The following is a 48,579-nucleotide window of genomic DNA, read 5'->3' on the forward strand; positions in this document are numbered from 1 at the left end:
ACGCCGACAGGTACGGGCGCGTGTAGCGCCTGATTTGCCGGATGCGCGTTGCTTATCTGGCCTACAGACCGTAGGCCCGGTAAACGGAGTGCCACCGGGCAATAAATTCCACATCAATCAATAAGGCTCATGAAGAGTCAGGGCTGACTGCTGCCTGAAAAAGGGTAAAACGATGAATAAATTAACCTGTTTTAAAGCCTACGACATTCGCGGCAAGCTCGGTGAAGAGCTCAACGAAGAGATCGCCTGGCGCATTGGCCGTGCTTACGGCGAATACCTGAAGCCAAAAACCATCGTACTTGGTGGCGACGTTCGCCTGACCAGCGAATCCTTAAAAATGGCGCTGGCGAAAGGCCTGCGCGACGCGGGCGTTGACGTGCTCGATATTGGCCTGTCCGGCACCGAAGAGATCTATTTCGCCACCTTCCACCTGGGCGTAGACGGTGGGATTGAAGTGACCGCCAGCCACAACCCGATGGACTATAACGGCATGAAGCTGGTGCGCGAAGGCGCGCGCCCAATCAGCGGCGATACCGGTCTGCGCGACGTACAGCGCCTTGCGGAAGCTAACGACTTCCCGAAGGTTTCTGAATCACAGCGCGGCAGCTACCAACAAATCGATCTGCGTAAAGCCTATATCGATCATCTGCTCGGCTATATCGACGTCGCCAACCTGAAGCCGCTGAAGCTGGTGATTAACTCCGGCAATGGCGCAGCGGGGCCGGTTATCGATGCGCTTGAAGCCCGCTTTAAGGCGCTGAATGTGCCCGTAACGTTTGTCAAAGTGCACAACACCCCGGACGGCAATTTCCCGAACGGTATTCCGAACCCGCTGCTGCCGGAGTGTCGCGACGATACCCGCAATGCGGTGATCGAGCACAAAGCAGACATGGGCATCGCTTTTGACGGTGACTTTGACCGCTGCTTCCTGTTCGACGAAAAAGGCCAGTTTATTGAGGGTTATTACATCGTCGGCCTGCTGGCGGCAGCCTTCCTCGAAAAACAGCCGGGCGAGCGCATCATCCACGATCCGCGTCTTTCGTGGAACACCGTGGACGTGGTTGAAGCGGCGGGCGGCACGCCGGTGATGTCGAAAACCGGGCACGCCTTTATCAAAGAACGCATGCGTCAGGAAGATGCCATCTACGGCGGCGAAATGAGCGCTCATCACTACTTCCGTGATTTTGCCTACTGCGACAGCGGGATGATCCCGTGGCTGCTGGTAACGGAGCTGCTGTGCCTGAAGGGCAAAACGCTCGGCGAACTGGTGCGTGACCGCATGGCGGCCTTCCCGGCGAGCGGGGAAATCAACAGCAAGCTGGCGGACCCGGGCACCTCTATTGCCCGCGTGGAGCAGCATTTCGCCGAACATGCGCTGGAGATTGACCGCACCGACGGCATCAGCCTGGCGTTTGCTGACTGGCGCTTCAATCTGCGTTCGTCGAATACCGAGCCGGTTGTGCGTCTGAACGTCGAGTCGCGCGGCGATGCTTCGCTGATGGAAGCCCGAACGAAGGACATTCTGGCGCTGCTGAATCAGTAACGTGTGGCCCCTCACCCCGGCCCTCTCCCCGGAGGGGCGAGGGGGAAGGTCAAGACCGGGATATGCTCCGGCTCGCTTTTTCAACTGTCATGACGAGTGAAAAAGCCTGATGCCTGTCCCGGTCCGTCCCCTCACCCTCAGGGGAGAGGGGGAGGGGAATGCTATCAACAACAGGAACAACGATGACAACTCTAAGAAAGCGCGAGAGAGCCAAAACGAATGCATCGTTAATCTCAATGGTGCAGCGGTTCTCCGACATAACCATTATGTTCGGCGGGCTGTGGGTGGTCTGCAAAGGGGCTGCACTGCCGTTTTCCTATCTGCATCTGCTGATGGCGCTGATTGCGCTGGTCGTTTTTCAGATGATTGGCGGAATGACGGACTTTTATCGCTCATGGCGCGGCGTGCGCATGACAACAGAACTGCTCTTACTCCTGCAAAACTGGACGTTAGCGCTGGTGCTTTGCGCCGGGGTGCTGGCGTTCAACACTGATTTTAATGACAGCTTCGCCCTGTGGCTTGCCTGGTACCTGCTGAGCACCTGTGGAATGGTGGCCTGTCGCGGCTTTATCCGCTTCGGCGTTGGCTGGCTGCGCAACCGTGGCTACAACATTCGCCAGGTGGCCGTTGCGGGCGATATGCCTGCCGGGCAGCTGTTGCTCGACAGCTTCCGCAACCAGCCCTGGCTGGGGTTTGAAGTGGTCGGCAGCTATCACGATCCGAAACCTGGCGGCGTGCACGCGGACTGGGCCGGGAACTATGAGCAACTGCTGGAAGACGCCCGCGCAGGCAAAATTCACAACGTTTATATCGCCCTGGCGATGCAGGAAGAAGCCTGCATCAAAGAGCTGGTACGCGAGCTGGCGGATACCACCTGCTCGGTGATCCTCATTCCGGACGTGTTTACCTTCAACATTCTCCATTCCCGCATCGATGAAGTGAACGGCGTGCCGGTGGTGCCGCTGTACGACACGCCGCTCTCCGGCCTGAACCGCGTGCTCAAGCGGGTGGAGGATATCGTGCTGTCGTCGCTGATTTTGCTGCTGATCTCCCCGGTGCTGGCCTGCATCGCGCTGGCCGTGAAGCTTACCTCCCCGGGTCCGGTTATCTTCCGTCAGACCCGCTACGGCATGGACGGCAAGCCGATCAAGGTATGGAAGTTCCGATCAATGCGCGTAATGGAAAATGATGCGGTGGTGACTCAGGCCACGCAAAACGATCCGCGCGTGACCCGTGTAGGGAACTTCCTGCGTCGTACCTCGCTTGATGAGCTGCCGCAGTTTATCAACGTGCTGACTGGCGGGATGTCCATCGTGGGCCCACGTCCGCATGCTGTGGCGCACAACGAAGAGTATCGCCAGCTGATTGAGGGCTACATGCTGCGCCATAAGGTGAAGCCAGGCATTACCGGCTGGGCGCAAATCAACGGCTGGCGCGGGGAAACTGACACCCTCGAGAAAATGGAAAAGCGTATCGAATTCGACCTCGAATACATTCGCGAATGGAGCCTGTGGTTCGATATTCGTATTGTTTTCCTGACTATTTTCAAAGGCTTTGTTAACAAAGCAGCGTATTGAGGTAGCGGCATGAGCCTGAGAGAGAAAACCATCAGCGGGGCGAAGTGGTCCGCCATGGCGACCGTCATCATCATCGGCCTCGGGCTGGTGCAGATGACGGTGCTGGCGCGCATCATCGACAATCACCAGTTCGGGCTGCTGACCGTGTCGCTGGTGATCATCGCCCTGGCCGATACGCTGTCGGATTTTGGTATCGCCAATTCGATTATCCAGCGCAAAGAAATCAGCCATCTCGAGCTGACCACGCTCTACTGGCTTAACGTTGGGCTCGGCATTGTGGTGTTTGTGCTGGTGTTTAGCCTGAGCGGTGCGATCGCAGACGTATTGCACAACCCGGATCTGGCGCCGTTGATGCGCACGCTGTCGTTTGCCTTTGTGGTGATCCCGCACGGGCAGCAGTTCCGCGCGCTGATGCAAAAAGAGCTGGAATTCAACAAGATTGGCATGATTGAAACCTCCGCCGTGCTGGCGGGGTTCACCTTTACCGTGGTGAGCGCCCATTTCTGGCCGCTGGCGATGACGGCCATTCTGGGGTATCTGGTGAACAGCGCCGTGCGCACGCTGTTGTTCGGCTGGTTCGGGCGTCGGATTTACCGTCCGGGGCTGCATTTTTCGCTGGCCTCCGTGTCGTCTAACCTGCGCTTTGGCGCATGGCTTACGGCGGACAGCATCATTAATTACGTGAACACCAACCTTTCGACGCTGGTGCTGGCGCGCATTCTTGGCGCGAGCGTGGCGGGTGGGTACAACCTCGCCTACAACGTCGCCGTTGTGCCGCCGATGAAGCTCAACCCGATCATCACCCGCGTGCTTTTCCCGGCGTTCGCCAAGATTCAGGACGACACCGCGAAGCTGCGCGTGAACTTTTACAAGCTGCTGTCGGTGGTGGGAATTATCAACTTCCCGGTGCTGCTGGGCCTGATGGTGGTCAGTAATAACGTGGTACCGCTGGTGTTCGGTGAGAAGTGGGTCAGCATCATTCCGATTCTTCAGCTGCTGTGCGTGGTGGGCCTGCTGCGCTCGGTCGGCAATCCGATTGGCTCGCTGCTGATGGCGAAAGCCCGCGTGGATATCAGCTTCAAGTTCAACGTCTTTAAAACCTTCCTGTTTATTCCGGCGATTATCGTCGGCGGCCACCTGGCGGGGGCGCTGGGCGTGACGCTCGGCTTTCTGCTGGTGCAGATCATCAATACCGTTCTCAGCTACTTCGTGATGATCAAGCCGGTGCTGGGATCGAGCTACCGGGAGTACATCCTGAGCCTGTGGCTGCCGTTTTACCTGTCGCTGCCAACCCTGGCGGTGAGCTATGGGCTTGGCGTGGTGCTCAACGGCGAACTGCCGCTGCCGTTGCTGCTGGGAGTACAGATTGCCGCAGGTGTGCTGGCGTTTGCGCTGATGATTGTCTTCTCGCGGCATCCTCTGGTGGTGGAGATGAAACGCCAGCTGTGCCGCAGTGAAAAAATGAAAGTGTTATTGCGGGCGAGCTAGCATTCGCCCCTCTCCCTGACCCTCTCCCAATGGGAGAGGGAATAGATCGCATTTGCGACTGGCTGGGAGGCTAAAAATCAACGCCGTATTTCTCCCTCTCCCTGTGGGAGAGGGCCGGGGAGAGGGCATCACGCCGCTCCCGGTGAATTAAGAACCCCTTTAGAGGTCACATATGAAATTACTGATTCTTGGCAACCATACCTGCGGTAACCGCGGCGACAGCGCTATTTTAAGGGGTCTGCTGGATGCCATTCACACCCTCAATCCGGACGCTGAAGTGGACGTGATGAGCCGCTACCCGGTCAGCTCTTCGTGGCTGCTGAACCGCCCGGTAATGGGCGATCCGCTCTATACCCAGATGAAACAGCACAACAGCGCCGCGGGTGTGATGGGCCGCGTGAAAAAAGTGCTCCGTCGCCGTTATCAGCATCAGGTGCTGCTTTCCCGGGTGACCGACAGCGGCAAGCTGCGCAATATTGCAATTGCCCAGGGCTTTACCGATTTTGTTCGTCTGCTGGGTAACTATGACGCGATCGTTCAGGTTGGCGGCTCATTCTTTGTCGATCTCTACGGCGCACCGCAGTTTGAGCATGCGCTCTGCACGTTTATGGCGAAAAAACCGCTCTACATGATTGGGCACAGCGTCGGGCCGTTCCAGGATCCGCAGTTTAACCAGCTGGCCAGCTACGTATTCGGCCAGTGCGATGCGCTGATCCTGCGCGAGTCCGTCAGCCTGAATATGATGGAGCGCAGCGAGATCACCACGGCCAAAGTTGAGCAGGGCGTGGATACGGCCTGGCTGGTCGATCACCACGATGATGATTTCACCGCCAGCTATGCCGTTGAGCACTGGCTGAACAAAATTGGTCAGCAGAAAGCGGTTGCGGTCACGCTGCGTGAGCTTGCCCCGTTTGATAAACGTCTGGGCACGACGCAGCAGGCTTATGAAGAGGCGTTTGCCGGCGTGGTTAATCGTATTATCGATGCGGGCAATCAGGTGATTGCGCTCTCCACCTGCACCGGGATTGACAGCTACAACAAAGATGACCGCATGGTGGCGCTGAACCTGCAAAAGCACATCAGTAACCCGGCGAAATATCATGTGGTGATGGATGAACTCAACGATCTGGAGATGGGCAAAATCCTGGGGGCCTGTGAGCTTACCGTTGGTACGCGCCTGCATTCGGCCATTATCTCGATGAACTTCAATACCCCGGCGATTGCCATCAACTATGAGCACAAATCCGCCGGGATTATGCAGCAGCTGGGCATGCCTGAAATGGCGATAGACATTCGTCATCTGCTTGACGGCAGCCTGGAGGCGATGGTGGCGGATACGCTGGGTCAGCTGCCAGCGATCAACGAACGCCTGCGCATTGCGGTGAAGGCTGAACGTGCGAACGGGATGCAGATGGTGAAATCCGTGCTTGACCGAATCGGGGAGGAGAAATGAAGGTTGGTTTCTTCCTGCTAAAATTCCCGCTGTCGTCAGAAACTTTCGTTTTAAACCAGATCGTGGCGTTCATTGAGATGGGATATGAAGTGGAGATTGTCGCGCTGCTGAAGGGCGATATGACGAATACCCATGAAGCATTTACGCGCTACGGCCTGGCGCAGAAAACCCGCTGGCTGCAGGATGAGCCAGCGGGGAAGCTGGCAAAATTACGCTACCGGGCGCTTAACACCCTGAAGGGGCTGTATCGTACAGCCACCTGGCAGGCGCTGAACGCCAGCCGCTACGGGCATGAAGCCCGCCATCTGATCCTTTCGTCGATTACGGCACAAAATCCCCGACCTTTTCAGGCTGACGTGTTTATCGCCCACTTTGGCCCGGCGGGCGTGACCGCCGCCAAGCTAAGGGAACTGGGCGTGCTGCGGGGAAAAATCGCCACCGTCTTTCACGGAATTGATATCTCCAGCCGTGATGTGCTCAGCCATTACACCTCTGAGTATCAACAGCTGTTTCATCGCGGTGACGTGATGCTGCCAATCAGCGATTTGTGGGCCAGACGCCTGCGCACGATGGGCTGTCCGGATGAGAAAATTGTCGTGTCGCGCATGGGCGTCAATATGGAACGTTTTGCGCTGCGGCCGGTGAAAACGCCGGACGACACTTTACAGATCATTTCCGTCGCACGACTGACGGAGAAGAAAGGACTGCATGTGGCAATCGAGGCCTGTCGTCAGCTGAAATCACGCGGCGTACGCTTTAAGTACAGGATCCTCGGTATTGGGCCCTGGGAGCGCCGTCTGCGCACGCTCATTGAGCAGTATCAGCTGGAAGATGTGATTGAAATGCCGGGCTTCAAGCCAAGCCATGAGGTGAAGGCCATGCTCGACGACGCTGATGTATTCCTGCTGCCGTCGGTGACCGGTGCGGACGGGGATATGGAAGGGATCCCGGTGGCGCTGATGGAAGCGATGGCGGTCGGCATTCCGGTTGTCTCAACGCTACACAGCGGCATTCCTGAGCTGATAGACGCAGGGGAGTCCGGCTGGCTGGTGCCAGAGAATGACGCCGCTGCGCTGGCCGACAGGCTTCAGGTGCTGGGTAAGGTTGAACATCATACGTTGCAGCCCGTCGTCGCCAAAGCGCGCGCCAAAGTCGAAGCTGATTTTAACCAGCAGGCGATTAACTCTCAGTTAGCCAGCCTGCTGCAAACGCTGTAAGCGAGGTCGCATGACGGATAAAAAGTACTCCCTTTCACGACGCGCCTTCCTTGGTTCCAGCTCCGCGCTGGCCGTATTGCCACTCCTCAATAGTCGTGCAGTTCGGGCGGTAGAGAAAACGTCTGCCGCGGATATTCGTCGTTTCAATTCCGCTAACGACTGGGTTCGTGCCTTCAACGATGCGTTCACAGCGAGCGATGTGGTGCAGGTCCCGCAAGGCGTGGTCTGCGACAACATCAATACCGGTATCATCATTCCACCAGGCAAAACCCTGCAAATTGACGGCGTGCTGAAAGGCAACGGGCGCGGGCGATTCGCGCTCCAGGACGGCTGTAAAATCATCGGTAACGGTGGACGCCTGAACAACCTTTGCCTGGACGTTCGCGGGTCCGACTGCGTGATTCAGGGGGTGACCCTGAGCGGATACGGCCCGCTGGCGCAGATTTTTATCGGCGGCAAAGATAAACGCACCATGCGCAATTTGCTGATTGATAACATCACGGTGACCGAGGCTAATTACGGCATCCTGCGCCAGGGATTCCACAATCAATTCGACGGCGTAAGAATCACCAACGGACGCTTCACGAAGTTGCAGGGTGACGCCATCGAATGGAACGTGGCGATCAACGACAAGAACATCCTTATTTCCGACCACGTCATCGATGACATCAACTGTACTAACGGTAAAATCAACTGGGGCATCGGCATAGGACTTGCGGGCAGCACGTATGACAACGGCTATCCCGAAGGACAGACGGTGAAGAACTTTGTGGTTGCCAACATCACCGGCAGCAACTGCCGTCAGCTGGTGCATGTGGAAAACGGCAAACACTTTATTATCCGGAATGTCAAAGCCCGTAATATCACTCCTGAGTTCAGTAAAAAGGCGGGGATTGATAATGCGACGGTAGCCATTTATGGCTGTGATAATTTCATTATTGATAATGTCAATATGGTGAATAGCGCCGGGATGCTGATTGGCTACGGAGTGATCAAGGGTAACTACCTCTCAATCCCACAAAATTTCCGCCTCAATGATGTTCAGATGGATAACACGACGCTGCCGTACAAGCTGCGGGGGATCCAGATTTCTTCCGGCAACGCGCAATCGTTCGTCTCCATTACCAATCTTAACCTGAAGCGAGCCTCGCTGGAGCTGCACAATAAACCGCAGCATCTCTTTATACGCAATATCAATGTGATGCAGGATGCTGAACGGGGACCTGCGCTGTCGATGAACTTCGATTTACGCAAGGATGTGCGAGGCAAGTTCATGGCGAAAGAGGACACGCTGCTGTCGCTGGCGAACATTAAGGCGGTGAACGAAAAGGGTCAGCGATCGGTGGATATCGACCGGGTGGATCAGCAGGTAGTGAATACCAATGGGTTAAACTTTCGGCTACCGGGCAAATAAATACGACAATTCCTGGTAAGCAAGGATAACTATCGGATTAACCCTGAAGTTTTATAAAATTCTGCCAGGTATCATCAAAAAAACATGCTGGATAAAACGTTCCGACTGGCTATAATTCTCCAACCATTCATAGGTGGACATGATAATGATTAATTTGAAAGCAGTTATTCCGGTAGCGGGCCTCGGGATGCACATGCTTCCTGCCACCAAGGCCATTCCTAAAGAAATGCTGCCGATCGTTGACAAGCCGATGATTCAGTACATTGTCGACGAGGTTGTTGCTGCAGGGATCAAAGAAATCGTCCTGGTCACTCACGCGTCGAAAAACGCGGTAGAAAACCACTTCGACACCTCTTATGAACTTGAGTCACTGCTCGAGCAGCGCGTGAAGCGCCAGCTGCTGGCTGAAGTGCAGGCCATCTGCCCGCCGGGTGTGACCATCATGAACGTGCGTCAGGCACAGCCTCTTGGCTTAGGCCACTCCATTCTTTGTGCGCGTCCGATCGTTGGCGACAACCCGTTCGTGGTTGTGTTGCCCGATATCGTTCTGGACAACGCAACAGCTGACCCGATGCGTTACAACCTTGCTGCAATGGTTGCCCGTTTCAATGAAACCGGCCGCAGCCAGGTGCTGGCGAAACACATGCCTGGCGACCTGCGTGAATACTCGGTCATCAAAACAAAAGAGCCGCTTGAAGTAGAAGGTAAAATCAGCCGTATCATTGATTTCATCGAGAAGCCGGATCAGCCACAAACGCTGGATTCCGATCTGATGGCTGTAGGGCGCTATGTCTTGTCTGCAGATATTTGGGCGGAGCTTGAAAAAATCGAGCCGGGTGCCTGGGACCGCATCCAACTGACAGACGCGATTGCTGAGCTGGCGAAGAAACAGTCCGTTGATGCAATGCTGATGACCGGTGACAGCTACGACTGTGGCAAGAAAATGGGCTACATGCAGGCATTCGTTCAGTACGGACTGCGCAACCTGAAAGAGGGCGCTAAGTTCCGGGAAAGCATCAAGAAATTATTGGTAGGCTGATACCGAAAGGACAGTATGCCAAACTAAACGGCAGGTAAGGTCATAGTGCAATTAAACTACACTTATGGCGGCACCGCCGTTTTTTTTGTTTAAAATCAGTGAGTAATCCCTGCCTTAAAAGTTGTCGTTTCAGTCTTAAAGATGGGATTTGTCCTTGTTTTGCGGTCGGATTCGGACCACAATATTGGATTAATGATTTCTGTCATTTGTTTGAATTTTAGGCAGGTGGCGTAACAACATACAGACGTTGCGTGCAGTGCACTGGTAGCTGTTGAGCCAGGGGCGGTAGCGTATTTAATGTACGCGTTAATGGCATCGTATTTATTTTGTCAGCACCGTTTTAATGTCAATAAATAAAAAAACAATCGCAGAAATAGCTTAATGTCGGATTCATTTTTAAGCGATCATGAAAGCTGAGTGTGGACTGACATATTTCAAGAAGTATGTTTTACCTGTTTAACAGATAGGGGATGGCAATGAAAGTATTGGTGACAGGGGGGACTGGATTTCTCGGTACCGCGTTGGTCAAATCGCTGAAAGCAGCAGGACACCAAGTCAGTCTTACCACGCGGCAGCAGGAAAATATTGCCCTGGGCATTTATAACTTGGGGGATATTTCGGCGGATACGTGCTGGGAAGATATACTGAAAAATTGCGATACCGTTATTCATACCGCTGGCAGAGCACATATTCTCAACGATAACACCAATGATGCACTGGCTGAGTTTCGTCGCGTCAACCATGATGCCACAGTAAAACTGGCCAGGGATGCGGTGAGCTGTGGCGTTAAACAATTCATTTTTGTGAGCTCTATTGGCGTAAACGGCAACTCGACGACCTTAGAAGCGCCTTTCACCGAGCAATCTACACCACGGCCGACGTCTGATTATGCTATTTCGAAGCTTGAAGCTGAAAATAGTTTGCTCAACATTGCGAATGAAAGTGGAATGGCTTTAACCATTGTCCGCCCGGCATTGATCTGTGGTGAAAATGCTCCGGGTAACATACGTCGATTATTAAAACTAGTGGAACGTAAATTACCGTTGCCATTTAAAAACGTCAAAAATAAACGTGCATTGGTGTCGCTTGATAATGTCGTCAGTTTTATAACCGAATGCGTTGTGAATGACAGGTCGAAAAACCAACTCTATCTGCTCGCTGATCCCGAATCTCCCTCTACGGAAGAGATGATTGACGCCTTTGCCGCAGGGATGGGTTTTAAAGCGAGAGTTATTTATTTCCCGAAAAAGGTACTGAGAAAACTGCTATTACTGGCAGGTAAGGTCGGTATTTATGAGCAGCTATTTGGAGATTTGGAAGTGGACGCCAGTAAATCCAGAATCCAGCTTGAATGGTCACCTCCAATAACATTGCAAGAAACTATGAAAAAAACGGCAAAATATTATATTGAAGGTAATAAATAATGTTGGATTTAGGTATTGTGATTCTCGCTTTTCTTACCGCTTGTGCATTGACCTGGGGACTTAGGGTGTATGCCATTAAGCATAATGTTATCGACCGACCCAATCAGAGAAGCTCACATTCAGTACCAACGCCAAGAGGGGGCGGCGTTGCTATTGTTTTGACGTTGCTAGTCGCGCTAGCCTGGTTATATTTAAGCGGTTATCTCACGGCAGATAGTTTCTTTGGGTTGTTTGTACCCGGAGTGATTGTTGCTGTTATTGGTTTCCTTGACGACCATGGACATCTTGCAGCTCGTTGGCGTCTGCTCATGCATTTTCTGGCGGCAGCTATAGGTCTTTATTTTTTAGGCTCTTTCCCGGTGATTAATTTCGCTGGTTTTGATATTTCCCTTGGATGGTTTGGTATGATCCTGGGAAGTATTTATCTTGTTTGGATGCTTAATTTATATAACTTTATGGATGGCATTAATGGCCTGGCAAGTGCGCAAGCTATTCTGTTTGCATTGGGGAGTGCCGCTTTAATGGCCTTACATCAGCATACAGATTTGTCGGGCAGCATTTATCCGTTGACTCTTGCCCTTGCCGGGGCTGCAGCTGGATTCATTGTTTGGAATTTTCCTGTCGCAAAGATTTTCATGGGAGATGCAGGAAGCGGTTTTTTGGGAATTATTATCGGTTTGATGATCCTTCATATTGCAAAATTAGATACGCACTTCTTTATGGCTGAGTTGTGCCTGCTAGGTGTATTTATCGTGGATTCCACTATCACCCTATTGCGCCGTCTGGTGGCGGGCAAAAAAGTGTACGAAGCTCATGCAAGCCATACCTATCAGATTTTGGCCAGAAAATACGGCAGTCATGTTCCTGTAACGCTGGTTTCAGTTGCGGTCAATATTGTTTGGCTTTTCCCCATCGCCTATCTCATTGCTTCAGCAAAAGTTGATGGTCTTGTTGGACTGGTTATCGCCTGGTGTCCGCTGATTGTCATTGCATTCAGATGTGGGGCGGGTGTAAGGGATAAAGAGAGCAACGCTAATGCATGACCTGTTGATACTTGGCGCAGGCGGTCATGGTCGTACTCTTTATGAGACAGCAAGCATGTTAGGCTTCGCTGATATTGTTTTTCTTGATGACAATGCGTCACCTTTTCACGAGACTAACCAACGCATTATTGGAAAAATTTCAGAGCTAAAGTTACACCTGCGCCAAGCTAAGAATGTCATTATTGGCATTGGGAATAATCGTGTCCGGGAACAACTTTACGATCAGATTATCAGCACTGGTGTTTATCCAATTACGCTAATTCATCCTTCTGCTTTTGTCAGTCCTTCTGCAGAGATTGCCTGTGGATCGGTGGTACTGGCAGGGGCGGTGGTGGGGGCCAACTCAAAACTAGGTGTGAGCACGATTCTAAATAGCCATTCGACGGTTGACCACGATTCTGTTCTTGGTGATTTTGCTCACCTTGGTGTCGGGGTTCATCTTGCAGGAAATGCGGATATTGGGAAATCAGCATTCCTACAGGCGGGAACAGTGGGTGGCTATAATGCAAAAGTAGACGAATACTCAGTGTGCCCTGCTGGTACTATTTTATAAATTAAAGGCAAGTTTTCACGAGGCGACTAGTTTTTAGTATGCTAATTTATTTGATATCTTTACCAAGACCAATAAAACGAATTATTACGTTATTGATTGATACTTTTCTGCTCTTATGCGCATTCTGGTTTGCGTTTTGGGTACGAATAGATTCAATGACGCCAATATACAGTATGGCTCATTGGTTATTAATTTCCTCAATAATACTTGTCACCTTGGCAATGTTTGTCAGACTGGGGCTTTATCGCGCAGTCATCCGGTATATCACAGCCAAAATTCTGTTGGTAGCCGCTGCTGGGATGGTAATGTCTTCCGTATTACTTATTATCGCAGCGTTTTATACCAATCTCTTTTTACCCAGGACCATTCCGTTCATCTATTTCTCATTCGGTTTATTATTAATTGCCGGGTCAAGACTTAGCATGCGGATGCTGGTAAATCGCGGGTTAAATTTGGGTACCCGTGTCGTTATCTATGGTGCTGGGGCTTCAGGTCGCCAACTGCTGCCTGCACTAAGTCAAATGGATGAGTACTACCCGGTTGCTTTTGTTGATGATAATCGCGCGCTGCAAGGACAGGTTATTCATGGTGTCAGTGTGTTCGCGCCTGAAAAACTTGCATGGCTGATACAAAAATACGAAGCGAAGAAAATTCTGCTGGCAATGCCGAGCGCTAGCCGGGCAAGAAAGAACGAAGTGATTAAAACCCTGGAAGGTTTGCCTTGTGAGGTATTGTCTATTCCAGGAATGGTTGATCTGGTGGAGGGTAAAGCCCGCATCGATGCCTTACGAAAAGTGGTTATTACAGACCTGCTGGGCCGCGACCCTGTTTCACCCATTCCAGAGTTAGTTGCGCGCAATATTAGTGGCAAAACGGTGATGGTCACTGGGGCGGGAGGATCTATTGGATCCGAACTATGTCGACAGATAATGAAAAATAAGCCCGCCCAACTTATTTTATTTGAATTATCAGAGTTCTCACTGTATTCCATTGATTCAGAATTACGAAATCAGAACCTCAGCCAGGATTTGAAGGTGAAGATTTATCCAATTCTCGGAAACGTTCAGGATAAAGAACACCTTGAGAGGCTGATTAAGGCATTCAGCGTTGATACTATTTATCATGCTGCAGCATACAAACATGTACCGCTTGTGGAATTCAACGTTATCGACGGTGTTCGCAATAATATCTTCGGAACCTTGTGTTGTGCACAGGCAGCTGCGAACGGTGGTGTCGAAAACTTTGTATTAATCTCTACCGACAAAGCAGTACGGCCAACCAATACGATGGGCGCCACTAAACGCATGGCAGAATTGGTGCTGCAAGCCCTGGCGAAAGAATCCGCCAAAACCTGTTTCAGTATGGTGCGCTTTGGTAACGTGTTGGGCTCATCGGGTTCAGTTGTTCCCCTGTTTGAAAAACAAATTGCTGCTGGTGGACCTGTTACCCTGACTCATGAAGAAATTACTCGTTACTTCATGACCATTCCTGAAGCAGCGCAGTTGGTGATCCAGGCTGGCGCCATGGGCACTGGTGGCGATGTTTTCGTGCTGGATATGGGGGAGCCAGTGAAAATCCTTGATTTGGCACACCGAATGATTGCTCTGCAGGGGCTTTCCATCCGTGATGAAAAAAATCCGTATGGTGATATCGCTGTGCAGACAACGGGCTTGCGCCCCGGCGAGAAGCTCTATGAGGAATTGCTCATAGGTGACAACGTGTCCATCACTCAGCATCCGCGGATTAGGACTGCAAACGAGGTGATGTTGCCGTGGGAAGAGATGAGCAAAATTCTCAGTGAGCTCGACATCGCCTGCTGCGAATTCAACTATGAGCGTGTACGTGAGATATTATTGCAAGCACCCGCTGCTTTTAATCCAACCGATGGCATCTGCGATTTACTCTGGAAAGAAAAGGTAAATTAAAATAGCAGATTGGCATTTTCTCTTCCCTGGTGTTTGTGAAAGTCACCAGGGATTTTGGCGTGTGATTTATTGTTACTCAAAACTTTAAGAGCGAAATAAACGTGAAAATTCTGGTGACTGGTGGAGCGGGCTTTATTGGGTCTGCAGTGGTGCGACACATTATCGATGATACGCAGGATTCTGTCGTTAACGTCGATAAACTAACTTACGCAGGCAATCTCGAATCGCTGGTCGACGTTGCTCAGAGCGATCGTTATCATTTTGAACATGCCGACATCTGCGACAGCGATGCCATGGCGCGTATTTTTTTACAGCACCAGCCGGACGCAGTGATGCATCTGGCCGCTGAAAGCCATGTTGACCGCTCCATTACCGGCCCGGCAGCGTTTATCGAGACCAATATTGTCGGCACTTATATGCTGCTGGAAGCCAGCCGTAATTACTGGTCAGCGTTAAGTCCTGAGAAAAAAGCAACATTCCGTTTTCACCACATCTCGACCGATGAAGTGTATGGTGATCTCCCTCATCCGGATGAAGTGGCAGAGGGTACTGAACTGCCGTTGTTCACGGAAAAAACAGCCTATGCACCAAGTAGTCCATACTCGGCGTCTAAAGCGTCCAGCGATCATCTGGTTCGCGCCTGGCTACGTACCTACGGCTTCCCGACTATTGTGACGAACTGTTCTAACAATTACGGCCCTTACCACTTCCCCGAAAAACTGATCCCGCTGGTTATCCTCAATGCGCTTGAAGGCAAAGCCCTGCCGGTTTACGGCAAAGGTGACCAGATCCGTGACTGGTTGTACGTTGAAGATCACGCTCGCGCACTTTATACCGTGGTCTCTAAGGGCAAAATTGGAGAAACCTATAACATTGGTGGCCACAACGAGAAGCAAAACCTTGATGTGGTGCATACAATCTGTTCCCTGCTGGATGAAATCGTTCCAAAAGAAGGTTCTTACCGCGATCAAATTACTTATGTTGCCGACCGACCAGGCCACGATCGCCGCTATGCGATTGACGCTGAAAAAATTGGTCTGGAACTTGGCTGGAAGCCGCAGGAAACGTTCGAAAGTGGCATTCGCAAAACTGTGGAATGGTATCTCGCTAATACCCAGTGGGTAGAAAACGTGAAAAGCGGTAACTACAAGTCCTGGATTGAAAAAAACTATGGGGATCGTGCTTAATGATCATCCTGCTATTTGGCAAAACAGGGCAGGTAGGATGGGAGCTACAGCGTTCGCTGGCCCCACTTGGCACTCTGATTGCTATTGATGTCCACTCACAGGATTACTGCGGGGATTTCAGTAATCCTGAGGGGATTGCGGAAACTGTGCGCCGAATTAAGCCGGATATCATAGTCAATGCGGCTGCATATACCGCTGTCGATAAGGCTGAATCAGAACCAGAATTTGCTCTGTTGCTTAACGCAACGAGCGTTGAGGCGATCGCGAAAGAAGCCCAAAAAATGGGCTCCTGGGTTATTCACTACTCTACCGATTACGTCTTCCCGGGTAACGGAGAGACGCCGTGGCTGGAAACGGATACAACTGCTCCCCTCAACGTTTACGGTGAGAGTAAGCTTGCTGGTGAAAAAGCGTTGAGTGATCACTGCACGCGGCACTTAATTTTCCGTACCAGCTGGGTATACGGCAGTAAAGGGAACAACTTTGCCCGCACCATGCTGCGACTGGCGAAAGAGCGCTCTGAGCTCTCAGTCATTAACGACCAGTTTGGTGCGCCGACGGGAGCGGAACTGTTAGCAGACTGTACTGCGCATGCTATCAGAATAGCGCTGGAGAAACCTGAGGTCGTTGGGACATATCATCTGGTTGCAGGTGGGACGACGACTTGGTACGACTACGCATGCATGGTCTTTGACGAAGCTCGGAAAGCAGGAAAGGAATTAGCATTAACTCAGGTTCACGGTGTACCAACCAGCGCTTATCCAACGTCTGCATGTCGCCCGGCAAACTCTCGCTTAAATACCTCTAAGTTCCAGCAGAGTTTCAATCTGGTACTTCCGGAATGGGAAGTCGGAGTTAAGCGCATGCTGGCCGAATGGTTTACTGCTACGGAAATTTAAATACTTGGTATTGGGTATTTTATATAAAGAGATGATGAAATGAAAACGCGTAAAGGTATTATTCTGGCTGGTGGATCCGGTACTCGCCTGTATCCGGTAACAATGGCAGTCAGTAAGCAGTTGCTGCCTATTTATGATAAGCCGATGATTTACTACCCACTATCAACTCTGATGCTAGCGGGTATCCGAGACATTTTAATCATTAGCACTCCGCAAGATACACCGCGTTTTGAACAACTCCTTGGCGACGGTAGTCAGTGGGGATTGAACCTGCATTATAAAGTCCAGCCAAGTCCAGATGGGTTGGCTCAGGCCTTTATCATTGGCGAAGAATTTATCGGTAATGATGATTGTGCCTTGGTACTGGGTGATAATATTTTCTACGGACATGATCTGCCAAATTTAATGGAAACAGCCGTTAATAAAGAGGGCGGTGCTACAGTATTCGCATATCATGTGAACGATCCTGAACGATACGGTGTTGTAGAATTCGATAAAAATGGTACGGCTGTTAGCCTCGAAGAGAAGCCATTGGAACCGAAGAGCAATTATGCTGTTACCGGGCTCTATTTCTACGACAACAGTGTTGTTGATATGGCGAGAAACCTGAAGCCATCATCACGTGGTGAGTTAGAAATTACTGATATTAACCGTATTTATATGGAGCAGGGAAAATTATCTGTTGCCATGATGGGGCGTGGCTATACGTGGCTTGACACAGGTACTCACCAAAGTCTTATTGAAGCCAGCAATTTTATTGCAACTATCGAAGAGCGTCAGGGTTTGAAAGTTTCCTGCCCGGAAGAGATTGCCTACCGCACAGGGTTCATTGATGCTGAGCAAATAATTAGACTCGCAAAACCATTAGCAAAAAATAATTATGGGAAATATCTTTTGAAAATGGTCGATAAAAAACTTTAATCATTTTCTATTTTAAATATTTCTTTCCAACACGCATAGCTATGACTGTCATAAAGAAATACGGATTTATGGGGATTTTATGCATTTTAGTGTATTAATGTCACTCTATGACAAGGAGAAATCTACCTATCTGGAGGAGTGCCTGGAAAGTTTGGCGAATCAAACCCTTCCGGCAGATGAAATTGTATTAGTCTATGACGGTCCTATTAATGCAGATTTAATAGCAGTAGTCGAGAAGTGGTCATCGTCGCTCCCTATCAAAATAGTCGCGCTAAAAGAGAATGTAGGTTTAGGGCAAGCACTCAATGAAGGCATGAAACACTGTACTTACAATTACATCGCGCGTATGGATACTGATGATATATGTCAACCAAACCGCTTTGAATTACAGTCTAGGTTTATGGATATGAATCCGGATATTGATATTTCAGGTAGCCGTATTAGGGAATTTGTGGACAACAAAGACAATATCGTATCCGAAAGAATTGTACCTCTTACGAATGACGAAATAGCCAGATTTGCAAGGCTCAAGAATCCTTTTAATCATATGACTGTGGTTTTCAAAAAGTCAAGTGTTCAGTCTGTTGGTGGGTATCAGCACCATTATCTTATGGAAGATTATAATTTATGGCTCCGATTACTTGGAAATGGATTTAAAGCAGGAAATCTTGATGTACCACTTGTCCTGGTCAGAGTCGGAGTCGATATGTTAGTACGTCGACGTGGCTTAAAGTATGTTTTTAGTGAGTATAAGCTTGCACAAATTAAAAGAACTACTGGTTTTCAGAATATACTAACCGCCAGTTATTTTTTCATTTTAAGAAGCATACCGCGGTTGTTGCCGCTTTGGGTACTAATGAAAATTTATAATGTTACTCGAAAGTAATAATGAATCAATGAACTACAAGTTGTAAAAGAGGATTTGATGAAAATAACGAATACTTCACTCAATGGTGTCATGATTATCGAACCTCGAGTATTTCATGATGAGCGAGGTTATTTTTTTGAAAGTTTTAATGAGAAAAGCTTCAAGGAAAATATAACCTCTGATGTTAGCTTTAAACAGGATAATCAATCCAGGTCAGTCAAAGGTGTATTACGTGGACTGCACTATCAAGTAGCCCCTTTTGCTCAGGGGAAACTAGTCCGATGCGTAAGTGGTGAAGTATTCGATGTGGCCGTTGATATCCGTAAGGACTCACATACATATGGACAATGGGTAAGTGTTGTATTGTCTGAAGAAAATAAGAAACAACTTTGGATCCCACCTGGATTTGCCCATGGTTTTCTTACTCTTAGCGAGCATGCTGAATTTCAGTATAAAACCACAAATTATTACTCGCCGACGCATGAGCGTTGTATTAAATGGAATGATGCAGACTTGAATATAGAATGGCCAGCAATGGAGTATATCATTTCAGAGAAAGACCAACACGGTTCAATATTTTCTTCATTAAATCTGAAGGATGAATAATGAAAATAAATTTTATCCCACTTCAAAAACATGGCGATGACCGTGGCTCGTTAGTCGCATTAGAGGAAGAAAATAATATACCTTTTAGTATTAAAAGAGTTTATTACATCTTTGATACTAAAGAGGGTGTGCGTAGAGGTTTTCATGCCCACAAAAAACTCAAGCAGGTAGCAATTGCTGTCAAAGGTTCCTGTCGTTTTTTACTGGATGATGGAACAGAGCGAATCGAGGTTGTGCTAGATAATCCAGCACAGGGGCTTCTTATCGAGTCATGCATTTGGCGTGAAATGTATGATTTTTCCAGCGATTGCGTCCTTATGGTATTAGCCGATAGTCATTATGACGAAAAAGATTATATTCGTGATTATGATGCATTCACCGTTTATGCTAAAGAAAGCAGCGAATCTTAAGAGACTAAAATGATTAATTTTCTGAATTTAAAAGAACTCAATAGTAAGTATGAAAGTGAATTGCAGGAAGCGTGTTCTCGTGTGATTCAATCCGGCTGGTATATTATGGGAGATGAACTCAACAGTTTCGAGTCAGAGTTTGCTGATTACGTTGGGTCAGAGTATTGTGTAGGTGTTGCCAATGGTTTGGATGCTTTAACTCTTTCACTTAAAGCTTGGATTTTGATGGGGAAATTAAACGAGGGAGATGAGGTGATTGTTCAGGCAAATACATATATTGCCTCTATACTTGCAATTACTGCTAATAACCTTGTTCCTGTTCTTGTCGAACCATCTGAAAAAAGTTTTAATCTCTCTGTCGAGAACATTCGTTCAGCAATCTCTCCAAAGACAAAGGCTATTCTTCCAGTACATCTGTATGGGCAATTAAGTCCAATGCGAGAAATTATGAATATAGCGAATGAACACGGATTACTGGTGCTAGAGGATTGTGCACAGTCACATGGTGCTTCCGCTTCAGATAAAAATGCTGGTAACTGGGGACATGCTGCTGGCTTCAGTTTTTACCCAGGTAAGAATTTAGGTGCGTTGGGCGATGCCGGTGCAATAACAACCAATGATGCTGATTTTTTTGAAGTAGTTAAAGCATTACGCAATTATGGCTCTCATAAAAAATATCAGAATATTTATGAAGGTGCAAATAGTCGTCTGGATGAAATTCAGGCAGCAATGCTAAGAGTTAAATTAAAGTATTTAAATGACGAGACAAGTGCCAGACAAGAGATATCAAGAAAATATCGTGCGTCGATTGTAAATCCTCATATTACTCTTCCTGAAGTCGCTTCCAGCAACGAGAAGAGCCACGTATGGCATTTGTTCGTGATTCGTACCAATAATCGAACCAAACTTCAGGAATATTTGACTGAGCATAATATCCAGACACTCATACATTATCCAATTCCACCGCATAAACAACAAGCCTATTCATTATGGAATCATCTAAACTTGCCAATATCTGAAAGTATGCATAAGGAAGTGTTATCGATTCCATTGGATTCCACACTCAGTAATGATGATGTTGATTACATTATAAAAACACTAAATGGCTATACTGAATGAAGAAGTTGTTGGGCATAACAGTTATGTCCGGAATAATGACATTAATTAAAATTGGGATCGGTTTTATTATCGCGAAATTGATTGCGCTATATACCGGCCCAACTGGGATGGCATTATTAGGGCAATTGCAGAGTTTGGTTACAGGAGTGAATGGGATAGCAAATGCTCCTACAAGCACTGGTATCGTAAAGTACACTGCAGAAAATCACGATAATTTTGAAAAATGCTCGCCCTGGTGGCGAGCTTCAATTTATTACACAGTCATTATTACACTTTGCTTTATACCATTTCTTTTGTTTTTTTCTAAAGACATTGCGGAGTGGATCTTTCATGATGCTCAATACCGGTGGATTGTGGTTATCACGGTATTAACATTACCTATAACTTCTTTTGGCACTGCTATCATTTCCGTGCTTAATGGATTGCAGAATTACAGATTCTACATTTTAACTGGTGTTGTTTCAGCGATACTTTCGGGTGTACTGATCTCTGCTATGATTGTGCTCTGGGGGATTAAGGGTGCTTTGGTTGCTGCATCAATGCAATATGTCTTTATTGGTTTAATCGCTTTCGTCATTAATTCCAGACAGAGATGGATGAAGTTTTCCTACTGGCTAGGACGAACAGACTCTCGGGCCAATAAGGACATATTAGAGTTCGTACTAATGACCGCCGTCAGTTCAGTCATTATCCCCGTAGCATTAATTTTTATAAGAAACTCTCTTGTATCGCACGCAGGTTGGGATTCAGCAGGGCAATGGCAGGCCGTATGGAAAATTTCTGAAGTCTATTTAGGTGTTCTCACGATGGCTCTGTCAGTTTACTATCTGCCAAAGTTAGCCTCCTTAAATAGTGCGAATGAAATAAAAAGAGAAATAAATTCTGTCGTGCTATTTGTTTTTCCAGCAATTGTCCTCGCTGCTTTGCTTATCTATCTTCTTCGTGATTATATTATTTTAATCCTATTTACTCCTGACTTTTTGGCTGCGAGAGATTTATTTGCCATACAATTGTGCGGTGACGTAATCAAGGTCATAAGCTGGCTTTATGCTTATCCAATGTTGGCAAAGAAAGCGACGAAATATTTCATAGGCACTGAATTTTTCTTTGGATTTACATGGGTATTGTTGAGCATGTTATTCATCGATAAGTATGGGGTTTTAGGTGCAAATATTGCCTATGCTGTGAATTATGTCATGTACTTCCTTTTTGTGTTCTTCAATCTGAAACGAGTGATTTCGCTGCGATAAATTGCAGTAATAATTTATTCTGGAGTGTTTGTGATATCAATTGTTGTTCTTTCATATAATCATGAGAAGTATATTGCGGAAACCCTGGCATCGGTCTATGCTTTAAATATGCAGAAAGAAGTTATCATCATTGATGATTGTTCAAAAGATTCATCAGTGAATGTTATTAAGGAAGTTGTAGCAAAATTTGATACAGGTGAATACACTAAAATTTTGGCAAAAGATAAAAATGCAGGTCTAATAGATTCTCTTAATACTGGGCTGGAAATTGCCCAGTATGATTATATATATTTTATTGCATCTGATGATGTTATTGACGTGGAAGGTTTTACTGCACTTTACTCCGAATTGCGTGATAATAAACCCGCTCAATTTGCTATGGGCAATGCTTGGGTATATTATACAGGCGAAGAGCCTTCAGATGTGGTATATAAAAAACAGCATAAAGAATTCTTTTCTTATACTGATTGTATATTGCGTGAAAAGATGTTCACAGACTACCCTAAACCGTTGCTACTGCAAGCCACTATCTTTAAGAAAAATGCTTTAAAGAATGTTGGTGGGTGGGATAAAAGTTTGGCATGGGATGATTACCCTATGTTTGTTAATCTGTTTAATAATTACTCCTTAATAAACAATGATTTTATTTATCGTGATAATGTAAGTGTCGCGAGATATCGACAGCATGATACCAATGTATATAAGAATTTAACAAGGCAGTTGAACATGGTTGAAGCAGCCATGATGAAATTGGCTCCTTCAGAGTTATATAATAAAGCGATAGCACGGCAATATGCTTTTTATTTTCTTTTGGCTGGGAAATCAAGCGATTTTAACAGCATAAAATATATTATCAGGAATGTATTTAGAAAAAGAATTGTTTTTGCTACTATTTTTTATGTTGGCACAGAAATAGTACAATGGGTACTTAGGAAGAAAAAATGAGAGATTATGTTTTCTTTGATTTTTTGTTCGGTAATTATATTGAGTACGTGGTGTATGCATTATTAATTTGTTCTTTTCTCTTTTTTATTTCTAATGGAAAAATAAAGAACATAATGGATCCATTCCATTTTTACTATGCCTTTACATACGGCACTGGGTATGCAATAATTTTAATATTATTCGTCCATGGTCTGGTCGATGCTTACCTCTTTAGTTACCTATTTCTAAGCGGAACTCTTTTCTTTTTGATGTTTTATTGTTCTTCTAATTCAGCTGAGAAGTATCAGAGGACATTATTTAATAGGTTGAGTCTTTCCATTAAAGATCAGGAAGGTTTTCTACTCAAATTCCTCTCTATCGTTTATTTGTCTTTATTTGTTTTTTATCTTTCTCAAGTGTCGTTGACAATGTTTTTTACCTCTCGTTTTGAAGCGAACAGAGGGCTTGGAATTATAGTGCGGTTAATGGATGCACTCCGTGTTATTCTGGCAGGATGGTATTTTTATTATTATCTTAGTTCGCGTAAAAAACGCTTCTTTATTCTTGCTTTACTTATTTCAATCGTCGGCGCGCTAATATCTGGTGCAAAATTTGCCTTTTTGGAGCAAATTTATGTACTTTGCGTAGTCGGATTTATTACGTCCAGGAAGTCATTTAAATTTAATCTAAAATCCCTAGTGTTAATAATTTTAATTGCATCTTTATTTTTAATTTTCTCATTGTACTTCATATCAAAACTATCGGTAATGATAGGGTATACATCTTCACAATACATTCCAAGCGCTCCTGTTGCCATAGAACTCCTGTTGTTGAGGATTTTGGCAAATGGGGATGCGTACTATTTATCTTTGACTGAGCATGTTATTGATAAAGTTATTATTGATCATCCAGTACTTCAGTTATTGTCCAATACGTTTGGTAACTCTGTAATGGCCAATTTGTTTAATATAGATTTTTCAAATTTGGACGTGGGACGGCAGATCTGGTTACACTGGTATCCAAATGATCCAGTGATGCGTGGCCCAACTAATCACTTCGATCTGGCAGGGTATACTTATTTTGGTTATGTCGGAGGCTTAATGTTCTCCGCTATAATTGGCTACATTATCGGTATTGTTAATAGCTGGAAGTTGAATTGTGATAACTCATCCGCAGTGGTTGTTGCATTCATTGCGGCTCTATATTGTCGTTCAATGCCTCTTATTTTAAATCCCTCTGTCGGCATTGCGTATATGGTTGATATTTATATTATACTTTTCGTTTCTCTTGTATTGATAACTCTTTGTAAAGGTGCAACAAAAAATGCTTACCGGCATAGTGATCGTAACTTATAATTCAGACATAGAGCGCTTGGGGTTAATATTGAACTCCCTGGGTCAACAGGGCGTAAGTTATTTTATCTCCGACAATTCAATAAATTCTGAAAAGAAAGCAGCGATACAAGGTCTTTGTGTTGAACGTTGCGTCCGTTTTATTGATATGAAAGGCAATGTTGGCATTGCAAAAGCTCAAAATGAAGGGATTCTTTCAGCGTTCAATGCTGGCTGTAGTGACATCTTATTACTGGATGATGATAGCCTTCCATCCTTTGGTATGTTGAATGAACTGTTACGAGCCAGGACTGCATTCGTCCAGAAATTCGGGGCAATGCCTGTTATTTGCGCAAATGCAATTGCTGAAAACGGTGAAAGCTTATCTCATTTTGGAAAGCCTGTCGCTGATGGCATTTTTTCTTACCGGGATATGATTAGCTCAGGAACACTGATCAACAAAAGTATTTTAGACCTAGTGGGTCTACATGAAGAAAGATTATTTATCGATTGTGTTGATTATGAGTGGGGATGGCGTGCCGCGAGCTTGGGGGTCAACGTTGTCATTGCAGAAAAAGCAGTTTTGAATCATAGACTGGGAAATGGCAGGATAAAAGCAATCAATGCAGGCTATGGGTCACCCATTCGGCATTATTACCAGTACCGTAATATTTTATATATGATGGGAAGACATTATGTCCCTCTCTCATGGCGTTTATCCCAATTCGCTAAGTTACTAATAAAACCTGTTGTAATGATTGCTTTCTTCGATAAGAAGATGATTCGACTGAAGTATGCTTTCAAAGGATTTGTCGATTTCTTTAGAAAAAAGTATGGCGATATAAATTAGTGTTATATTTTTGAGTTGGTTCGTTAAAGTTATGCCTTTATTTGAAATGATCAGATTATTCACCTAGCCCAACTAACCCAACTCAAACGCGCTATGTAGCAATATCTGCTATTCATCACCTCTATTCCTGAGTTAACATCTTCCCCACATTCCAAGCCGCGCGCACTCTGCGCGGTGACCACACCTGACAGGAGTATGTAATGTCCAAGCAACAAATCGGCGTCGTCGGTATGGCAGTGATGGGGCGCAACCTGGCGCTCAACATCGAAAGCCGTGGTTATACCGTCTCCGTTTTCAACCGCTCCCGTGAAAAAACTGAAGAAGTGATTGCCGAGAATCCAGGCAAGAAGCTGGTTCCTTTCTATACGGTTCAAGAGTTTGTTGAATCTCTGGAAACGCCTCGTCGTATCCTGTTAATGGTGAAAGCGGGCGCAGGCACAGATGCCGCCATCGATTCTCTGAAACCTTATCTGGAAAAGGGCGACATCATCATTGATGGCGGTAACACCTTCTTCCAGGACACTATTCGTCGTAATCGTGAACTGTCTGAAGATGGCTTTAACTTTATCGGTACCGGTGTGTCCGGTGGTGAAGAGGGCGCACTCAAAGGCCCATCTATCATGCCTGGCGGTCAAAAGCATGCTTACGAACTGGTTGCGCCAATCCTGACCAAAATTGCTGCAGTCGCAGAAGATCGTGAGCCATGTGTGACCTATATCGGTCCCGACGGTGCTGGCCACTATGTGAAGATGGTGCACAACGGTATTGAATACGGCGACATGCAGCTGATTGCTGAAGCCTATGCACTTCTGAAAGGTGGCCTGAAGCTCTCTAACGAAGAACTGGCTCAGGTCTTCACCGAATGGAACAACGGCGAGCTGAACAGCTATCTGATTGACATCACCAAAGATATCTTCACTAAAAAAGATGAAGAGGGTAAATACCTGGTCGATGTGATTCTGGATGAAGCAGCAAACAAAGGCACCGGCAAGTGGACCAGCCAGAGCTCTCTGGATCTGGGCGAGCCGCTGTCTCTGATCACCGAATCCGTATTCGCTCGTTATATTTCTTCTCTGAAAGAGCAGCGCGTAGCGGCATCCAAAGTACTGAGCGGTCCTCAGGCGAAACCAGCAGGTGATAAAGCTGAGTTCGTAGAGAAAGTGCGTCGCGCGCTGTATCTGGGCAAAATCGTTTCCTACGCTCAGGGGTTCTCTCAGCTGCGTGCTGCTTCCAACGAGCATAATTGGGACCTGAACTACGGCGAGATTGCTAAGATCTTCCGTGCTGGTTGCATCATTCGCGCACAGTTCCTGCAGAAAATCACCGATGCTTACACTGAAAATGCGGACATCGCGAACCTGCTGCTGGCTCCGTACTTCAAGAAAATTGCTGACGATTATCAGCAGGCGCTGCGTGATGTTGTGGCCTATGCTGTGCAAAACGGTATTCCGGTTCCGACTTTCTCAGCCGCTATCGCTTACTATGACAGCTACCGTTCTGCGGTACTGCCAGCGAACCTGATCCAAGCTCAGCGTGACTACTTCGGGGCACATACCTATAAGCGTACCGATAAAGAAGGCGTGTTCCACACTGAGTGGCTCGACTAATCGGATTTTCGCCATTGACTGAACAAGGCCCGGGGTAACGCTCCGGGCTTTTTTTATTCGGCGAGGGTTTGAACGATCGAAGTAGTCTGAATATCGTGTCAACACAGTCCTAAATCACGGGCTTCGCCTTGACAGTTCCTTGGCGCAAGAGGTAAAAACGCCAACAGTTATTGATTATCGTGGTGGCATCGATGCCATCTTTGCCCAGTTAACTGAAGAAGTTGCGTTCTAATGAAAATTACAATTTCCGGTACAGGTTACGTAGGTCTATCAAACGGCATTCTGATTGCCCAAAACCACGAAGTGGTTGCGCTCGACATTGTCCAGGCCAAAGTCGACATGCTTAATCATAAAAAGTCACCGATTGTTGATAAAGAAATCGAAGAGTATCTGGCGACTAAGCAGCTCAACTTCCGCGCTACGACGGATAAAGAAGATGCTTATCGTGATGCTGATTTTGTGATTATCGCCACGCCAACCGATTACGATCCCAAGACCAACTACTTTAATACCGCCAGCGTTGAATCAGTTATTCGCGACGTGACTGCAATCAATCCTAATGCAGTGATGATTATCAAGTCGACTATCCCGGTTGGTTTCACCAATGAGATTAAAGAGCGTCTGGGTATCGACAATATCTTTTTCTCCCCTGAATTCCTGCGCGAAGGCCGTGCGCTGTACGATAACTTGCACCCATCTCGTATTGTTATTGGTGAGCAGTCTGAGCGTGCTAAACGCTTTGCGGCGCTGCTTCAGGAAGGTGCGATTAAGAAAGATATCCCGACTCTGTTCACCGATTCGACTGAAGCAGAAGCGATCAAGCTGTTTGCCAACACCTATCTTGCTTTGCGCGTCGCTTACTTCAACGAGCTGGACAGCTACGCAGAAAGTTTAGGATTGAACTCACGACAGATTATCGAAGGCGTCTGTCTGGACCCGCGTATCGGCAACCACTATAACAACCCGTCATTTGGCTACGGTGGCTACTGTCTGCCGAAGGATACCAAGCAGCTATTGGCAAACTACGAATCTGTGCCTAACAACATCATTGGCGCGATTGTGGATGCCAACCGTACGCGTAAAGACTTCGTTGCGGACTCTATTCTTTCCCGTAAGCCGAAAGTGGTGGGCGTTTATCGTCTGATTATGAAGAACGGTTCGGACAACTTCCGCGCCTCCTCTATTCAGGGGATTATGAAGCGTATCAAGGCGAAGGGCGTTCACGTCATCATTTACGAACCAGTGATGCAGGAAGATGAATTCTTCCATTCGCGCGTGATGCGCGATCTGGATGCATTCAAGCAGGAAGCTGACGTCATTATCTCTAACCGTATGGCGAAAGAGCTGGATGACGTGGCGGAGAAAGTTTATACCCGCGATCTGTTCGGCAACGACTAACAACAGATATGAGTAAGGAGGGGAGACCCTCCTCTTTCATTAATAAATAATCTCGACTTTTTCAGGAAGGTACTTTCTGTATTTTGCTAATGTTGACAAAATTTTCTCTTTTGAGATTGAATAGAGAAAATCCTCCTCTGTCTCACCTGTGCGTTCAGCACCAAATCTTTCGTGAAACTTAATAACAGACAGGTTTCCTTTACGAACATCAAAATGCGCTCTTTCGAAGCCCAAATCCAAAGCAAATGTATACAGCAGAAGTGCAGATTCTATCGCACAGTGCGAAGGTGCCGCTTCGGCGACTACCCATGACCCCCAACAGAAAGAGTCTCCCTGTTGGTCGTACATTCGCACTGTTCCGAGCTGCGTGTCATCAAAATCGGTAATCAGGAAGTAAGCCTGTCCCTGACTGATCAAATAATCTTCGAGCCATTTTCTTTGTTTACTTACATCGCCGGAAGTTGCGCTGATAAAACGACCTTTCTTATCATTTGTTCTGATATTGACGATAAACTCAGCATCAGAAGGCGCTACATTTCTCAGCCTAATTGTTCTTCCTTTAATTTGTTGTGCCGGGATAATTGCCACTTCGTGCGAATCGCTTTTCATTCTTCTAGACCTCACTATGATTCTGAGAACTGGTATTTTTCTGATTTTGCATTAATAAGTTTATGAGTTGTAGAATCCGCGATACCAGTCAACAAAGTTTTTCACGCCTTCCTTCACTGAGGTTTCCGGCTTAAAGCCAGTGACGGCTTGCAGAGGCTGCGTATCGGCGCTGGTTTCCAGCACGTCGCCAGGCTGAATCGGCATCATATTCTTGTCTGCCTCAATGCCCAGCGCCTCTTCCAGCGCGGTGATGTAATCCATTAGCTCAACCGGGGAACTGTTGCCAATGTTGTAGACGCGATACGGTGCTGAGCTGGTTGCCGGGGAACCTGTTTCAACCGTCCAGTCCGTATCGGCCTGCGGGATCACATCCTGCAAACGAACAATTGCCTCTGCAATATCATCGATGTAGGTGAAGTCACGCTTCATCTTGCCGTAGTTGTAGACGTCAATAGGCTTGTTCTCAAGCATAGCTTTGGTGAACTTGAACAACGCCATGTCCGGGCGGCCCCACGGGCCATAGACGGTAAAGAAACGCAGGCCGGTGGTCGGCAGACCGTACAGGTGAGCATAAGTGTGTGACATCAGCTCGTTGGCTTTCTTGGTGGCGGCATACAGGGACACCGGATGATCCACTGAATCATCGGTTGAGAAAGGCATTTTACGATTCAGGCCGTAAACCGAACTGGATGAAGCATACAGCAGGTGCTGGATCTTGTTATGACGGCAGCCTTCCAGCACGTTTAAGTGGCCAGTCAGGTTTGAATCGGCATAAGCGTGTGGGTTTTCCAGAGAATAACGAACGCCAGCCTGGGCCGCCAGGTGGATAACCCGGTCAAATTTCTCGTCGGCAAACAGGGTTGCCATGGCATCGCGGTCGGCAAGATCCATTTTATGGAAGCTGAAACCCGGCTTTTGCAGCAGATCGAGACGCGCTTGCTTCAGGCTGACGTCATAGTAGTCGTTGAGATTATCGATCCCGACAACCTGATGACCCGCCTGCAGCAGGCGTTCGCTGACGTGGAAGCCGATAAAACCGGCTGCACCGGTAACCAGGTATTTCATCATTATTCCTCAAGTGCTGACCAGAAAATCGCCACATCGCGTCTGGTATAACTGAAAGCAAAATCATACCGTTAGCCAGTGCAAAAAGATAATCGTTATCTACAATTAGCGTAGCCCGTTTTTTCGGTTAGTATCGTCGCGTTCGGGCATTATTCTTATAGAAATTCTTAGTGACGCGGGTAGACTATCTCGCCTTATGGGCTTTTCTGAAATTTTCTTAGATGCAGTTAAGGTTGGTATGACTCAGGACAATTATAAAAGCAGTACCGGTCACAGCAGCGAGCCGGAGCAGATTGATCTTATTGATTTGATTGTGCAAATTTGGAGTGGGAAGGTCACCATCATCGTATGTGTGATTGTCGCCATTTTGCTTGCCGTGGGTTACATCATGGTTGCTAAGGAGAAATGGACCTCCACGGCACTGGTCACACAGCCTGATTCAGGGATGGTTTCAAGCTACGCCAATGCCATGAATATTCTTTATGGCAACAGCGCGCCGTCGATTGGGGCGATCCAGCAGGATTTTATCACCCGTTTCAACTCCTCATTCTCCGCACTTTCCGAGAGCCTTGACAACCAGGAAGAGCCTGAGAAGCTGAACATTGAAACGGCCGTTAAGGGGCAGAGTCTTCCACTGCGCGTGTCTTACACCGCACATACGGCAGAAGAGGCACAGCAGACCCTGGCAAAATATATCCAACAAGTTGATGAGGATGTCGCCAAAGCCGTTGAGGGCGACCTCAAATCCAACATTGGCTCCCGTAAGAACGATCTGGAGCAGTCGCTGACCACTCAGGAAAAAGTGGCGACGGAGCAAAAAGCGCTGCGTATTGCCCAGATTAGCCAGGCGTTAACCATCGCTGAGCAATCTAAAATCAAGCTGCCGCAGGTTCAGCAGGCCGATCAGGTTTCACAGGACACCATGTTTATGCTGGGCAGTGATGCGCTGAGCGCAATGGTGAAAAACGAAGCGACGCGCCCGCTGACTTTCCCGGACAGCTACTACCAGACGCGCCAGACGCTGCTGGATGTGGAAAATCTGATGAGCGGCGGTAAAGACGATGAACCAAAGGTGTCGAACATCCACGCGTACCGCTACGTTATGAAGCCAACGCTGCCGATCCGTCGTGACAGCCCGAAACGTGCGATTATCCTTGTCCTTTCCGTGCTGCTGGGCGGTATGGTGGGCGCTGGCATCGTGCTGGGCCGCAACGCGCTGCGTAACTATCAGCCGAAAGCGTAAATTCCTTCGGGCAATAAAAAACCGGGCATCAGCTGAGCCCGGTTTTTTTACATCTGTTGAAAGCTACTGATGACGCTTACGCAGGTTCTCAATCACCGTGGTCAAATCCAGCTCCTGATCCTGGAGCAGCACCAGAAGGTGATACATAAGGTCAGATGCTTCATTGGTCAGCTCATGACGATCGTTTACCGTTGCCGCTAAAGCTGTTTCCACGCCTTCTTCACCCACTTTTTGCGCGATGCGTTTAGTCCCACTGGCATATAGCTTCGCCGTGTAGGAACTGGCAGGATCGGCCGTTTTACGGCCTGCCAGAAGCTGTTCCAGCTGATACAGGAACAGCCACTGGTGAGCAGTTTCGCCGAAGCAGCTTGAGGTGCCTTTGTGGCAGGTCGGGCCAATGGGATTGACCAGCACCAGCAGCGTGTCGTTATCGCAGTCCGGGGTGATGCTCACGACGTTCAGAAAGTTGCCGGAAGTTTCCCCTTTGGTCCATAAGCGCTGCTTAGTGCGGGAGTAAAAGGTCACTTTGCCGCTCTCCTGCGTTTTCGCCAGCGCCTCCTGATTCATATAGCCCAGCATCAGAACTTCACCAGATACCGCGTGTTGTACGATAGCAGGCATCAGTCCGTCGGTTTTTTCCCAGTCCAGTTGTTCCGTCATACTCTGATCTCCACGCCCTGAGCCGCCAGGTACGCTTTTAATTCGCCAATATTAATGATTTGCTTGTGGAAGACGGAGGCGGCCAGTGCGCCATCAACGTCTGCATCGCGGAAGGCCTCGAGGAAGTGCTCCATTGTGCCTGCGCCGCCGGACGCAATCAGAGGGACATGACAGACTTCGCGCACTTTTTTCAGCTGCGCAAGATCGTAGCCGTTACGCACGCCGTCCTGGTTCATCATGTTCAGTACTATTTCACCCGCGCCACGCTTTTGTACTTCCTGCACCCAGTCAAGGGTTTCCCACTTTGTCACCCGGGTGCGGCTTTCGTCGCCGGTATATTGGTTTACGTGATACTTCCCGCTTTCTGCATCGAACCAGGTATCAATTCCCACGACGATGCACTGTACGCCAAAGCGATCGGCAAGCCTGGTAATCAGTTCAGGTTCGGCCAGGGCAGGGGAGTTAACCGAGATTTTGTCGGCGCCGAAAGAGAGGATTTTTGCTGCGTCGTCAACAGACTTAATCCCACCCGCCACGCAGAAAGGAATATCAATGACTTCTGCGACGCGCGATACCCAGCTTTTGTCGACAACACGGCCATCGCTGGAGGCGGTAATGTCATAGAACACCAGCTCGTCTGCGCCTTCCTCGGCATAGCGTTTCGCCAGCGGGACTATATCGCCGATGATTTCGTGGTTGCGGAACTGAACGCCTTTCACCACCTGACCATCACGCACGTCCAGGCAAGGTATTATCCGTTTTGCCAGCATTCGATAGCCTCCGTTACGTTGAATTTTCCTTCCAGCAGCGCGCGTCCGACAATCACGCCGCGCACACCGGTTCCGCGCAGAGCGGCAATATCGTTTAAATCGCCGATGCCGCCGGAGGACTGAAAAGCAACCTGCGGATAGCGGGCGCAAACTTCGTCGTACAGCGATACGTTTGAACCCGCGAGGGTACCGTCACGGGAAATGTCGGTACAAAGCACGTGCTGCAGGCCCACCGTAAGATAAATTTCGACCAGCTCTTCCAGCGTCACGCCGGAGTTTTCCTGCCAGCCGCTGACCGCAACCTGCTTTGTCCCTTGCTCATCAATGCGCACATCGAGCGCCAGCACCAGCTTTTCCGCGCCGAAGCGCTCAAACCAGCCTTTGACGATTTCGGGCGACTTCACGGCCGTTGAACCAATCACCACGCGAGCCACGCCCGCATCCAACAATGCAGCTACGTCTGCTTCAGTGCGAATTCCCCCGCCAACCTGCACCGGAACGTCAACGCCTGCAGCAAGACTTTTGAGCAGTGAAATCTGACGCTTTGCCGGATCTTTCGCACCCGTGAGGTCAACGAGGTGCAATATCTGTGCGCCCTGCGCGGCGTATTCCTGCAGGCGCGGCAGCGGATCGTTACCGTAGTCGCGCTGCTGGCCATAATCGCCCTGGTGAAGACGGACAACGGTGCCGTCAATTAAATCTAATGCCGGAATGATCATCACATCTCCAGGAAGTTTTTCAGCAGCTGCGCGCCAGCGGCGCCGGAGCGCTCCGGATGAAACTGCACGCCAAAGAAATTATCTTTCTGCACTGCGGCAGTGAACGGTTCGCCATAGTTGCACTGGGCGATCGTCCATGGATTAACCAGCATTGCATAGCTGTGGACGAAATAAAAATACGATCCATCTTCAATGCCGCGGAACAGGCGGTCCCCCGCTTTCGGATAGACGCGGTTCCAGCCCATGTGCGGCAACGGCAGGCCGAAATCGGTCATTTTCGGCACGTCCTGTTCAATGATGTTGAGCATATCGACGCCGTTTGATTCATCACTGCGGCGCGCCAACAGCTGCATGCCGAGGCAAATCCCCAGCACTGGCTGAGTGCAGGCTTTGATCAGGTCGATCAATTCGCGCTCGCGAATTTGATCCATTGCTGCCTGAGCCGTGCCGACGCCGGGCAGAAAAAGTTTATCGGCGCGCAGCACAACATCCGGATCACGACTCACCTCAGGTTCATAGCCGTGACGGGTAATGGCTGATTTCACCGAGTTAAGATTCGCGCAGCCGGTATCAAGGATAACGACGTTCATCACAGCACTCCTTTCGAGGAAGGAAGCGTGTCGCCCTCGACGCGGATCGCCTGGCGTAAGGTGCGGCCAAAGGCTTTGAACAGGCTTTCCACACGGTGATGATCGTTTTTGCCTTTCGTTTTCAGGTGCAGCGTCACGCCCATGGTGTAGGAAAGCGAGCGGAAGAAGTGCTCGATCATTTCGGTGCTGAGGTCGCCGACGCGCTGATAGGTGAACTCTGCGCGGTATTCGAGGTGCGGCCGACCGGAGATGTCCAGCGCGCAGCGGGCCAGACACTCGTCCATCGGCAGCACAAAGCCGAAGCGGTTGATGCCGCGCTTGTCGCCCAGCGCCAGCTTCAGCGCTTCACCGAGCGCAAGGCCTGTATCTTCCACCGTGTGGTGATCGTCAATATAGAGATCGCCTTTGACGGTGATTTCCATGCGGAACCCGCCGTGGGTGGCAATCTGATCGAGCATATGGTCGAAGAAGCCGACGCCGGTGTTGATTTTGCTGCCGCCTTCGCGGTCGAGCCACACCTTGACGTCGATCTGTGTTTCGCGCGTGCTGCGCTCTACATGCGAATAGCGGTCGCGTTTCGTCAGCTGTTCGGTGATTTTCAGCCAGTTGAGGTCGTCGCGACTGTAGCGCAGGCCGGTGATGCCCATGTTGCCGGCAAGCGTCACGTCCGTTGCACGATCGCCGATTACGTAGCTGTTTGCGATATCCATTACGCCGTCGTTCAGCCATGCGGCAACCATCTTGGTTTTCGGCTTGCGGCACTCGCAGTTGTCCGTTTCGAAGTGCGGGCAAATCAGCACGTCTTCGAATTTCACGCCCTGGGAGGTGAACACCTGCATCATCAGGTTATGCGGGCCGTCGAAATCTGCCTGCGGAAAACTGTCGGTACCGAGTCCGTCCTGGTTGGTGATCATCACCAGCTTATAGCCCGCTTTTTGCAGCTTCAGCAGGGAAGGAATCACTTCAGCCTCAAACGCCAGTTTGTCGAACCGATCAACCTGATAATCACTCGGCGGCTCGCTAATCAGGGTGCCGTCACGATCGATAAAGAGGAACTTCTGGGTCATACTTTCTCCGCACGAAGGGCGTCAATGACGCGCTGACTCTCATCGCGGGTGCCAATGGTGATGCGCAGGCAGCCGCTTAAGGAAGGTTGTTTGTTCTGGTCTCGCAAGATAATGCCCTGATCCCACAGAGATTTGAAGACCGCGCTTGAGGCGGTGATTCGCGCCAGAATGTAGTTCGTTTCCGAATCGAAAACCTGCTCCACGCACGGGATCTCGCGCAGCTGGCTGACAAGGTACTGACGCTCTTCAAGGATTTGCGCCACGCGATCGCGCATGGCGTTGATGCCCTGCGGGCTTAGCGCCTGAGCGGCAATATCGGCCACCGGCGTAGAGAGCGGGTAGGGTGCAATCACCTTCAGCAGCAGCGCAATCACGTCTTCATTTGCCAGGGTAAAACCACAGCGCAGTCCGGCGAGGGCAAAAGCTTTGGATAGCGTGCGCAGCACGACTAAATGCGGGTACTCAGCAAGCCAGCCGGTAAGCGTCGCCTGCGGACAAAACTCAATGTAAGCCTCATCGGCCACCACAATGGCTTTGCTGCGCGTCATTTCCAGCAGAACGCGAATGTCCTGCGGATTGATGATCTGCCCGGTTGGGTTATTCGGGCTGCACACATAGACGATTTTTACACCGTCGAGCTTGTCGCTAATGGCCTGCAAATCGAGCTGCCAGTTTTCCAGAGCCGGGACGGTGCGGTACTCCACGCCAAAGGTTTCGGCGCTGACGCTGTACATGCCGTAGGTCGGCGGGCAGAACAGAATGGCGTCTTTACCCGGCTCGCAAAACGCGCGAATCAACAGCTCGATGCCTTCATCAGCGCCACGGCTGACCAGCACCTGCTCCGGTTTCAGCCCTGCGTACTGCGCGTAATTTTCAATTACCGCTTTCGGCTGGCACTCCGGATAGCGGTTTAACGTTTGCTGTGAAAGATCAAACGCCACCGCCGTCGGAAATTCGTTAGCGTTCAGCCAGACGTCGCCTTTGCCGCCGAGACGACGGGCGGACTGATAGGGCGTCAGATCGCGGACGTTTTTGCGGGCTAACTCTTCAATGCTCATTTCATCTCCTTGAGGGCGGCAATGCGCAGGGTGACGGCGTTTTTATGGGCGGTCAGGCGTTCTGCCGCGGCCAGCGTTTCAATGGTGGAAGCCAGAGTGGCAAAGCCCTCTTTTGAGAGTTCCTGCACAGTCATGCGTTTCTGGAAGTCTGCCAGACCGAGGCTCGAACAGGTGGCTGTGTAACCGTAGGTCGGGAGCACATGGTTGGTGCCGGAGGCGTAATCACCTGCTGATTCCGGTGACCAGTCGCCTAAAAAGACGGAGCCGGCGCTGGTGATGCCATCAACGAGCGAACGCGCATCGCGAGTTTGTATGATCAGGTGCTCGGGGCCGTACTGGTTAGAGATTGCCACGCACTGGGCTAAATCGCGGGCGACGATCAGACGGCTTGCAGAGAGCGCCTGGCGTGCAGTTTCTGCGCGAGGCAGTTCAGCAAGCTGACGTTCAACAGCGACTGCGACCCTGGACGCCATATCGGCATCCGGCGTCAGCAAAATGACCTGCGAATCCGGCCCGTGCTCCGCCTGCGAAAGTAAATCCGAAGCCACGAAATCCGGCGTTGCGCCGCTGTCGGCAATGACCAGCACTTCCGAAGGCCCGGCTGGCATCTCAATGGCGGCTCCATCAAGGCGCTGGCTGACCTGACGTTTAGCTTCGGTGACAAAAGCGTTGCCCGGGCCAAAGATTTTGTCGACTTTCGGCACGGATTCGGTGCCCAGCGCCAGTGCGGCAATGGCCTGTGCACCGCCGACGTTGAAAATATCCTGTACGCCACACAGTTTTGCCGCATAGAGGATCTCATCGGCAATGGGGGGCGGCGAGCACAGCACCACTTTTTGGCAGCCCGCGATGCGCGCTGGCGTCGCGAGCATTAATACCGTTGAGAATAGCGGGGCAGAGCCGCCTGGGATATACAGGCCGACGGAGGCAATTGGACGCGTGACCTGCTGGCATCGCACGCCAGGCAACGTTTCCACGTCGACGGTTTGCAGCTTCTGTGCAACGTGGAAGGTCTCCACATTTTTTACGGCGACTGCCATTGCTTGCTTCAGTTCATCACTCAGACGGCTGCTGGCCGCTTCGATTTCCTGTTCGCTGACTTTCAGGGCCGCAACGTCGGTTTTATCAAATTTTGCACTGTATTCACGCAGTGCCGCATCGCCGTTGGCTTTGACGTTGTTGAGGATCTCCGCCACGGTGCTGCTGATGCTTTCTGAGGCCGAAATAGCCGGGCGCATCAGCAGATCGCGCTGCTGCTCAGGGCTGATACTGTTCCAGTCGATAATGGTATTGAAGCTCATATCACTTTCCTTTTTCCGGATGCGTGTCGCTTATCCGGCCTGCAAGACCCGTAGGCCCGGTTTGCCTCTGCGCCACCGGGCACCGTCACCTGGAGTTACTCCATCATCTTCTCAATCGGCAGCACCAGAATGGAGCTCGCGCCGAGCGCTTTCAGTTTTTCCATCGTCTCCCAGAACAGGGTTTCGCTGCTGACCATGTGCATTGCCACGCGCTGCTGATCGCCTGCCAGCGGCAGAATTGTTGGACGCTCGGCACCCGGTAGCAGGGCAACGACTTCTTCCAGGCGCTCGGTTGGCGCGTGCATCATGATGTATTTCGATTCGCGAGCCTGGATCACGCCCTGGATACGAGTCAGCAGTTTGTCGATCAGCTGCTGTTTGACTTCCGGCATCTCACCGTCGCGCTGAATCAGACAGGCTTTGGAGCGATAAATCACTTCAACTTCGCGCAGGCCGTTGGCTTCAAGCGTTGCGCCTGTAGAAACGAGATCGCAGATGGCATCTGCCAGGCCTGCACGTGGAGCAACTTCTACAGAGCCGTTCAGCAGACAGGATTTGAACGAGATACCTTTCTGGTCAAGGTAGCGCTTCAGCAGGTGTGGATAAGAGGTCGCGATACGTTTGCCGTCAAGCGCAGCCGGGCCGTCCCAGGCTTCGTCAGCCGGGGTGGCAAGCGACAGGCGGCAGCCGCCGAAATCCAGACGACGCAGGGTGAAATAGCGCGGATCGTCACCCTGGGCACGGCGGCTCAGCAGCTCTTCTTCCAGCACGTTTTCACCGATGATGCCGAGGTCAACCACGCCATCCATCACCAGGCCGGGGATATCGTCGTCACGCACGCGCAGAATATCGATTGGCATGTTTTCTGCCAGCGCAATCAGGCGCTGGGTGTGCAGATTGATTTTTATGCCGCAGCGGGCCAGCAATTCGCGTGAATCATCGCTTAAGCGGCCAGATTTCTGCATAGCTATGCGTAAACGGCTCTTGTCTGTCATTTTCTTATCCTCGTATCCCGTCTCAATCACTGAAAAACTGCGCCCAAAAAAAAGCCCCCGGAAGTGCGATCTTCCGGGGGCTTTCTCTTGCGTTCTGCACCACTGGAAGATCTAACCGTCTTCCAGCACACATCGCCTGAAAGACTAGTCAGGGTGATGGTGATGATGGTGGTGTTTAAATTGAACGCGTGTCATAAATTTCTCGTTGAATGCTTATGCATTTGATGCCTTTTAAGCTAAACCAGTTCATCAGCTGAATGCAAGGCCTTTTTTTCATCATTAATTCATTTCATCTTCGCCAGATAAATTGTCAGTTGGCAAGGGCTGGCGTAGCCTTATTAGAGGAATGCGAACATGTCAGGAGAACGCAGATGAAAAAGGTCGCCATCGTGGGATTGGGCTGGCTGGGTATGCCGCTGGCGCTGTCATTAACGGCCCGGGGCTGGCAGGTGGCCGGCAGTAAAACGACTGAGGATGGGGTTGAGGCCGCGCGGATGTGTGGCATTGAGAGCTACATGCTGCGTCTGGAGCCTGAGCTGATCTGTGATGCCGACGATCTGGACGCGCTGATGAACGTTGATGCGCTGGTGATTACGCTCCCCGCCCGACGTAGCGGACCGGGAGAGGAATTTTATCTGCGTGCGGTGCAGGAAATTGTTGATAGCGCTCTGGCGTATCATATTCCGCGCATCGTCTTTACCAGCTCAACGTCCGTATACGGAAAAGGGCAGGGGGCGATTAAAGAGACTGCGTCTCGCGAGCCGATTACTTCAAGCGGCAGGGTGCTAAAAGAGCTGGAAGACTGGCTGCATAATCTTCCGGGCACGTCAGTGGATATTTTACGGCTCGCGGGTCTGGTCGGCCCGGGCCGCCATCCGGGTCGGTTCTTTGCCGGGAAATCCGCGCCGGACGGTCAGCAGGGCGTTAACCTGGTGCATCTTGAGGATGTCATTTCTGCGATTGCGCTCCTGCTTCAGGCACCGAAAGGCGGTCATATCTATAATCTCTGTGCGCCAGGCCATCCTTCGCGCTCAACCTTCTATCCGCAGATGGCGCGCGAATTGGGGCTTGAACCGCCGGTGTTCAGCGACAGCGCTGAGAAAGGACGCATTATTGATGGCAACCGCATTTGTTCAGAACTGGGGTTTGAATATCAGTATCCCGATCCGCTGGTGATGCCGCTGGAATAACGCTCCCGCGGTGACATCGCGTACCGTAAGGAGCGACGATGAAACCATTGCTGGAAGTCCTCATCATCCTTGATGCGCTTGATAAAGAAGGGAGTTTTGCTGCGGCCTCGGCAAAGCTCTTTAAAACGCCGTCGGCGCTGAGCTACACCATTCATAAGCTGGAAAGTGACCTCAATATTCAACTGCTTGACCGCAGCGGCCACCGGGCGACGTTTACGCGCACCGGTAAAATGCTTCTGGAGAAAGGACGGGAGGTGCTGCATACCGTACGTGAGCTGGAAAAGCAGGCCATCAAGCTGCATGAAGGCTGGGAGAACGATCTGGTGATCGGCGTGGATGATACCTTTCCTTTCTCTTTACTGGCCCCTCTCATTGAACGGTTCTATGAAAACCACAATGTAACCCGACTCAAGTTTATCAATGGCGTGCTCGGCGGTTCCTGGGAAGCGCTGATTCAGGGACGTGCGGATATTGTCGTCGGTGCGTTACACGATCCTCCACCGCTCAGCGATTTTGGTTTTGCTCCGCTCGGGGAGCTGGAGCAGATTTTCGTCGTGGCGCCGCATCATCCGTTGGCCTCTGAGGTTGAGCCTTTAAATCGCAAAATCATCAAACGCCACCGGGCAATTGTGGTGGGAGATGGCACCACGCCTGACTGTCCGGCATTTCAGCAGCTGCTTGACGACCAGGAAGCGATCACCGTTTTTGACTTTAAAACCAAGCTGGAGCTCCAAATTAGCGGGCTGGGCTGTGGCTATTTACCGCGCTATCTGGCCCAGCGTTTTATCGAAAGCGGAGCGCTGGTGGAAAAGCAGGTTACGGCTCATATGCCATTTGATGCAGTGTGGATGGGGTGGAATGAACAAACTGCGGGCCTTGCCAGCCGCTGGTGGAGGGATGCGGTTTTAGCAAATAGTGCTATCGCTGCCGTGTACCAGCGCGGCAGCGATGAATAATCAGACAGTTAGCGCAGAGAATTGTCTGGAGTGCCATGCATTCTCTTGTGTTTATGTGTGGAAAGGGGCAAAATGCGCGCCAGCAAAAAATGAGACTAACCGACGCAACTTTGAGGCGTCGGTTATTTTTTTGCTTTCGAGACACACTCATACAAAACAAGAGGCCGGGCTTCGTACCGGATAGATACTTACCTAAAAATCGACAGTTGTTGTCGCCGAGGAAATCCAAAAAATGGGGCAATTTTTTGCTTACGCGACGGTTTTCACCGTAAAGGGGAATGACCATGTCGCATAACGTTACTCCAAACACCTCTCGCGTGGAATTACGTAAATCGCTTACGTTGATTCCGGTTGTTATGATGGGTCTTGCCTATATGCAGCCTATGACGCTGTTCGATACTTTCGGTATCGTATCAGGACTGACCGACGGTCACGTCCCGACAGCCTATGCATTCGCTCTGATAGCCATCCTGTTTACCGCATTAAGCTACGGTAAGCTGGTTCGCCGCTATCCGTCCGCAGGTTCCGCCTATACCTATGCTCAGAAATCCATTAGCCCGACGGTTGGCTTTATGGTGGGCTGGTCTTCGCTGCTTGATTATCTGTTCATGCCGATGATCAATATCCTGCTGGCAAAAATTTACTTTGAAGCGCTGGTGCCTTCGGTGCCGTCGTGGATCTTTGTTGTTGCGCTGGTGGCCTTTATGACCATCTCTAACCTGCGCAGCATTAAAACCGTGGCTAACTTCAACACCCTGATTGTGGTGCTGCAGATGGGTATCGTTGCTGTCATTGTCGGCATGATCATCTGGGGCGTACACAATGGTACGGGTGCAGGCACGCTGACCAGTAGTCGTCCATTCTGGTCTGATGGCGCGCACATCACGCCGATGATTACCGGCGCGACGATTCTGTGTTTCTCGTTCCTGGGCTTCGACGGTATCTCTTCTCTGTCTGAAGAAACTAAAGATGCTGAACGCGTTATCCCGAAAGCGATTTTCCTGACGGCGCTGATTGGCGGCCTGGTATTTATCGTTGCGTCTTACTTCCTGCAACTGTACTTCCCGGACATCTCGCGCTTTAAGGATCCGGATGCGTCACAGCCTGAAATCATGCTGTACGTGGCTGGTAAAACCTTCCAGTGGGGCGTGCTGATCTTCTCCAGCGTGACCGTTCTGGCTTCCGGTATGGCGGCACACGCAGGCGTTTCCCGTCTGATGTACGTGATGGGCCGTGATGGCGTCTTCCCGAAAAGCTTCTTCGGCTACGTGCATCCGAAATGGCGTACCCCGGCATGGAACGTGCTGCTGGTAGGCGCTATTGCACTGCTGGCGATTAAATTTGACCTGGTTACCGCTACGGCGCTGATCAACTTCGGTGCGCTGGTGGCCTTCACCTTCGTTAACCTGTCGGTGATCTCCCAGTTCTGGATCCGCGAGAAGCGTAACAAAACGCTGAAAGACCACTTCCACTACCTGGTTCTGCCGGTATGTGGCGCGCTGACCGTGGGCGCATTGTGGATTAACCTGGAAGAGAGCTCGATGGTACTCGGTCTGATTTGGGGCGCGCTGGGCCTGATTTACCTGGCCTGCGTGACCAAAAGCTTCCGCAACCCGGTTCCTCAGTACGAAGATATCGCTTAATTCTGTTAAGCAATAAAAAACCGGAGACAGTGTCTCCGGTTTTTTTATGTCTGCAATTCAGCCTCAGACAATCTCTTGTGCGTACTGATACAGCGCTTTTAACAGGGCAAGCTTCTCATTGTCGTTTGCATGCTGGGCGTACAGCGCTTCAAGCTCCTGGGCGTAAGCCTGTAAGTATTCCGGTGTGAACACATTACGGCGGTGCTGTAGCCAGCGCTGCTGTTCTGCTTCGTCCAGAGTGCCCGGGAAGTTTCGGGCACGATAGTTAAACAGCAGTTTTTCGATGCGCTTATCGGCAAACGTCAGATCCAGCGCAGGCAGATTACGCGGTTCCGTTTCCAGCAGGATTTTCAGCGCGGCGCGGTCTGCATCGCTGAAGAAGCCGTTATAGAGCTGGGCGTCGACGTTTTCTGAGGGAACGAATGGCTCGGCTTCGGCGAAAATCGCCACGACTTTGTCACGCACTTGTGGATTTTCGCGCAGCACTTTGAGGTTATCCAGGCACTGCTGGCGGTTAATACCAAGGCGATCCGCATCTTCCGGACGTAGCGTATTGGCCTGCGCCAGGATCGGGCATTTATTCAGATGCACCAGCTTAACGGGAACGGCTACCAGCTCGCCCAGCTCGGCTTTTGGCGTGTATAAGCGCTCGCGAAGCTCATCGGCGCTCAGCTCCAGCAGCGGAGAAATATTGCCCGCCAGATCCACCATTATTACTGCGTTCTTGTTCTCCGGATGCCACGCAAGCGGTGCGACCCAGCTGGTATTGCCCCGCCAGGCACCGAACATGCCTGAAATATGCACCAGCGGCTTCATTTGCGGCACGTCTATCAGCGTTGCAAGCTTGTTTTTGCCTCGGTAGCTGTAGAGGTAATCAAACAGGCGAGGCTGCTGCGTTTTGACGAGCTTCGCCATCGCTATCGTCGCGTAAACATCCGCCATCGCATCGTGCGCATTGCTGTGCTCAATGCCGTTGGCTTTGGTCAGGTGCTCCAGGCGGAAACTCGGCAGGCCATCGTCATTCTCGGGCCAGTTGATACCTTCCGGGCGCAGTGCGTAGCAGGCACGCATTACATCAAGCAGATCCCAGCGGGAATTATGATTTTGCCAGCTCCAGGCATAGGGATCGTAAAAGTTGCGGTAGAAGATATTACGGGTGACTTCATCGTCAAATCGTACGTTGTTATACCCGACCACGCAGGTTTTCGGCACGGTAAACAGATCGTGGATTCGACGGGCAAACTCGGCTTCGTTTTCGCCCTTCGCCAGCGCTTCCTGCGGCGTAATGCCGGTGATCATTACCGCCTGAGGCTGCGGCAGGTAATCGTCGGCGGGCTTGCAGTAAAACACCTCGGGCTCGCCGATGATGTTGAAATCAGCGTCGGTACGAATGGCCGCAAATTGTGCGGGTCTGTCCAGCTGTGGGCTGGTGCCGAAGGTTTCGTAATCGTGAAACAGGAAGCCGGCTTGCGGTGGCGTGTCTTGCATAGTAATCAGTAACCCGTGTGCGCATTAGCCCGTCATGGTAAACGATTTGCCCTCTCATCAGAAGCATACACACGAGCCGTGCGGCCTTGCTCGCAGGAAATGTCATATTTCCTTGCAATTTAACGCTGTCAGTAAAGCGTAACTGCCGTAAAAAGAACGGGAATACGAGAAATTGAGGATATGCTGTTGAAAGGCCGTTTGTTTATTGCTGTTTCTTTGCTCGCTTCGGGCATTTCCTGCGCAGTTGCCGCAGATTACATTCCCGCACCCGTTCAACCTCCAGCTATTCAGGCTGCGGCCTGGGTTCTGATGGATTACACCACCGGCCAGGTTCTGACCGCCGGTAACGAACATCAGCAGCGCAATCCCGCGAGCCTGACCAAGCTAATGACTGGCTATGTGGTCGATCGCGCGATTGACAGCCACCGTATCAGCCCGGATGACATGGTTACCGTGGGCCGCGATGCGTGGGCGAAAGGAAATCCCGTCTTTGACGGATCGTCCCTGATGTTTCTGAAGGAGGGCGACAGGCTGAGCGTTCACGACTTAAGTCGTGGCCTGATCGTCGATTCAGGAAACGATGCCTGCGTGGCGCTGGCGGATTATGTCGCAGGCGGACAGCCGCAGTTCGTCAATATGATGAATAGCTACGTGCAAAAACTCGGCCTGAAGGACACGCATTTTGAAACCGTACACGGTCTGGATGCGCCGGGTCAGCACAGTTCGGCCTACGATTTGGCTGTGCTTTCCCGCGCCATCATTCACGGTGAGCCTGATTTCTACCACATGTATAGCGAAAAAAGCCTGACGTGGAACGGCATCACTCAAAATAACCGTAACGGGCTGCTGTGGGATAAAACCCTCAACGTCGACGGGCTGAAAACGGGCCATACTGCCAGCGCTGGCTTTAACCTCATTGCTTCTGCCGTGGACGGCAATCGCCGCCTGATTGCCGTGGTGATGGGCGCGGAAAGCTCCAAAGGCCGAGAAGATCAGGCGCGTAAATTGCTGCACTGGGGCCAGCAGAATTTCGACACGGTCGAGGTGCTGAAAAATGGCAAGCAGGTGGGCGTAGAGCGTATCTGGTACGGGGACAAAGAGCAGGTGAGTCTTGGCACCGATCAGGATTTCTGGCTGTCGCTGCCGAAATCCGAAGTGCCAAACATTAAGGCGAAATACGTACTCGACAAAAAAGAGCTGGATGCACCGATCGCGGCCCATCAGCGCGTAGGTGAAATTGAACTGTACGACGGCAATAAAATTATTGCCCACTGGCCGCTGGTGACGCTGGAAAGCGTTGGCAAAGGCGGCATGTTCTCCCGCTTCAGCGACTGGTTGCATCACAAAGCCTGATCCTCTCTGAACGCTCCCATCCGGGGGCGTTTTACTTTTATGTTCTGTGAAATATCGCACATACTCCATCAGATGTGTTTGCTAGATTTTATATGTATATTTATCCAGTAAATCGTTAGCGGAGGCAGTATGGATTACAGCATCACTCAGCAGCAAAAACGCGTAGTGGCCGGTTTTCACATGGTCGGTCCGTGGGAGCAGACCGTAAAGCAGGGCTTCGAACAGCTGGCAATGTGGGTTAGCGGGCAAAAGATCCCGGTGAAAGAGTGGGTGGCCGTTTATTACGATAATCCTGACGAAGTCCCGGCCGAAAAGTTGCGCTGTGATACCGTTGTCACAGTAGCGGATGGGTTCACGCCGCCAGCTAACAGTGAAGGGGTGATCGTCACTGAAGTGGAGGCAGGGCTGTACGCCAAAGCGTCGGCGCGCGTGATCGATCATGACTTCTCCACGCCATGGTATCAGTTCTTCAACAGCGTATTGCAGGATAAAGACCATGAGCTGGATGCGAAGCCATGCTTCGAACTGTACCTCAACGACGGCAATCAGGACGGCCACTGGGATATCGAAATGTATGTCCCTGTTAAAAAACGCCGCGTTTAAGGTAAAAATACCTGCTGTCTGAAAGGTTATTTCTACATTCGTGATGCCAGCGGCAGAAAAACAGATACAATTGTGTTTTCTGCCCAGGCCGGAGAGCGGATGTGCGCGCCGATAAATCACTGAGTCCTTTTGAAATTCGTCTCTACCGCCACTACCGTGTTGTTCACGGTGTGCGAATTGCTCTTGCGTTTATTCTGACCTTCCTGTTAATCCGGTTGTTTGACGTGCCTGAAGGCACCTGGCCGCTCATTACGCTGGTTGTTCTTATGGGGCCTATTTCCTTCTGGGGAAATGTGGTGCCACGTGCGTTCGAACGTATTGGCGGTACAATCCTTGGATCGGCGATGGGGCTCGTCGCGCTGAAGCTCGAACTGATGTCCCTGCCGTTAATGTTGCTATGGTGCGCGGCAGCGATGTTTCTCTGCGGCTGGCTGGCGCTCGGTAAGAAGCCGTATCAGGCGCTGCTTATCGGCATCACGCTTTCAGTGGTTGTCGGGGCACCTGCAGGTGATATGCACACCGCGCTGTGGCGAAGCGGCGATGTGATCATTGGTTCGCTTCTGGCGATGCTGTTCACGGGGATCTGGCCGCAGCGGGCTTTCCTGCACTGGCGTATCCAGATGGCAGGCTACGTAACGGAGCTTAACCGCCTCTATCAGACCGGATTTTCTCCCAACTTGCTGGAGCGCCCGCGTCTGGAGCGGCGGATGCAAAAAACGCTAAACGAAGTCGTCAAGATGCGTGGCCTTATCTCTCCCGCCAGTAAAGAAACCCATATCCAGAAAGCCATTTTTGAAGGGATCCAGACCGTCAACCGCAATCTGGTCTGTATGCTGGAGCTGCAAATCAACGCGTACTGGGCCTCGCGCGGCAGCCATTATGTGATGCTCAATGCACATACCTTGCGAGACATGCAGCAGATGACGCAGCAAACGCTGCTCACCATTGCGCATGCGCTATACGAAGGCAATCCGCAGCCTATTCTTGCCAATAACGAAAAGCTCAATGATATCGTCGCTGAGCTGCGCCAGCTGGTGAATGATTATAAGGGCGAGAATTTATCGGAAACCCCAATGCATGGCTACGTCTGGTTGAGCATGGAGCTGGCGCGCCAGCTGGAATTGCTGTCGCATCTGATTTGCCGGGCATTGCGTAAATAACGCCCGGATGGTCACGCTTTACCGGATGGTTGTTTCGATTCAGCTCGGTTTAGGGTTATGATTAAGCCAGAGCAAAAACCATTGTCATTCACGGTCGCCAGCAGTTATGTTTATCTGTAGCGGCTGTTTTACGAATCCGAATCTCAATTATCAGGGGTGTAAAAATGGAAACAACCAAACCTTCGTTCCAGGACGTTCTGGAGTTTGTTCGTCTGTTCCGTCGTAAAAACAAACTGCAGCGCGAAATTCAGGACGTTGAGAAAAAGGTCCGTGACAACCAGAAGCGTGTACTGCTGCTCGACAACCTCAGTGATTACATCAAGCCGGGCATGAGCGTGGAAGCCATTCAGGGCATCATTGCCAGCATGAAAACCGACTACGAAGATCGCGTAGATGACTACATCATCAAAAATGCTGAACTCTCCAAAGAGCGTCGCGAGATCTCCAAAAAGCTGAAAGTGATGGGCGAGCTGAAAACGGCTGATTCTAAAGCAGAATAATAGCGGTATCGGTGAAGAAAGCGGTGACGGCAAAGCCTCACCGTTTTTTTTGTTCTGCTGAACGCAGAAAAGCAAAAAGCCTGCTCGAAAGCAGGCTTTTCTAAATTTGGCTCCTCTGACTGGACTCGAACCAGTGACATACGGATTAACAGTCCGCCGTTCTACCGACTGAACTACAGAGGAATCGTGTGAACGAGGCGCATATTAATAGCCGCCCTATTTTGTGTCAATACTAAATTTAACTGCCTGATTCGATTGCATGAAATAGAGGCAATGTGTCGTTTTAGTGAACTACGCGTAGATTAGCGCTTTCGCTGCCACCATTATCACGCATTCGCTGTAGTGGATCCTGCTGGTAAAAATGGCAGAAACGTTGCCACAGTGCCGGGAAACGGGGGGCAAATAATTCAGGTGCGCTGAAGAAGTATTCTGATAGCACGGCGAAACATTCCGCAGGGTCTGTGGCCGCGTAAGCATCAATGCTGGCGGCGCTTTCACCTACTAAATCAATTTCATCCTGAATGTTGTTCATTGCCGCATGCAGGTCATGTTCCCAGCCTGCGACCTCGCGCAGCGATACCAAAGGCACGCCATTAGCGCGATCGCCGTTACGGACGTCAAGCTTGTGCGCCACTTCATGGATTATCAGGTTAAAGCCGGAGGCGTCGAAGGAGTCCTGAATATCCAGCCAGTTCAGCACGATAGGCCCCTGCTGCCAGCTTTGTCCGGACTGCACCACTCGCTGGTTATGCACGAGTCCAATATCATCTTCCCATTCGTCATCCACGACAAACGGAGCAGGGTAGATCAACACTTCATGAAAGCCGTCAAGCCACTCCAGGCCGAGCGACAGAACCGGCAGGCAAAACAGCATGGCGATCCTCGCATTCTGCAGTGGCGTCAGCTCTAATCCCTGCAGCAGGACGAGACGCTTATGTTGTAGAAAACGGTCTGCCAGCTGCGTAAGTCTCAGCTGTTCTTCCGGTGACAGGCTTGCCAGAACAGGGATGGCAAGCGCCTGTTCCCATGGGATATCCGCGTTAAGGGGGGCGTCATTTGCTTTCCAGGGCCATTTAATCATCGCTTTGCTCGCAAACTCGTCACTTGACATCAATTAAAGGGGCAGGGCCTGTTAAAATGCCAAAGATCCTGGCATCATGGCAACCATTCTGCGGAGAGATGCCGGAGCGGCTGAACGGACTAGTCTCGAAAACTAGAGTAGGGGCAACTCTACCGGGGGTTCAAATCCCCCTCTCTCCGCCACTCATTATCTTCAATGCATTGAATTTAAAAATCTTTTCTGTATTTCACATTCCTGGTATGCCACCAGATGTTCACTTCATTTCCTCTCGAACGTTCATTCCTGAGCAACAATCTGTCTAGCCAATAAGCCAGAACAAATCAGAAGTACTCCGGAGTTTAGCCTTTGCCTTTTTTCAAGTCATTGATGTTTTGTACAACTTGAGAGTGGTATCTAGCTTTTTGTTCATTTAAGTAAAGACGATGCTGCATTTCTGACCATGCTCCTGACTCTTAAAAATGTGAATCGCCACGGGTTTAACA

47 protein-coding genes, 2 tRNA genes and 1 other annotated feature (1 of these 50 cut by a window edge) are annotated in these 48,579 nt (G+C 50.0%); of the genes, 35 read left to right on the forward strand and 14 right to left on the reverse strand.

Annotation, left to right across the window (positions count from 1 at the left end; all coding sequences use genetic code 11):
- The 25 genes from cpsB to ugd form a co-directional block, all read left to right on the forward strand.
- Positions 1 to 26 carry the 3' end of a mannose-1-phosphate guanyltransferase gene (gene cpsB, locus AB1287_RS20995; RefSeq protein ID WP_435618973.1) on the forward strand. It extends 1,411 nt beyond the left edge of the window, so the window shows 26 of its 1,437 coding nt (coding positions 1,412-1,437); its start codon lies off the left edge, out of view; its stop codon occupies positions 24 to 26.
- A gap of 146 nt (positions 27 to 172) precedes the next feature.
- Positions 173 to 1,543, forward strand: a complete 1,371-nt coding sequence (gene cpsG, locus AB1287_RS21000) for a colanic acid biosynthesis phosphomannomutase CpsG (protein ID WP_435618974.1) — start codon at positions 173 to 175, stop codon at positions 1,541 to 1,543.
- 182 nt (positions 1,544 to 1,725) lie between these two features.
- A complete protein-coding gene (wcaJ, locus tag AB1287_RS21005; protein ID WP_435618975.1) occupies positions 1,726 to 3,120 on the forward strand; it encodes an undecaprenyl-phosphate glucose phosphotransferase in 1,395 nt (464 codons plus the stop codon).
- 9 nt (positions 3,121 to 3,129) lie between these two features.
- Positions 3,130 to 4,608 carry a colanic acid undecaprenyl disphosphate flippase WzxC gene (wzxC, locus tag AB1287_RS21010; protein WP_435618976.1) on the forward strand — a complete coding sequence of 493 codons (1,479 nt, stop codon included), beginning with the start codon at positions 3,130 to 3,132 and terminating at the stop codon, positions 4,606 to 4,608.
- A 172-nt stretch (positions 4,609 to 4,780) separates the two neighbouring features.
- Entirely contained in the window at positions 4,781 to 6,061 is a 1,281-nt protein-coding gene (wcaK, locus tag AB1287_RS21015; RefSeq protein ID WP_435618977.1) for a colanic acid biosynthesis pyruvyl transferase WcaK, read from the forward strand.
- Positions 6,058 to 7,278, forward strand: a complete 1,221-nt coding sequence (wcaL, locus tag AB1287_RS21020) for a colanic acid biosynthesis glycosyltransferase WcaL (RefSeq protein WP_435618978.1) — start codon at positions 6,058 to 6,060, stop codon at positions 7,276 to 7,278. Before wcaK ends, wcaL begins: the two co-directional genes overlap by 4 nt.
- A 10-nt stretch (positions 7,279 to 7,288) precedes the next feature.
- Positions 7,289 to 8,692 carry a colanic acid biosynthesis protein WcaM gene (wcaM, locus tag AB1287_RS21025; protein ID WP_435618979.1) on the forward strand — a complete coding sequence of 468 codons (1,404 nt, stop codon included), beginning with the start codon at positions 7,289 to 7,291 and terminating at the stop codon, positions 8,690 to 8,692.
- Positions 8,693 to 8,837: 145 nt separating this feature from the next.
- Positions 8,838 to 9,731 carry a UTP--glucose-1-phosphate uridylyltransferase GalF gene (gene galF / locus AB1287_RS21030; RefSeq protein WP_435618980.1) on the forward strand — a complete coding sequence of 298 codons (894 nt, stop codon included), beginning with the start codon at positions 8,838 to 8,840 and terminating at the stop codon, positions 9,729 to 9,731.
- 476 nt (positions 9,732 to 10,207) lie between these two features.
- Positions 10,208 to 11,155: an NAD-dependent epimerase/dehydratase family protein gene (locus AB1287_RS21035; RefSeq protein WP_435618981.1), complete on the forward strand. Its 948-nt coding sequence runs from the start codon at positions 10,208 to 10,210 to the stop codon at positions 11,153 to 11,155.
- Positions 11,155 to 12,198, forward strand: coding sequence for a glycosyltransferase family 4 protein (locus tag AB1287_RS21040; protein WP_435618982.1), 1,044 nt, complete (start codon positions 11,155 to 11,157; stop codon positions 12,196 to 12,198). Before AB1287_RS21035 ends, AB1287_RS21040 begins: the two co-directional genes overlap by 1 nt.
- Positions 12,191 to 12,751 (forward strand): sugar O-acyltransferase, encoded by a 561-nt coding sequence (locus AB1287_RS21045; RefSeq protein ID WP_435618983.1) that lies wholly within the window; start codon positions 12,191 to 12,193, stop codon positions 12,749 to 12,751. The genes AB1287_RS21040 and AB1287_RS21045 overlap by 8 nt, the downstream gene beginning before the upstream one ends.
- Positions 12,752 to 12,789: 38 nt before the next feature.
- Complete coding sequence (locus tag AB1287_RS21050) at positions 12,790 to 14,676, forward strand: polysaccharide biosynthesis protein (protein WP_435618984.1); 1,887 nt, start codon at positions 12,790 to 12,792, stop codon at positions 14,674 to 14,676.
- Positions 14,677 to 14,777: 101 nt separating this feature from the next.
- The gene (rfbB, locus tag AB1287_RS21055; RefSeq protein ID WP_435618985.1) at positions 14,778 to 15,863 is read left to right on the forward strand and encodes a dTDP-glucose 4,6-dehydratase; all 1,086 of its coding nucleotides are present in this window, start codon (positions 14,778 to 14,780) and stop codon (positions 15,861 to 15,863) included.
- On the forward strand, positions 15,863 to 16,762 hold the full coding sequence (rfbD, locus tag AB1287_RS21060; RefSeq protein WP_435618986.1) for a dTDP-4-dehydrorhamnose reductase: 900 nt from the start codon (positions 15,863 to 15,865) through the stop codon (positions 16,760 to 16,762). The genes rfbB and rfbD overlap by 1 nt, the downstream gene beginning before the upstream one ends.
- 39 nt (positions 16,763 to 16,801) lie before the next feature.
- A complete protein-coding gene (rfbA, locus tag AB1287_RS21065; protein ID WP_435618987.1) occupies positions 16,802 to 17,683 on the forward strand; it encodes a glucose-1-phosphate thymidylyltransferase RfbA in 882 nt (293 codons plus the stop codon).
- Between the two features lie 79 nt (positions 17,684 to 17,762).
- The gene (locus AB1287_RS21070; RefSeq protein WP_435618988.1) at positions 17,763 to 18,569 is read left to right on the forward strand and encodes a glycosyltransferase; all 807 of its coding nucleotides are present in this window, start codon (positions 17,763 to 17,765) and stop codon (positions 18,567 to 18,569) included.
- 39 nt (positions 18,570 to 18,608) lie between these two features.
- Positions 18,609 to 19,157 (forward strand): dTDP-4-dehydrorhamnose 3,5-epimerase, encoded by a 549-nt coding sequence (gene rfbC / locus AB1287_RS21075; protein ID WP_435618989.1) that lies wholly within the window; start codon positions 18,609 to 18,611, stop codon positions 19,155 to 19,157.
- Positions 19,157 to 19,567, forward strand: coding sequence for an FdtA/QdtA family cupin domain-containing protein (locus tag AB1287_RS21080; RefSeq protein ID WP_435618990.1), 411 nt, complete (start codon positions 19,157 to 19,159; stop codon positions 19,565 to 19,567). The genes rfbC and AB1287_RS21080 overlap by 1 nt, the downstream gene beginning before the upstream one ends.
- A 9-nt stretch (positions 19,568 to 19,576) precedes the next feature.
- Positions 19,577 to 20,686, forward strand: coding sequence for a DegT/DnrJ/EryC1/StrS family aminotransferase (locus tag AB1287_RS21085; protein WP_435618991.1), 1,110 nt, complete (start codon positions 19,577 to 19,579; stop codon positions 20,684 to 20,686).
- Positions 20,683 to 21,936 (forward strand): O-antigen translocase, encoded by a 1,254-nt coding sequence (locus AB1287_RS21090; protein WP_435618992.1) that lies wholly within the window; start codon positions 20,683 to 20,685, stop codon positions 21,934 to 21,936. The genes AB1287_RS21085 and AB1287_RS21090 overlap by 4 nt, the downstream gene beginning before the upstream one ends.
- 30 nt (positions 21,937 to 21,966) lie before the next feature.
- Positions 21,967 to 22,881, forward strand: coding sequence for a glycosyltransferase family 2 protein (locus tag AB1287_RS21095; protein ID WP_435618993.1), 915 nt, complete (start codon positions 21,967 to 21,969; stop codon positions 22,879 to 22,881).
- Positions 22,878 to 24,215, forward strand: coding sequence for a hypothetical protein (locus AB1287_RS21100; protein WP_435618994.1), 1,338 nt, complete (start codon positions 22,878 to 22,880; stop codon positions 24,213 to 24,215). Before AB1287_RS21095 ends, AB1287_RS21100 begins: the two co-directional genes overlap by 4 nt.
- Positions 24,184 to 25,041 (forward strand): glycosyltransferase, encoded by an 858-nt coding sequence (locus AB1287_RS21105; protein WP_435618995.1) that lies wholly within the window; start codon positions 24,184 to 24,186, stop codon positions 25,039 to 25,041. The genes AB1287_RS21100 and AB1287_RS21105 overlap by 32 nt, the downstream gene beginning before the upstream one ends.
- A 200-nt stretch (positions 25,042 to 25,241) precedes the next feature.
- Entirely contained in the window at positions 25,242 to 26,648 is a 1,407-nt protein-coding gene (gndA, locus tag AB1287_RS21110; protein ID WP_435618996.1) for an NADP-dependent phosphogluconate dehydrogenase, read from the forward strand.
- A gap of 231 nt (positions 26,649 to 26,879) precedes the next feature.
- Positions 26,880 to 28,046, forward strand: a complete 1,167-nt coding sequence (gene ugd / locus AB1287_RS21115; RefSeq protein WP_435618997.1) for a UDP-glucose 6-dehydrogenase — start codon at positions 26,880 to 26,882, stop codon at positions 28,044 to 28,046.
- A gap of 39 nt (positions 28,047 to 28,085) precedes the next feature.
- Here ugd and AB1287_RS21120 read toward each other — a convergent pair whose 3' ends face one another.
- Together AB1287_RS21120 and AB1287_RS21125 are read right to left on the reverse strand one after the other, a co-directional pair.
- Entirely contained in the window at positions 28,086 to 28,655 is a 570-nt protein-coding gene (locus AB1287_RS21120; RefSeq protein ID WP_435618998.1) for a GNAT family N-acetyltransferase, read from the reverse strand.
- A 60-nt stretch (positions 28,656 to 28,715) separates the two neighbouring features.
- Positions 28,716 to 29,720 (reverse strand): NAD-dependent epimerase, encoded by a 1,005-nt coding sequence (locus AB1287_RS21125; RefSeq protein WP_435619010.1) that lies wholly within the window; start codon positions 29,718 to 29,720, stop codon positions 28,716 to 28,718.
- 238 nt (positions 29,721 to 29,958) lie between these two features.
- Here AB1287_RS21125 and wzzB point away from each other — a divergent pair, with 238 nt between their 5' ends.
- Entirely contained in the window at positions 29,959 to 30,963 is a 1,005-nt protein-coding gene (gene wzzB / locus AB1287_RS21130) for an LPS O-antigen chain length determinant protein WzzB (protein WP_435618999.1), read from the forward strand.
- 63 nt (positions 30,964 to 31,026) lie between these two features.
- Here the strand turns inward: wzzB and hisIE are convergent, their stop codons facing one another.
- From hisIE to hisL, 9 genes are all read right to left on the reverse strand, one after another.
- A complete protein-coding gene (gene hisIE / locus AB1287_RS21135; protein ID WP_435619000.1) occupies positions 31,027 to 31,623 on the reverse strand; it encodes a bifunctional phosphoribosyl-AMP cyclohydrolase/phosphoribosyl-ATP diphosphatase HisIE in 597 nt (198 codons plus the stop codon).
- Positions 31,620 to 32,393 carry an imidazole glycerol phosphate synthase subunit HisF gene (gene hisF, locus AB1287_RS21140; RefSeq protein ID WP_312627741.1) on the reverse strand — a complete coding sequence of 258 codons (774 nt, stop codon included), beginning with the start codon at positions 32,391 to 32,393 and terminating at the stop codon, positions 31,620 to 31,622. Before hisF ends, hisIE begins: the two co-directional genes overlap by 4 nt.
- The gene (hisA, locus tag AB1287_RS21145) at positions 32,375 to 33,112 is read right to left on the reverse strand and encodes a 1-(5-phosphoribosyl)-5-[(5-phosphoribosylamino)methylideneamino]imidazole-4-carboxamide isomerase (RefSeq protein WP_435619001.1); all 738 of its coding nucleotides are present in this window, start codon (positions 33,110 to 33,112) and stop codon (positions 32,375 to 32,377) included. Before hisA ends, hisF begins: the two co-directional genes overlap by 19 nt.
- Complete coding sequence (gene hisH, locus AB1287_RS21150; protein ID WP_435619002.1) at positions 33,112 to 33,702, reverse strand: imidazole glycerol phosphate synthase subunit HisH; 591 nt, start codon at positions 33,700 to 33,702, stop codon at positions 33,112 to 33,114. The genes hisA and hisH overlap by 1 nt, the downstream gene beginning before the upstream one ends.
- Complete coding sequence (hisB, locus tag AB1287_RS21155; protein ID WP_435619003.1) at positions 33,702 to 34,769, reverse strand: bifunctional histidinol-phosphatase/imidazoleglycerol-phosphate dehydratase HisB; 1,068 nt, start codon at positions 34,767 to 34,769, stop codon at positions 33,702 to 33,704. Before hisB ends, hisH begins: the two co-directional genes overlap by 1 nt.
- Positions 34,766 to 35,827, reverse strand: a complete 1,062-nt coding sequence (gene hisC / locus AB1287_RS21160; RefSeq protein ID WP_435619004.1) for a histidinol-phosphate transaminase — start codon at positions 35,825 to 35,827, stop codon at positions 34,766 to 34,768. The genes hisB and hisC overlap by 4 nt, the downstream gene beginning before the upstream one ends.
- Entirely contained in the window at positions 35,824 to 37,128 is a 1,305-nt protein-coding gene (gene hisD, locus AB1287_RS21165) for a histidinol dehydrogenase (protein ID WP_435619005.1), read from the reverse strand. The genes hisC and hisD overlap by 4 nt, the downstream gene beginning before the upstream one ends.
- Positions 37,129 to 37,223: 95 nt before the next feature.
- Positions 37,224 to 38,123 carry an ATP phosphoribosyltransferase gene (hisG, locus tag AB1287_RS21170; protein WP_312627753.1) on the reverse strand — a complete coding sequence of 300 codons (900 nt, stop codon included), beginning with the start codon at positions 38,121 to 38,123 and terminating at the stop codon, positions 37,224 to 37,226.
- Positions 38,124 to 38,168: 45 nt separating this feature from the next.
- Positions 38,169 to 38,292 (reverse strand) — a sequence feature (His leader region).
- Positions 38,268 to 38,318 carry a his operon leader peptide gene (gene hisL, locus AB1287_RS21175; protein WP_001364200.1) on the reverse strand — a complete coding sequence of 17 codons (51 nt, stop codon included), beginning with the start codon at positions 38,316 to 38,318 and terminating at the stop codon, positions 38,268 to 38,270. (Overlaps the previous feature by 25 nt.)
- Before the next feature lie 176 nt (positions 38,319 to 38,494).
- Between hisL and AB1287_RS21180 the strand changes: the two genes are divergently transcribed.
- From AB1287_RS21180 to AB1287_RS21195, 4 genes are all read left to right on the forward strand, one after another.
- On the forward strand, positions 38,495 to 39,313 hold the full coding sequence (locus AB1287_RS21180) for an SDR family oxidoreductase (protein ID WP_312627755.1): 819 nt from the start codon (positions 38,495 to 38,497) through the stop codon (positions 39,311 to 39,313).
- A 38-nt stretch (positions 39,314 to 39,351) separates the two neighbouring features.
- Positions 39,352 to 40,269 (forward strand): LysR family transcriptional regulator, encoded by a 918-nt coding sequence (locus AB1287_RS21185; protein WP_312627757.1) that lies wholly within the window; start codon positions 39,352 to 39,354, stop codon positions 40,267 to 40,269.
- Positions 40,270 to 40,501: 232 nt separating this feature from the next.
- Complete coding sequence (yoeI, locus tag AB1287_RS21190) at positions 40,502 to 40,564, forward strand: membrane protein YoeI (protein WP_101706264.1); 63 nt, start codon at positions 40,502 to 40,504, stop codon at positions 40,562 to 40,564.
- Positions 40,554 to 41,912 carry an APC family permease gene (locus AB1287_RS21195; RefSeq protein ID WP_435619006.1) on the forward strand — a complete coding sequence of 453 codons (1,359 nt, stop codon included), beginning with the start codon at positions 40,554 to 40,556 and terminating at the stop codon, positions 41,910 to 41,912. Before yoeI ends, AB1287_RS21195 begins: the two co-directional genes overlap by 11 nt.
- Positions 41,913 to 41,975: 63 nt before the next feature.
- On the opposite strand, the gene sbcB is transcribed toward AB1287_RS21195, so the two are convergent.
- Complete coding sequence (gene sbcB / locus AB1287_RS21200; protein ID WP_435619007.1) at positions 41,976 to 43,400, reverse strand: exodeoxyribonuclease I; 1,425 nt, start codon at positions 43,398 to 43,400, stop codon at positions 41,976 to 41,978.
- A gap of 186 nt (positions 43,401 to 43,586) precedes the next feature.
- Here sbcB and dacD point away from each other — a divergent pair, with 186 nt between their 5' ends.
- From dacD to AB1287_RS21220, 4 genes are all read left to right on the forward strand, one after another.
- Positions 43,587 to 44,753, forward strand: a complete 1,167-nt coding sequence (gene dacD, locus AB1287_RS21205; RefSeq protein WP_435619011.1) for a serine-type D-Ala-D-Ala carboxypeptidase DacD — start codon at positions 43,587 to 43,589, stop codon at positions 44,751 to 44,753.
- Positions 44,754 to 44,882: 129 nt separating this feature from the next.
- Positions 44,883 to 45,356, forward strand: a complete 474-nt coding sequence (sbmC, locus tag AB1287_RS21210) for a DNA gyrase inhibitor SbmC (RefSeq protein ID WP_435619008.1) — start codon at positions 44,883 to 44,885, stop codon at positions 45,354 to 45,356.
- 101 nt (positions 45,357 to 45,457) lie between these two features.
- On the forward strand, positions 45,458 to 46,516 hold the full coding sequence (locus AB1287_RS21215; RefSeq protein WP_312627765.1) for an FUSC family protein: 1,059 nt from the start codon (positions 45,458 to 45,460) through the stop codon (positions 46,514 to 46,516).
- Between the two features lie 164 nt (positions 46,517 to 46,680).
- Positions 46,681 to 47,016 (forward strand): DUF496 family protein, encoded by a 336-nt coding sequence (locus tag AB1287_RS21220; protein WP_312627767.1) that lies wholly within the window; start codon positions 46,681 to 46,683, stop codon positions 47,014 to 47,016.
- A gap of 107 nt (positions 47,017 to 47,123) precedes the next feature.
- On the opposite strand, the gene AB1287_RS21225 is transcribed toward AB1287_RS21220, so the two are convergent.
- Together AB1287_RS21225 and mtfA are read right to left on the reverse strand one after the other, a co-directional pair.
- Positions 47,124 to 47,199 (reverse strand) — tRNA-Asn (locus AB1287_RS21225).
- 100 nt (positions 47,200 to 47,299) lie between these two features.
- Positions 47,300 to 48,097, reverse strand: a complete 798-nt coding sequence (mtfA, locus tag AB1287_RS21230; RefSeq protein WP_312627769.1) for a DgsA anti-repressor MtfA — start codon at positions 48,095 to 48,097, stop codon at positions 47,300 to 47,302.
- Positions 48,098 to 48,189: 92 nt separating this feature from the next.
- On the opposite strand from mtfA, the gene AB1287_RS21235 reads away from it, so the two are divergent.
- Positions 48,190 to 48,279 (forward strand) — tRNA-Ser (locus AB1287_RS21235).
- Positions 48,280 to 48,579: the final 300 nt, after the last annotated feature.

Origin of the sequence: Scandinavium sp. UTDF21-P1B, from assembly GCF_040750395.1 — a bacterium.
Lineage (GTDB): Bacteria > Pseudomonadota > Gammaproteobacteria > Enterobacterales > Enterobacteriaceae > Scandinavium.

Coding starts and splice junctions, on each gene's coding strand:
- cpsG (WP_435618974.1), top strand. CDS start 173: ATGAATAAATTAACCTGTTTTAAAGCCTACGACATTCGCGGCAAGCTC.
- wcaJ (WP_435618975.1), top strand. CDS start 1,726: ATGACAACTCTAAGAAAGCGCGAGAGAGCCAAAACGAATGCATCGTTA.
- wzxC (WP_435618976.1), top strand. CDS start 3,130: ATGAGCCTGAGAGAGAAAACCATCAGCGGGGCGAAGTGGTCCGCCATG.
- wcaK (WP_435618977.1), top strand. CDS start 4,781: ATGAAATTACTGATTCTTGGCAACCATACCTGCGGTAACCGCGGCGAC.
- wcaL (WP_435618978.1), top strand. CDS start 6,058: ATGAAGGTTGGTTTCTTCCTGCTAAAATTCCCGCTGTCGTCAGAAACT.
- wcaM (WP_435618979.1), top strand. CDS start 7,289: ATGACGGATAAAAAGTACTCCCTTTCACGACGCGCCTTCCTTGGTTCC.
- galF (WP_435618980.1), top strand. CDS start 8,838: ATGATTAATTTGAAAGCAGTTATTCCGGTAGCGGGCCTCGGGATGCAC.
- AB1287_RS21035 (WP_435618981.1), top strand. CDS start 10,208: ATGAAAGTATTGGTGACAGGGGGGACTGGATTTCTCGGTACCGCGTTG.
- AB1287_RS21040 (WP_435618982.1), top strand. CDS start 11,155: ATGTTGGATTTAGGTATTGTGATTCTCGCTTTTCTTACCGCTTGTGCA.
- AB1287_RS21045 (WP_435618983.1), top strand. CDS start 12,191: ATGCATGACCTGTTGATACTTGGCGCAGGCGGTCATGGTCGTACTCTT.
- AB1287_RS21050 (WP_435618984.1), top strand. CDS start 12,790: ATGCTAATTTATTTGATATCTTTACCAAGACCAATAAAACGAATTATT.
- rfbD (WP_435618986.1), top strand. CDS start 15,863: ATGATCATCCTGCTATTTGGCAAAACAGGGCAGGTAGGATGGGAGCTA.
- rfbA (WP_435618987.1), top strand. CDS start 16,802: ATGAAAACGCGTAAAGGTATTATTCTGGCTGGTGGATCCGGTACTCGC.
- AB1287_RS21070 (WP_435618988.1), top strand. CDS start 17,763: ATGCATTTTAGTGTATTAATGTCACTCTATGACAAGGAGAAATCTACC.
- rfbC (WP_435618989.1), top strand. CDS start 18,609: ATGAAAATAACGAATACTTCACTCAATGGTGTCATGATTATCGAACCT.
- AB1287_RS21080 (WP_435618990.1), top strand. CDS start 19,157: ATGAAAATAAATTTTATCCCACTTCAAAAACATGGCGATGACCGTGGC.
- AB1287_RS21085 (WP_435618991.1), top strand. CDS start 19,577: ATGATTAATTTTCTGAATTTAAAAGAACTCAATAGTAAGTATGAAAGT.
- AB1287_RS21090 (WP_435618992.1), top strand. CDS start 20,683: ATGAAGAAGTTGTTGGGCATAACAGTTATGTCCGGAATAATGACATTA.
- AB1287_RS21100 (WP_435618994.1), top strand. CDS start 22,878: ATGAGAGATTATGTTTTCTTTGATTTTTTGTTCGGTAATTATATTGAG.
- AB1287_RS21105 (WP_435618995.1), top strand. CDS start 24,184: ATGCTTACCGGCATAGTGATCGTAACTTATAATTCAGACATAGAGCGC.
- gndA (WP_435618996.1), top strand. CDS start 25,242: ATGTCCAAGCAACAAATCGGCGTCGTCGGTATGGCAGTGATGGGGCGC.
- ugd (WP_435618997.1), top strand. CDS start 26,880: ATGAAAATTACAATTTCCGGTACAGGTTACGTAGGTCTATCAAACGGC.
- AB1287_RS21120 (WP_435618998.1), bottom strand. CDS start 28,655: ATGAAAAGCGATTCGCACGAAGTGGCAATTATCCCGGCACAACAAATT.
- AB1287_RS21125 (WP_435619010.1), bottom strand. CDS start 29,720: ATGAAATACCTGGTTACCGGTGCAGCCGGTTTTATCGGCTTCCACGTC.
- wzzB (WP_435618999.1), top strand. CDS start 29,959: ATGACTCAGGACAATTATAAAAGCAGTACCGGTCACAGCAGCGAGCCG.
- hisIE (WP_435619000.1), bottom strand. CDS start 31,623: ATGACGGAACAACTGGACTGGGAAAAAACCGACGGACTGATGCCTGCT.
- hisF (WP_312627741.1), bottom strand. CDS start 32,393: ATGCTGGCAAAACGGATAATACCTTGCCTGGACGTGCGTGATGGTCAG.
- hisA (WP_435619001.1), bottom strand. CDS start 33,112: ATGATCATTCCGGCATTAGATTTAATTGACGGCACCGTTGTCCGTCTT.
- hisH (WP_435619002.1), bottom strand. CDS start 33,702: ATGAACGTCGTTATCCTTGATACCGGCTGCGCGAATCTTAACTCGGTG.
- hisB (WP_435619003.1), bottom strand. CDS start 34,769: ATGACCCAGAAGTTCCTCTTTATCGATCGTGACGGCACCCTGATTAGC.
- hisC (WP_435619004.1), bottom strand. CDS start 35,827: ATGAGCATTGAAGAGTTAGCCCGCAAAAACGTCCGCGATCTGACGCCC.
- hisD (WP_435619005.1), bottom strand. CDS start 37,128: ATGAGCTTCAATACCATTATCGACTGGAACAGTATCAGCCCTGAGCAG.
- hisG (WP_312627753.1), bottom strand. CDS start 38,123: ATGACAGACAAGAGCCGTTTACGCATAGCTATGCAGAAATCTGGCCGC.
- AB1287_RS21180 (WP_312627755.1), top strand. CDS start 38,495: ATGAAAAAGGTCGCCATCGTGGGATTGGGCTGGCTGGGTATGCCGCTG.
- AB1287_RS21185 (WP_312627757.1), top strand. CDS start 39,352: ATGAAACCATTGCTGGAAGTCCTCATCATCCTTGATGCGCTTGATAAA.
- AB1287_RS21195 (WP_435619006.1), top strand. CDS start 40,554: ATGTCGCATAACGTTACTCCAAACACCTCTCGCGTGGAATTACGTAAA.
- sbcB (WP_435619007.1), bottom strand. CDS start 43,400: ATGCAAGACACGCCACCGCAAGCCGGCTTCCTGTTTCACGATTACGAA.
- sbmC (WP_435619008.1), top strand. CDS start 44,883: ATGGATTACAGCATCACTCAGCAGCAAAAACGCGTAGTGGCCGGTTTT.
- AB1287_RS21220 (WP_312627767.1), top strand. CDS start 46,681: ATGGAAACAACCAAACCTTCGTTCCAGGACGTTCTGGAGTTTGTTCGT.
- mtfA (WP_312627769.1), bottom strand. CDS start 48,097: ATGATTAAATGGCCCTGGAAAGCAAATGACGCCCCCCTTAACGCGGAT.